Source organism: Kitasatospora saccharophila (assembly GCF_039529925.1).
GTDB classification, from domain to species: domain Bacteria; phylum Actinomycetota; class Actinomycetes; order Streptomycetales; family Streptomycetaceae; genus Kitasatospora; species Kitasatospora saccharophila.
Map to the genome: position 1 here is coordinate 111,984 of NZ_BAAANS010000013.1, position 49,651 is coordinate 161,634.

At 71.3% G+C, this 49,651-nt stretch carries 44 protein-coding genes and 4 tRNA genes (1 of these 48 running past the window's edge); 9 read left to right on the plus strand and 39 right to left on the minus strand.

Annotated features, from left to right (window positions below; genetic code table 11):
- From rplC to ABD345_RS12390, 7 genes are all read right to left on the minus strand, one after another.
- A protein-coding gene (gene rplC, locus ABD345_RS12360; protein WP_014136287.1) for a 50S ribosomal protein L3 crosses the window boundary here: on the minus strand, nt 1-426 show its 5' portion. It extends 222 nt beyond the left edge of the window; only the first 426 of its 648 coding nucleotides appear in the window; its start codon is at nt 424-426; the stop codon falls past the left edge of the window.
- 14 nt (nt 427-440) lie between these two features.
- Nucleotides 441-749, minus strand: coding sequence for a 30S ribosomal protein S10 (gene rpsJ, locus ABD345_RS12365; protein WP_012785157.1), 309 nt, complete (start codon nt 747-749; stop codon nt 441-443).
- A 516-nt stretch (nt 750-1,265) separates the two neighbouring features.
- Nucleotides 1,266-2,459 (minus strand): elongation factor Tu, encoded by a 1,194-nt coding sequence (gene tuf / locus ABD345_RS12370; protein ID WP_030457430.1) that lies wholly within the window; start codon nt 2,457-2,459, stop codon nt 1,266-1,268.
- 205 nt (nt 2,460-2,664) lie between these two features.
- Nucleotides 2,665-4,770: an elongation factor G gene (fusA, locus tag ABD345_RS12375; protein WP_344552033.1), complete on the minus strand. Its 2,106-nt coding sequence runs from the start codon at nt 4,768-4,770 to the stop codon at nt 2,665-2,667.
- Nucleotides 4,771-4,809: 39 nt separating this feature from the next.
- On the minus strand, nt 4,810-5,280 hold the full coding sequence (gene rpsG / locus ABD345_RS12380; RefSeq protein WP_030457432.1) for a 30S ribosomal protein S7: 471 nt from the start codon (nt 5,278-5,280) through the stop codon (nt 4,810-4,812).
- A 2-nt stretch (nt 5,281-5,282) separates the two neighbouring features.
- Complete coding sequence (gene rpsL / locus ABD345_RS12385) at nt 5,283-5,654, minus strand: 30S ribosomal protein S12 (RefSeq protein WP_014144289.1); 372 nt, start codon at nt 5,652-5,654, stop codon at nt 5,283-5,285.
- A gap of 340 nt (nt 5,655-5,994) precedes the next feature.
- A complete protein-coding gene (locus tag ABD345_RS12390) occupies nt 5,995-6,606 on the minus strand; it encodes a DUF1707 and DUF4190 domain-containing protein (RefSeq protein ID WP_344552034.1) in 612 nt (203 codons plus the stop codon).
- 258 nt (nt 6,607-6,864) lie between these two features.
- Between ABD345_RS12390 and ABD345_RS12395 the strand changes: the two genes are divergently transcribed.
- From ABD345_RS12395 to ABD345_RS12410, 4 genes are all read left to right on the plus strand, one after another.
- Entirely contained in the window at nt 6,865-7,644 is a 780-nt protein-coding gene (locus tag ABD345_RS12395) for an ABC transporter ATP-binding protein (protein ID WP_344552035.1), read from the plus strand.
- The gene (locus ABD345_RS12400; protein WP_344552036.1) at nt 7,641-9,260 is read left to right on the plus strand and encodes a transporter; all 1,620 of its coding nucleotides are present in this window, start codon (nt 7,641-7,643) and stop codon (nt 9,258-9,260) included. Before ABD345_RS12395 ends, ABD345_RS12400 begins: the two co-directional genes overlap by 4 nt.
- 252 nt (nt 9,261-9,512) lie before the next feature.
- A complete protein-coding gene (locus ABD345_RS12405; RefSeq protein ID WP_344552037.1) occupies nt 9,513-10,811 on the plus strand; it encodes a DUF2786 domain-containing protein in 1,299 nt (432 codons plus the stop codon).
- A 31-nt stretch (nt 10,812-10,842) separates the two neighbouring features.
- Complete coding sequence (locus ABD345_RS12410; protein WP_344552038.1) at nt 10,843-11,862, plus strand: ADP-ribosylglycohydrolase family protein; 1,020 nt, start codon at nt 10,843-10,845, stop codon at nt 11,860-11,862.
- Nucleotides 11,863-12,095: 233 nt separating this feature from the next.
- On the opposite strand, the gene ABD345_RS12415 is transcribed toward ABD345_RS12410, so the two are convergent.
- The 9 genes from ABD345_RS12415 to ABD345_RS12455 form a co-directional block, all read right to left on the minus strand.
- Entirely contained in the window at nt 12,096-13,091 is a 996-nt protein-coding gene (locus ABD345_RS12415) for an ADP-ribosylglycohydrolase family protein (RefSeq protein WP_344552039.1), read from the minus strand.
- 14 nt (nt 13,092-13,105) lie between these two features.
- Entirely contained in the window at nt 13,106-14,317 is a 1,212-nt protein-coding gene (locus ABD345_RS12420; RefSeq protein ID WP_344552040.1) for a cytochrome P450, read from the minus strand.
- 164 nt (nt 14,318-14,481) lie between these two features.
- Complete coding sequence (locus ABD345_RS12425) at nt 14,482-15,243, minus strand: SIR2 family NAD-dependent protein deacylase (protein ID WP_344552041.1); 762 nt, start codon at nt 15,241-15,243, stop codon at nt 14,482-14,484.
- A gap of 49 nt (nt 15,244-15,292) precedes the next feature.
- The gene (locus ABD345_RS12430) at nt 15,293-15,832 is read right to left on the minus strand and encodes a hypothetical protein (RefSeq protein WP_344552042.1); all 540 of its coding nucleotides are present in this window, start codon (nt 15,830-15,832) and stop codon (nt 15,293-15,295) included.
- 159 nt (nt 15,833-15,991) lie between these two features.
- Nucleotides 15,992-16,666 carry a response regulator transcription factor gene (locus ABD345_RS12435; RefSeq protein WP_344552043.1) on the minus strand — a complete coding sequence of 225 codons (675 nt, stop codon included), beginning with the start codon at nt 16,664-16,666 and terminating at the stop codon, nt 15,992-15,994.
- A gap of 35 nt (nt 16,667-16,701) precedes the next feature.
- A complete protein-coding gene (locus ABD345_RS12440; protein WP_344552044.1) occupies nt 16,702-17,874 on the minus strand; it encodes a sensor histidine kinase in 1,173 nt (390 codons plus the stop codon).
- An 81-nt stretch (nt 17,875-17,955) separates the two neighbouring features.
- Entirely contained in the window at nt 17,956-19,410 is a 1,455-nt protein-coding gene (locus ABD345_RS12445) for a WGR domain-containing protein (protein WP_344552045.1), read from the minus strand.
- Nucleotides 19,411-19,512: 102 nt separating this feature from the next.
- On the minus strand, nt 19,513-19,704 hold the full coding sequence (locus ABD345_RS12450) for a hypothetical protein (RefSeq protein WP_344552046.1): 192 nt from the start codon (nt 19,702-19,704) through the stop codon (nt 19,513-19,515).
- A gap of 116 nt (nt 19,705-19,820) precedes the next feature.
- On the minus strand, nt 19,821-20,468 hold the full coding sequence (locus ABD345_RS12455) for a Crp/Fnr family transcriptional regulator (RefSeq protein ID WP_344552047.1): 648 nt from the start codon (nt 20,466-20,468) through the stop codon (nt 19,821-19,823).
- Nucleotides 20,469-20,649: 181 nt separating this feature from the next.
- Here ABD345_RS12455 and ABD345_RS12460 point away from each other — a divergent pair, with 181 nt between their 5' ends.
- Both ABD345_RS12460 and ABD345_RS12465 read left to right on the plus strand, forming a co-directional pair.
- Nucleotides 20,650-21,486, plus strand: coding sequence for a hypothetical protein (locus tag ABD345_RS12460; RefSeq protein ID WP_344552048.1), 837 nt, complete (start codon nt 20,650-20,652; stop codon nt 21,484-21,486).
- Nucleotides 21,483-23,663, plus strand: a complete 2,181-nt coding sequence (locus ABD345_RS12465) for a hypothetical protein (protein ID WP_344552049.1) — start codon at nt 21,483-21,485, stop codon at nt 23,661-23,663. The genes ABD345_RS12460 and ABD345_RS12465 overlap by 4 nt, the downstream gene beginning before the upstream one ends.
- Here the strand turns inward: ABD345_RS12465 and ABD345_RS12470 are convergent.
- From ABD345_RS12470 to ABD345_RS12520, 11 genes are all read right to left on the minus strand, one after another.
- Nucleotides 23,642-27,535: a DNA-directed RNA polymerase subunit beta' gene (locus tag ABD345_RS12470; RefSeq protein ID WP_344552050.1), complete on the minus strand. Its 3,894-nt coding sequence runs from the start codon at nt 27,533-27,535 to the stop codon at nt 23,642-23,644. The genes ABD345_RS12465 and ABD345_RS12470 overlap by 22 nt on opposite strands.
- 104 nt (nt 27,536-27,639) lie before the next feature.
- Entirely contained in the window at nt 27,640-31,113 is a 3,474-nt protein-coding gene (gene rpoB, locus ABD345_RS12475) for a DNA-directed RNA polymerase subunit beta (RefSeq protein WP_033250896.1), read from the minus strand.
- 611 nt (nt 31,114-31,724) lie between these two features.
- Entirely contained in the window at nt 31,725-32,111 is a 387-nt protein-coding gene (gene rplL / locus ABD345_RS12480; protein WP_344552066.1) for a 50S ribosomal protein L7/L12, read from the minus strand.
- 80 nt (nt 32,112-32,191) lie between these two features.
- Nucleotides 32,192-32,746, minus strand: coding sequence for a 50S ribosomal protein L10 (rplJ, locus tag ABD345_RS12485; protein WP_014136320.1), 555 nt, complete (start codon nt 32,744-32,746; stop codon nt 32,192-32,194).
- 295 nt (nt 32,747-33,041) lie between these two features.
- Nucleotides 33,042-33,845, minus strand: coding sequence for an SCO4651 family lipoprotein (locus tag ABD345_RS12490; protein ID WP_344552051.1), 804 nt, complete (start codon nt 33,843-33,845; stop codon nt 33,042-33,044).
- A gap of 111 nt (nt 33,846-33,956) precedes the next feature.
- Nucleotides 33,957-34,799, minus strand: coding sequence for an SCO4651 family lipoprotein (locus ABD345_RS12495; RefSeq protein ID WP_344552052.1), 843 nt, complete (start codon nt 34,797-34,799; stop codon nt 33,957-33,959).
- Between the two features lie 162 nt (nt 34,800-34,961).
- Complete coding sequence (rplA, locus tag ABD345_RS12500; RefSeq protein ID WP_344552053.1) at nt 34,962-35,684, minus strand: 50S ribosomal protein L1; 723 nt, start codon at nt 35,682-35,684, stop codon at nt 34,962-34,964.
- Nucleotides 35,685-35,762: 78 nt separating this feature from the next.
- The gene (rplK, locus tag ABD345_RS12505) at nt 35,763-36,197 is read right to left on the minus strand and encodes a 50S ribosomal protein L11 (RefSeq protein ID WP_014136323.1); all 435 of its coding nucleotides are present in this window, start codon (nt 36,195-36,197) and stop codon (nt 35,763-35,765) included.
- A gap of 166 nt (nt 36,198-36,363) precedes the next feature.
- Nucleotides 36,364-37,272 (minus strand): transcription termination/antitermination protein NusG, encoded by a 909-nt coding sequence (gene nusG, locus ABD345_RS12510; RefSeq protein ID WP_425556803.1) that lies wholly within the window; start codon nt 37,270-37,272, stop codon nt 36,364-36,366.
- A 179-nt stretch (nt 37,273-37,451) separates the two neighbouring features.
- Nucleotides 37,452-37,817, minus strand: coding sequence for a preprotein translocase subunit SecE (secE, locus tag ABD345_RS12515; protein WP_380273587.1), 366 nt, complete (start codon nt 37,815-37,817; stop codon nt 37,452-37,454).
- A gap of 141 nt (nt 37,818-37,958) precedes the next feature.
- Nucleotides 37,959-38,031, minus strand: a tRNA-Trp gene (locus tag ABD345_RS12520).
- Between the two features lie 310 nt (nt 38,032-38,341).
- On the opposite strand from ABD345_RS12520, the gene ABD345_RS12525 reads away from it, so the two are divergent.
- Together ABD345_RS12525 and ABD345_RS12530 are read left to right on the plus strand one after the other, a co-directional pair.
- Nucleotides 38,342-39,580, plus strand: a complete 1,239-nt coding sequence (locus ABD345_RS12525; RefSeq protein ID WP_344552054.1) for a pyridoxal phosphate-dependent aminotransferase — start codon at nt 38,342-38,344, stop codon at nt 39,578-39,580.
- A 93-nt stretch (nt 39,581-39,673) separates the two neighbouring features.
- On the plus strand, nt 39,674-40,711 hold the full coding sequence (locus ABD345_RS12530) for an adenosine deaminase (RefSeq protein WP_344552055.1): 1,038 nt from the start codon (nt 39,674-39,676) through the stop codon (nt 40,709-40,711).
- Here ABD345_RS12530 and ABD345_RS12535 read toward each other — a convergent pair.
- The 10 genes from ABD345_RS12535 to ABD345_RS12580 form a co-directional block, all read right to left on the minus strand.
- A complete protein-coding gene (locus tag ABD345_RS12535) occupies nt 40,708-41,085 on the minus strand; it encodes a hypothetical protein (RefSeq protein WP_344552056.1) in 378 nt (125 codons plus the stop codon). The two genes, ABD345_RS12530 and ABD345_RS12535, sit on opposite strands and share 4 nt — an antisense overlap.
- Nucleotides 41,086-41,161: 76 nt before the next feature.
- Entirely contained in the window at nt 41,162-42,199 is a 1,038-nt protein-coding gene (locus ABD345_RS12540; protein ID WP_344552069.1) for a UDP-N-acetylmuramate dehydrogenase, read from the minus strand.
- 66 nt (nt 42,200-42,265) lie between these two features.
- Entirely contained in the window at nt 42,266-42,652 is a 387-nt protein-coding gene (locus ABD345_RS12545; RefSeq protein ID WP_344552070.1) for an antibiotic biosynthesis monooxygenase family protein, read from the minus strand.
- Nucleotides 42,653-42,709: 57 nt separating this feature from the next.
- Nucleotides 42,710-44,161: a DHA2 family efflux MFS transporter permease subunit gene (locus tag ABD345_RS12550; protein ID WP_344552057.1), complete on the minus strand. Its 1,452-nt coding sequence runs from the start codon at nt 44,159-44,161 to the stop codon at nt 42,710-42,712.
- A gap of 80 nt (nt 44,162-44,241) precedes the next feature.
- Nucleotides 44,242-44,799: a TetR/AcrR family transcriptional regulator gene (locus tag ABD345_RS12555; RefSeq protein WP_344552071.1), complete on the minus strand. Its 558-nt coding sequence runs from the start codon at nt 44,797-44,799 to the stop codon at nt 44,242-44,244.
- A 115-nt stretch (nt 44,800-44,914) separates the two neighbouring features.
- The gene (locus ABD345_RS12560; RefSeq protein ID WP_344552058.1) at nt 44,915-45,343 is read right to left on the minus strand and encodes a MaoC family dehydratase; all 429 of its coding nucleotides are present in this window, start codon (nt 45,341-45,343) and stop codon (nt 44,915-44,917) included.
- Entirely contained in the window at nt 45,340-45,801 is a 462-nt protein-coding gene (locus ABD345_RS12565; RefSeq protein ID WP_344552059.1) for an FAS1-like dehydratase domain-containing protein, read from the minus strand. Before ABD345_RS12565 ends, ABD345_RS12560 begins: the two co-directional genes overlap by 4 nt.
- A gap of 126 nt (nt 45,802-45,927) precedes the next feature.
- A complete protein-coding gene (gene rpmG, locus ABD345_RS12570; protein ID WP_006604855.1) occupies nt 45,928-46,092 on the minus strand; it encodes a 50S ribosomal protein L33 in 165 nt (54 codons plus the stop codon).
- Nucleotides 46,093-46,176: 84 nt separating this feature from the next.
- Nucleotides 46,177-46,249, minus strand: a tRNA-Met gene (locus ABD345_RS12575).
- A 42-nt stretch (nt 46,250-46,291) separates the two neighbouring features.
- A tRNA-Thr gene (locus ABD345_RS12580) sits at nt 46,292-46,364 on the minus strand.
- A 342-nt stretch (nt 46,365-46,706) separates the two neighbouring features.
- On the opposite strand from ABD345_RS12580, the gene ABD345_RS12585 reads away from it, so the two are divergent.
- On the plus strand, nt 46,707-47,957 hold the full coding sequence (locus ABD345_RS12585) for an amidohydrolase family protein (protein WP_344552060.1): 1,251 nt from the start codon (nt 46,707-46,709) through the stop codon (nt 47,955-47,957).
- Between the two features lie 123 nt (nt 47,958-48,080).
- On the opposite strand, the gene ABD345_RS12590 is transcribed toward ABD345_RS12585, so the two are convergent.
- A tRNA-Tyr gene (locus ABD345_RS12590) sits at nt 48,081-48,191 on the minus strand.
- Nucleotides 48,192-48,247: 56 nt separating this feature from the next.
- On the minus strand, nt 48,248-49,009 hold the full coding sequence (locus ABD345_RS12595; RefSeq protein ID WP_344552061.1) for a DUF4231 domain-containing protein: 762 nt from the start codon (nt 49,007-49,009) through the stop codon (nt 48,248-48,250).
- Nucleotides 49,010-49,651: the final 642 nt, after the last annotated feature.

Here is a 49,651-nt window from a genome sequence, read left to right on the forward strand (position 1 = left end):
CTGGGTGCCGTGACCGGCGCCGAGGCCCTTGAAGTTGTGACGCTTCATGACACCGGCGAAGCCCTTGCCCTTGGAGGTGCCGGTCACGTCGACCTTGACACCCGCCTCGAACAGCTCGGCGGTGATCTCCTGGCCCAGGGTGTACTCGGACGCGTCCGCGGTACGGAGCTCGACCAGGTGGCGGCGGGGGGTGACACCGGCCTTGGCGAAGTGGCCCTGGAGGGGCTTGTTCACCTTGCGGGGGTCGATCTCGCCGAAGCCGATCTGGACGGCGTCGTAGCCGGCCGGGCTGTCGGCGGTGTGGACCTGGGTCACGACATTGGGCCCAGCCTTGACGACGGTCACCGGGACGACCCGGTTGTTCTCGTCCCAGACCTGGGTCATGCCGAGCTTCTCGCCCAGGATGCCCTTAATCTGCTTAGCCATCTTCGGTGCGCCTCTCAGAGCTTGATCTCGATGTCGACGCCCGCCGGCAGGTCGAGACGCATCAGCGAGTCAACCGTCTTCGGCGTGGGGTCGAGGATGTCGATCAGACGCTTGTGAGTGCGCATCTCGAAGTGCTCGCGCGAGTCCTTGTACTTGTGCGGCGAGCGGATGACGCAGTAAACGTTCTTCTCAGTGGGCAGCGGCACCGGGCCCGCGACCTGCGCACCAGTCCTGATCACCGTCTCGACGATCTTCTTCGCCGAGGAGTCGATGACCTCGTGGTCGTAGGCCTTGAGCCGGATGCGGATCTTCTGTCCCGCCATGGCTACTTCGTAGTCCTTTGTGTCGTACGTCGCTGCACGACTCTCCTCCGACCCCCGCGCTCGGGCGTGTCGCACTCGCGCTTGCAAAAAACCGGCGAAACGATCTCGTCGGTTTCGAACTGCTGGGGGAGGTGGAGCCGGGCCGGTACCCCGCACACGCTTCCCGGAAGATTCCCGTACTTTCGCCCCGCAGCTGCCGCGGTGTCGCTTACACACCACTGCACCCACACACAGCACGTGGGAGCATGAACGGCCATTCACGGGAACGACGAGTACGTGGGACTCGCTTCCAGTCCTCCCGGCGGGAGGCGCGCAGCATCGGTACTCAACCGAGCAACTCAGACATCTTGCCACAGGACGAGGGCGATACGCCAATCGGGTTCACCCGCAGGGGTGCACGTCACACCCGTCGCGCGGTCGGCAAACCCGTTGGCGGCGGAAAAACACCGAGGGCCCGGCCCACTCCCGCGAAGGAGTGGGCCGGGCCCTGGAGTTGACCAGGGGTCAGATCGGCAATTACTTGACGATCTTGGTGACCTGGCCGGCGCCGACGGTGCGGCCACCCTCACGGATGGCGAACTTCAGGCCCTCCTCCATGGCGACGGGCTGGATCAGCGCGACGGTCATGGCGGTGTTGTCGCCCGGCATGACCATCTCGGTGCCCTCGGGGAGGGTCACGACGCCGGTCACGTCGGTGGTGCGGAAGTAGAACTGCGGGCGGTAGTTGTTGAAGAAGGGGGTGTGACGGCCACCCTCGTCCTTCGACAGGATGTAGGCCTGGGCCTCGAAGTCGGTGTGCGGCGTGACCGAACCCGGCTTGATGATGACCTGGCCGCGCTCGACGTCCTCGCGCTTGATGCCGCGGAGCAGCAGACCGACGTTCTCGCCGGCCTGGCCCTCGTCGAGCAGCTTGCGGAACATCTCGATACCGGTGACCGTGGTGGTGGTCTTGGTGGTCTTGATGCCGATGATGTCGACGGTCTCGTTGACCTTGAGGATGCCGCGCTCGATGCGGCCGGTGACGACGGTGCCACGACCGGTGATCGTGAAGACGTCCTCGATCGGCATCAGGAACGGCTGGTCGGTGAGGCGGGCCGGGGTCGGGATGGCCTCGTCGACCGCGTGCATCAGGCCGAGGAGCTTCTCGCCCCACTCCTTGTCGCCCTCGAGCGCCTTCAGCGCCGAGACGCGGACGACCGGCAGGTCGTCGCCCGGGAACTCGTACTCGGAGAGGAGCTCGCGGACCTCGAGCTCGACGAGCTCCAGGATCTCCTCGTCGTCCACCATGTCGGCCTTGTTCAGGGCGACGACGATGTAGGGGACGCCGACCTGGCGGGCCAGGAGGACGTGCTCCTTGGTCTGCGGCATCGGGCCGTCGGTGGCGGCGACGACGAGGATCGCACCGTCCATCTGGGCCGCACCGGTGATCATGTTCTTGATGTAGTCCGCGTGACCCGGGCAGTCGACGTGGGCGTAGTGACGCGCCTCGGTCTGGTACTCGACGTGCGCGATGGAGATGGTGATACCGCGCTGACGCTCCTCCGGCGCCTTGTCGATCTGGTCGAACGGCGTGAAGGGGTTGATGTCCGGGTACGCGTCGTGCAGCACCTTGGTGATGGCCGCGGTCAGCGTGGTCTTACCGTGGTCGATGTGACCGATGGTGCCGATGTTGACGTGGGGCTTCGTCCGCTCGAACTTCGCCTTCGCCACTGCAGTCCTCCTGAGGACAGTTCTGTACGCCGTACGACGTCAGTTGGTCTGGATCGGGTTGTTGGCACGGGGCGCTGGTGTCGCGCCCCGTTGCCGTCCCGCGGGTGGGGGTGCCGGAGGGCTCCCGGGCGGAACCCGGACGGGCAAGCGTCCGGGTGCCCTCCTTCTAGCCTAAAGGGTCTGATTCATCCCGATTACCGGGACGTCACTCGCCCTTGGCCTTGGCGATGATGTCGTCCGCCACGTTCCGCGGAACCTCGGCGTACGAGTCGAACTGCATCGAGTAGCTCGCGCGACCAGAGGTCTTGCTGCGCAGGTCACCGACGTAGCCGAACATCTCGGAGAGCGGCACCAGCGCCTTGACGACGCGGGCACCGTGACGCTCCTCCATGGCCCGGATCTGGCCACGGCGGGAGTTGATGTCGCCGATCACGTCGCCCATGTAGTCCTCGGGGGTGGTGACCTCGACGGCCATCATCGGCTCCAGCAGAGCCGGCGACGCCTTCTTGGCACCTTCCTTGAACGCCATGGAACCGGCGATCTTGAACGCCAGCTCGGACGAGTCGACGTCGTGCGACGCACCGTCGAGCAGGCTGACGCGGACGCCCTGGAGCGGGTAGCCGGCGAGCACGCCGAACTCCATGGCCTCCTGGCAACCGGCGTCGACCGAGGGGATGTACTCCTTCGGAACGCGGCCACCGGTGACCTTGTTCACGAACTCGTAGCCCTCGCCGGACTCCAGCGGCTCGATCGCGATCTGGATCTTCGCGAACTGGCCGGAACCACCGGTCTGCTTCTTGTGCGTGTAGTCGATGCGCTCGACGGCCTTGCGGATCGTCTCGCGGTACGCCACCTGCGGCTTGCCGACGTTGGCCTCGACCTTGAACTCGCGGCGCATGCGGTCGACCAGCACCTCGAGGTGCAGCTCGCCCATGCCGGCGATGATCGTCTGGCCGGTCTCCTCGTCGGTGTTGACCTGGAAGGACGGGTCCTCCTCGGCCAGGCGCTGGATGGCGACACCCAGCTTCTCCTGGTCGCCCTTGGACTTGGGCTCGATCGCGACGCGGATGACCGGGGCCGGGAAGTCCATGGACTCCAGGATGACCGGCTGCTTCTCGTCGGACAGCGTCTCACCGGTGGTGGTCTGCTTGAGGCCCATGACGGCGATGATGTCGCCGGCGCCCACCGAGTCGATCTCCTCACGCTTGTTCGCGTGCATGCGGTAGATCTTGCCGATGCGCTCCTTCTTGCCCTTGACGGAGTTCAGCACCGAGGTGCCGGACTCCAGGCGGCCGGAGTACACGCGGACGAAGGTGAGCTTGCCCAGGTGCGGGTCAGACATGATCTTGAACGCGAGCGCGGCGAGCGGCTCGTCGTCCGAGGCCTGACGGACGATCTTCTCGTCGGGGTTGTTCGGCTTGGTGCCCTCGATGCCCTCGATGTCGAGGGGCGACGGCAGGTACTTCACAACCGCGTCGAGCAGGGGCTGGACGCCCTTGTTCTTGAACGCCGAGCCGCAGAAGATCGGGGTGAAGTCCGAGTTCAGCGTGCCCTTGCGGATCGCCGCGACCAGCAGCTCCTCGGGGATGTCCTCGCCCTCCAGGGCGAGCTCCATCACCTCGTCGCTGACGTTCGAGATGGTGTCGATCAGGGCCTCGCGGTACTCCGCGGCCTGCTCGGCGAGGTCGGCCGGGATGTCGACGGTGTCGTACATCTCGCCCTTGGGCGCGTCGGCCGAGTAGACCAGGGCCTTCATCTTCACCAGGTCGACGACGCCGGTGAAGTCGGCCTCGGCGCCGATCGGCAGCTGCATGACCAGCGGGGTGGCGCCGAGGCGGTCCACGATGGTCTGCACGCAGAAGAAGAAGTTGGCGCCCGTGCGGTCCAGCTTGTTGATGAAGCAGATGCGCGGGACGCCGTAGCGGTCAGCCTGCCGCCACACGGTCTCGGACTGGGGCTCGACACCGGCGACGCCGTCGAACACCGTCACGCCACCGTCGAGCACGCGCAGCGAGCGCTCCACCTCGACGGTGAAGTCGACGTGGCCCGGGGTGTCGATGATGTTGATGGTGTTGTCGACGCCGTCGAGGGTCCAGTGACAGGTCGTCGCGGCCGACGTGATGGTGATGCCGCGCTCCTGCTCCTGCTCCATCCAGTCCATCGTGGCAGCGCCGTCGTGGACCTCACCGATCTTGTACGAGACACCGGTGTAGAACAGGATCCGCTCGGTGGTGGTGGTCTTGCCCGCGTCGATGTGCGCCATGATCCCGATGTTGCGGACCTTGGCGAGGTCAAGGGAGGTTGCAGCCATGGTGGCTCGTTCTCTCTCTGTCTAGTGACGGGGTTCGGACTACCAGCGGTAGTGCGCGAAGGCCTTGTTGGACTCGGCCATCTTGTGGGTGTCCTCGCGACGCTTCACGGAAGCGCCCAGACCGTTGCTGGCGTCGAGGATCTCGTTGAGCAGACGCTCGGTCATGGTCTTCTCGCGACGGGCGCGGGAGTAACCGACCAGCCAGCGCAGCGCCAGGGTGTTGGCGCGGCCCGGGCGGACCTCGACCGGCACCTGGTAGGTGGCGCCACCGACGCGGCGGGACTTGACCTCGAGGGTCGGCTTGACGTTCTCCAGGGCGCGCTTGAGCGCGACCACCGGGTCGGCGCCGGTCTTCTCGCGGACGCCCTCGAGGGCTCCGTAGACGATCCGCTCGGCGGTGGAGCGCTTGCCGTGCAGCAGGATCTTGTTGACCAGCGAGGTCACCAGGGGGGAGCCGTAGACCGGGTCGATGATGACCGGGCGCTTCGGGGCGGGGCCCTTACGAGGCATTCTTACTTCTCCTTCTTGGCGCCGTAGCGGCTGCGGGCCTGCTTGCGGTTCTTGACACCCTGGGTGTCGAGGGAGCCGCGGATGATCTTGTAGCGGACACCAGGAAGGTCCTTCACACGGCCACCGCGGACCAGCACGATGGAGTGCTCCTGCAGGTTGTGGCCCTCGCCCGGAATGTAAGCGGTGACCTCGATCCCGCTGGTGAGGCGCACACGGGCGACCTTGCGGAGAGCCGAGTTCGGCTTCTTCGGGGTGGTCGTGTACACACGCGTGCAGACGCCGCGGCGCTGGGGCGAACCCTTCAGTGCGGGCGTCTTGTTCTTCTCGACCTTGTCCTGCCGGCCCTTTCGGACCAGCTGCTGGATCGTAGGCACCGTTTCTCCGTTTTCTGTGTGCCAAGGCTTGGTGGAACTAACCTGCGGTATGGCCCGCACCCTCCGACCCACGCGGTCGGGTGTGTTGGCCTTCTTCGGGGGAAGAATCGCGGAATCCCATGAGCTGCGCTGCGGCTACGGCGCACACCGAGCGGGTGGAGTCTCCGCTGCGGCGGCCGATCTGCTGGCACGCACAAGGACCCGGGCACACCCCAGGCACAAGGTCAGAGCGTACCTAGCGCACAGGCGGCGGTCAAAACAAATGGGGCGCGCCCGGGTGGGTCCGCCTCCGGGCCCGGCACGGGATCGGGCCGCCGCGGCGGCCCGCGGAGCCTCCGGATCAGCTCCCCGCCGTGACCATCAGGAGGAACAGCAGGAGCGTCACCGACAGCCAGCCCATGATCAGACCGAACACCGCCAGGCCGTCCCCGTCCTCCCCGGTGGTGCGCAGCCGGGCCCGGGCCAGGTGACCGGTGGCCACCGCGGCGGTGCCGGCGAGGCCGAGCGCGGCCAGGCCGGCCGGCCCGGCGACGGCGGCGGCGAAGCCGGACACCGGCAGCGCCAGGCACCCGAGCGTCAGGGAGGCCACCGCCAGGCCGTTGTTGCGGGCGGGCGGCGCCGGGACGAAGGCCGGCATGAAGGTCGGCGGCACCACCGGCGCGGCGAAGGGCTGCGCCACCGGGGCGGGCGCGGCGAAGGGCTGCACCATCGGGCCGGACGGCAGGTCGGCCACCAGAGCGGCCAACTGCCCGTAGGTGGCGGCCTGGTGGGCGGCGGACATCCGCTGCTCGTACTCGGCGGCGGTCAGCCGGCCCTCCGCGAAGGCGGCCTTCAGCACGTCGATGGTGCGGTCGCGGTCGGAGTTGGCGGCCCGCATCGCGGACTGCGGCGTCGCTGCCGGCTGCCAGGGCTGCTGCCCGTACGGCGCCGGCGGCCCCCATTGCCCTGCCACCGCAACCACCTCCCGTTCCCCGCGCTGCGCGTGCGCTCCCAGCATGCAGGACGAACGGAGGGGCCGGGTAGTTGCCGGTGCGGGGGACGGAGCCGCCGGGAAGGGGTTGCGCGCCGCCGGAGGGGGGATGCCCGGGTGAAGGAACGATCATAGGAACGCGCCGTCCGGACCCGCCCGGACCACCGGACCCGCCCGGACCACCGGGGCCGTCCGGACCGCCGGGGCCGTCCGGACCGCCCGACAAGGAGAGCACCCGCCATGGAGGCGACCACCCCGCCGCCCGCCGTCTCGATCCGCGACCTGTGGAAGCGCTTCGGCGAGCAGACCGCCGTCGCCGGGCTGAGCCTGGACCTGCCCGCCGGTTCGTTCATCGGGCTGGTCGGCCCGAACGGGGCCGGCAAGACCACCACCCTGTCGATGGCCACCGGCCTGCTGCGACCCGACCGGGGGACCGTCCTGGTGCACGGCGCGGACGTCTGGCGGGACCCGGTCGCGGTGAAGGCCCGGATCGGCATCCTGCCCGAGGGCCTGCGGATGTTCGAACGGCTCAGTGGGCGCGAACTGCTGCGCTTCAACGGGCGCCTGCGCGGCCTGGCCGGCCCGGAGACCGACCGGCGGGCCGAGGAGCTGCTGGCCGTGCTCGACCTGGGCGGCGCCGCGGACAAGCTGGTCGCCGACTACTCCACCGGCATGCGCAAGAAGATCGGCCTGGCCGCCGCGCTGCTGCACAACCCGGACGTGCTGTTCCTGGACGAGCCGTTCGAGGGCGTCGACCCGGTCTCTGCGCAGACCATCCGCGGGGTGCTGACCCGGTACGCCGGCTCCGGCTCGACCGTGGTGTTCTCCAGCCACGTGATGGAGCTGGTGGAGTCGCTGTGCGACTGGGTCGCCGTGGTGAGCGCGGGCCGGGTGGTCGCCGCCGGTCCGATCGAGCAGGTGCGCGGCGGCACCTCGCTGCACCGGGCGTTCCTCGGGCTGGTCGGCGTCCGCTCGGACGACGGGCCGGCGCTCGACTGGCTGGGCGGGGGCAACCGGTGAGCGCTCCCGCCGTCGCCGAGGACCGGGCGGTCGTCCGGGCCCTCGTCGCGCTCAAGGTCCGGCTGCTGCGGAACGGGCTGCGGCGCAGCCGCGGGCTGGCCGCGGGGTACGTCCTCGGCCTGCTCGTCGGGCTGCTGTTCGGGCTGGGCGGGGCCGCCGGGATGGTCGCGCTGCACGGCCGGGACGGGGCGGCCGACGCCGCCGCGGTGCTGGTCGCCGGGCTGACCGTGGCCTGGGCGGCGATGCCGCTGTTCTTCTTCTCCAGCGACGAGAGCGCCGACCCGACCCGGCTGACCATGCTGCCGCTGCGGCCGTCCGCGCTGCTGCGCGGCACCCTGCTGGGCGGGCTGGTCGGGCCCGGGCCCCTGGTCAACCTGCTGCTGCTGACCGGCGCGGCGGTGGCGGCCGGACGCGGCGCGGCCTCGGCGGCGGTGGCGGTGCTCGCGGTGCCGCTGACCCTGCTCACCCTGGTGACGCTGATCCGGGCGGTCGGCGCGGGCAACGCCCGGATGCTGTCCAGCCGGCGCGGCAAGGACTTCGCGATCTTCGGCGGCCTGCTGTTCGCGGTGCTGGCGCAGGCCGGGAACCTCGGCCTGCAGAGCTCGCTGAACGGCTCGGGCCGGGGCGTCGACCTGTCGGTGCTGCACCCGTACGCCTCGGTGGTGCGGTGGGTCCCGCCGGTGGCGGCGATCGACGCGGTGCGCTCGGCCGGGGAGGGCGCCTACCTGCTCGCGGCCGGACAGCTGCTGCTGACCGGCGGCCTGCTGGCGGGGCTGCTGCGCTGGTGGCTGCGCAGCCTGCGAGAGCTGATGGTGAGCGGCGACTCCTCGACCCTGCTGGAGCGTTCGCCCGCCGCCTCGGCCCGGGCCGAGGGCCTGTGGCGGCTGCTGCCGGCCGGCCGGGTCGGCGCCGTCGCCCAGCGGCAGCTGCGCTACGCCTGGCGGGAGCCGCGGGCGAAGGCCGCGGTGTTCACCGGCATCGGCATGACGGCGGTGTTCTCGGTGCTGTCGGTGGTGCAGGGCTGGGGCAGCGTGTACGTGATCGCGATCGGCGGGCTGATGCTCGGCCTGCAGTCGGTCAACCTGTTCGGGATGGACGGCTCCGGCTTCTGGATGATCGCCGCCACCCTGGGCACCCGCCGGGACGCCCGGGACGAACTGCGCGGCCGGGTGCTGGCGGTCCTGGCCTACGCGGTCCCGGTGCTGCTGCTCTTCGGCCCGCCGGTGGCCGCCCTCACCGGCGACTGGACCGGACTGGCCCCGGCCCTCGGACTGGCGCTGGCCGTGCTCGGCACCTCGGTCGGCCTGGGCTGCGTGATCAGCGTGCACGCGCCGTACGCGCTGCCCGCCGACGGCAACCCGATGCGCAACGCGGCGCCCGGGCAGAACGGCGCGGTGATGCTGAGCGCCTTCGGCTCGATGATCGGCGTGGCGCTGCTCTGCCTGCCGCTCGGCGCACTGCTCGGCTTCCTCCTGCCGGGCCACCACCCGGCCTGGCCGGTGCTGCCGGTCGGCGTGCTGTACGGGGCGGGCCTGGCGCTGCTGGGGATCCGGCTGGCCTCGGGGCGGCTGGTCGAGCGGGCGCCGGAGATCCTCGCCAAGGTGATCGAACGCTGAAGGGAGAGCGCGCACTCAGGGGCTCGGGGAACGGCGAGGCCCAGTCTGCTGACGGTGCACTGCCGGAGCGCGCATCGGCTTCTGGTTCTCTCAAGGACACGCAGCAGCACGGACACTTCGATGGGCTCCGACCGTCAGCAGCATCGACCCGCCGTTCCCCGGGCCCCTGTTTTCTCCCGGATCGTCTGCTCGGCAGGCTCCGGCATCATGGAGGGCGTCCCCTCCCCTCCCCCGCAGGAAGCAGGAACCGCCGTGACCAGCACCGATCAGCCCGTGGACGAGCTGGTGGCGGAGGCGGTGGCCCGGGTGGCGGGCGCGCCGGCCGGGGGGCTGGAGTACGTGGTGGACGGGGCCGCCTCGCTGCTGGCGGCCTCGGCGGAGCGGTGGCCCGCGGTGAGCCGGGCGCTGCTCGGGGCGGCGGAGCGTTCGGTGGCGCGCTGCTGGGCGGCCGGGTGGCAGCCGGCCGACCTGGTGCGGGTGGCCCGGCGGGAGCTGGGCCCGGTGCAGGTCGCGCTGGCGGCCGACCTGATCGCGGCGGAGGTCCGGCAGTACCCCGCGGCGGCGCTGGACCGGCGCTGGCGGGAGCAGTTGCGGGAGCTGGACGCGCACCCGTGGTGGCCGTCCGACGAGGCGTACCTGCCGGAGTTCGCGGCCCGGCACCGGCTGGACCGCTTCGCGCTGGCCACGGCGGCGCTGGAGCTGCTGCGGGCCTGGGCGCTGCTGCCGCCCGTCCAGCCGGTGGGCCCGGCGCCCGGCCGGACCGCGCCCCGGGCGGGGACGGGGGCGCCGCGGGCGGACGAGCCGCGGATGCTGGGCCGGATCCGGGCGCTGCTGGCGAAGGCCGAGTCCACCGGGTTCCCGGACGAGGCGGAGGCGCTGACCGCGAAGGCCCAGGAGCTGATGGCCCGGCACTCGATCGACGAGGCGCTGCTGGCGGCGGGCGGCGGCCGGGCCGCGGACGACCCGGCGGCGGTCCGGATCGGCGTGGACAACCCGTACGAGGGCCCGAAGACGATGCTGCTGGACGCGGTGGCGGCGGCGAACCGGTGCCGGGTGGTGTGGGCGAAGGAGTTCGGGTTCTGCACGGTGATCGGCTTCGACGCCGACCTGGACGCGGTCGAACTGCTCTACACCTCGCTGCTGGTGCAGGCGACCTCGGCGATGCACCGGGCGGGCAGCCGCAAGCACAAGGACGGCGCGGCCCGCACCAAGGCGTTCCGGCAGTCCTTCCTGGTCGCGTACGCGGCGCGGATCCGGGAGCGGCTGGCGGACGCCACCGAGCGGGCCACCGAACGGGCCGCCGAGGACGCCGCTGCGGGGCGCACCGACGGCACCGGGGACGGCGCGCAGACCCTTCCGGTGGTGCCGGACGGCGGGTTGCTGCCCGTACTGGCGGCCCGGGCGGAGGCCGTCGACGACGCTGTGGGAAGAATGTTCCCCAAGCTCGTGTCGCAGCGGGTGCGGGTGAGCGACGGCGAGGGCTGGGCCGAGGGCCGGGCCGCCGCCGACCGGGCCTCCCTGCACCGCGGTTCGGAGCGGATCGAACGCTGACGCGAGGTCAGCTCTGGACGGGGGGACACCGATGGACTTCACCGCACGGGTACGGGGTTCGCTGCTCGGCGGGGCGGTGGGCGACGCCCTGGGCTGGCCGGTCGAGTTCCGGCGGCTGGAGCTGATCCGGGCCGAGTACGGTCCGGCCGGGCTGACCGACCTGGCCGCCGCCGACCGCGGCGGCCAGGTCACCGACGACACCCAGATGACCCTGTTCACCGCGGAGGGCCTGCTGCGCGGCGGCCGCCCGGAGGACCTGCACGCCGCCTACCGGCGCTGGTTCCTCACCCAGCGGCTGCCGGAGCCGCTGCGCGACCCGGACGGCTGGCTGGCCGCCCAGGACTTCCTGTACGCCTCGCGGGCCCCCGGCAACGCCTGCACCACCGGCGTGGCCACCGACTACCGGCCCGCCGCCCCGTTCGGCCAGGACGGCCCGGTGAACCCGAACTCCAAGGGCTGCGGCACGGTGATGCGCTCGGCACCGTTCGGCCTGGTCGGGCTGGACCCGCAGCAGGCGTTCCAGCAGGCCGCCGTGGCCGCGCAGCTGACCCACGGCCACCCCACCGGCTACCTCGCGGCCGGCGCCTTCGCGGCCCTGATCGCCCGGGTCGCGGCCGGGACGCCGCTGCGCCCGGCGCTCGACGCGGTGCTCGCCCAGGTCGACGCGCAGCCCTTCGGCCGGGAGACCGGCGACGCCCTGCGCCGGGCGCTGCGGATCGCCGCGGAGGGCCCGGGCAGCGCGGAGGCGGTGGAGCGGGTCGGCCTCGGCTGGATCGCCGAGGAGTGCCTGGCCGTCGCCGTGTACGCGGCCCTGGCCGGCGCGGACGCCCGGGAGGCGCTGGTGCTGTCGGTGAACCACTCGGGCGACAGCGACTCCACCGGCGCGGTGTGCGGCAACCTGGTGGGCGCGCTGTACGGCCTCGACGGCCTCCCCGCCGACTGGTGCGCGCTGGTGGAGGGCCGCGAGGTGATCCTCCAGGTCGCCGACGACCTGGTCACCGCGTTCGCCGACGGCGACCGCACCACCCTGGACGCCCGCTACCCGCGCTAGACCCCCGCCAGGGGCTCGGTAAGGACGGCGGGAGGCGAAATCAGGGGCCCGGGGAACGGCGGGGCCGTGCTGCTGACGGCCGGAGCCCATCGGAGTGTCCGTGCTGCTGCGTGTCTTCAAGGGAACCGATAGCTGATGCGCGCAACGGCAGTGAACCGCCAGCAGCCACGGCCTCGCCGTTCCCCGAGCCCCTGAATGCGCGCACTCGTGAGCCCCTGATTTCGCTCCCGCTGTCAGTCCCAGAGCGCGCCGAAGGCGAGCAGTTCCTTGCGGTACTCGATCCGGTCGGCCCAGTCCCGCGGCCAGGCGTCCGCGCCGCGGTGGGCGCCGGCGAAGGCTCCGGCCAGGCAGGCGAGGGAGTCGGAGTCGCCGGAGGAGACCGCCGCGCGGCGGACCGCGGCGACCGGGTCGTCGGGGAACAGCAGGAAGCAGAGCAGCGCGCTGGCGAAGGCTTCTTCGGCGACCCAGCCGGCGCCGGTGCGCTCGCACGGGTCGGCGTCGACGTCCCCCGCCGCGAGCGCCGCGTCGAGCCGGTCGAGGGCGTGCAGGCTCTCGTCCCAGCCGCGGGCGATGAACTCCTCCGGGGAGCCGAAGTGGTCCCGGGAGGCGAGGTCGCCGAGCCAGAACTCGTCGTAGCGGGTGCGCTGTTCGCGGGCGTGGGCGCGCAGCCGGGCGGGGAGTTCGGCGGGGTCGGCGCCCTGGGCGAGCCAGCGGACGGTGAAGGCGGTGAGTTCGCTGGCGGCGAGCGCGGTGGGGTGGCCGTGGGTGAGGCCGGACTGCAGCTGGGCGGCGCCGGCCACCTGGCGGTCGGTCAGCTCGCGGACCAGACCGAGCGGGGCGACCCGCATGTTCGCGCCGCAGCCCTTGGAGCCGAGGTCGCTGGCGTCCTGCCAGGGCCGGCCGGTGGAGAGCCGGAAGCAGGAGCGCAGGCAGGTCATGCCGGGGGCGCGGTCGTTGTCCGGGGAGCGCCACCAGTCCACGAACTCCGCGCGCAGCGGGAGTTCGAGGCGCAGCGGGACGAGCGGGCCCTCGGCGAGGGCGTCGCGCAGGGCGCGGGCGAGGGCCAGGGTCATCTGGGTGTCGTCGGTGACCTTGGCCTTCTTCGGGAGCGGGAGCTGCCGCCAGTCGGGGCTGAGCCGCCGGATCTCGTCGAGGTTCAGGAACTCGGTGCGCTTGCCCAGCGCGTCGCCGATCGCCAGTCCCAGCATCGCCCCCGTCGCCCGTCGCATCGCGCGCTCCCTTCTCAGACCTCGACCAGCAGCTGTTCGAGTCCGCGGATCACGTAGCCGGGGCGCCACTCGGGTTCGCGCAGCAGCGTCAGCCCGGGGGCCCGGCGGAGCAGTGCGCCGTAGGACTCGGTGAGTTCCATTCTGGCGAGCGGGGCGCCGAGGCAGAAGTGGATTCCGGCGCCGAAGCTGAGGTGCGGGTTGTCGGTGCGGCCGAGGTCGAGCCGGTCGGGGTCGGCGAAGCGGTCGGGGTCGCGGTTGGCGGAGCCGAACAGCAGGGCGACCTCGGCGCCGCGCGGGACGTGCGTGCCGGCCACCTCGACGTCGTCCAGCACCCAGCGTTCGAACATCTGCAGCGGGGTGTCGTAGCGCATGAGTTCCTCGACGGCGGTGGGCAGCAGTTCGTCCACCGCGCCGCGCAGGCGGGCGAGTTCGCCGGGGTTGCGGAACAGGGCGAGCCAGCCGTTGCCGGTGGTGTTGACGGTGGCCTCGTGTCCGGCGTTGAGCAGCAGGACGCAGGTGGAGACCGTCTCCTGTTCGCTGAGCACCTGTCCGTCCTCGGCGGCCCGGGCGAGGGCGCTGATCAGGTCGGGGCCGGGTTCGGCCCGACGGCGGCGGATCAGTTCCCGCAGGTAGGCGGAGAATTCGAGGCTGGCGGTGACGGCGCGGCGGGCGGTCTCCGGGCCGGGGTGGAGTTCGAACATGCCGGTGATGTCGGCGGACCAGGGACGCAGCAGGTGCCGGTCGGACTCGGGGACGCCCAGCATCTCGGCGATCACGGCGACCGGCAGCGGTTCGGCGACCCGGGCGATCAGGTCGCCGCCGCCGTCGGCGAGCAGGCCGTCGACGAGTTCGCCGGCCAGCCGCCGGACGGTGGGGCGCAGCGACTCGACCATCCGCGGGGTGAACGCCTTGGAGACCAGGCGGCGGATCCGGGTGTGGTCGGGGCCCTCCAGGTCGAGCAGGCCGTGGTCGTTGAGGGTGTGGAACGGTTCGTGCGCCGGGTCGGGCGCGGGGCGGCCGAACTCCTGGTGGGTGAAGCGGTGGGTGTGGGTGCGGCCGAGCCGGCGGTCCCGCAGCAGCGCGTTGACGTCGGCGTACCGGGAGACCAGCCACTGGCCAGTGGGCGGGTGGTAGTGGACGGGCGCCCGCTCGCGCAGCCCGGCGTAGGCCGGGTAGGGGTGGGCCACGAAGGCGGGCGACCAGGGGTCGAAGGCGTCGGTCGTCACTGGGCTGCTCCCCTGCTCGGCGGGCCGCCATGCTACGTCGGCCCGCCGAGCCGGGCAGCGCCGGGCCGGGCAGCGCCGGGCCGGGCAGCGCCGGGCCGGGCAGCGCCGGGCCGGGGAGCGCCGGGCCGGGGAGCGCCGGGCAGCGCCGAGCCGAGGAGCGCCGGTCAGACCCGCGACAGGTCGCCGTCCACCAGCCGGGCCACCAGTTCCGGGAGCGCCTGCGAGATCGGCGTCCGGATCACCTCGTGCGCGGCCCAGTCCCAGGGCGTGGGCTCGCCGTTGACCACGATCAGCCGCGCGTCGTGCTCCAGCGCGATCCGCGGCAGCAGCGCCGCCGGGTGCACCTGGAGCGAGCTGCCGACCGCCAGGAACACCTGGCAGTTCTTGGCGACGGCGTCCGCCTGGGCCAGCACCCGTTCGTCCAGCGCCTCGCCGAACATCACGGTGCGCGGCCGCAGCACGCCGCCGCACTGCTCGCAGTCCGGATCGTCCTCGCCCGCGGCGAGCCGGGCCAGGGCGGCCGCCATCGGGCCGGGCGCCCGGCAGTCCGTGCACTGCACCTCGGTGGCGCTGCCGTGCAGTTCGATCACCTTGCGGGCCGGGAGTCCGGCGGCCTGGTGCAGCCCGTCGACGTTCTGGGTGAGCACCCGCACCGGGACGCCGGCCCGTTCCAGTTCGACCAGCGCCCGGTGGCCGGCGTTGGGTTCGGCGCCGATCGCTCCGGCGTCCCGGCGCATCAGCCAGGCCCGGCGGCGCACCTCGGGGTCGGCCAGGTAGGGGCCGATCGTCACCAGTTCCTGCGCGCTCGGGTCGCGCTGCCAGAGCCCCTGCGGGCCGCGGTAGTCGGGGATCCCCGAGTCCGTGGAGATGCCCGCCCCCGTCAACACCGCCACCAGCGGCCGCTTCCCGGCCGTGCTCCCAGTCATGCCCCGGAGCGTACGGGCCGCGTTCGGCGCCCGGCCACCGGTTAACCCCTCACGCCCCGGCGGACGCGGCCCGCGGCCGCCCGCGGCCGTCGGTCAGCACCGGCAGGAACGCGACCAGGTACAGCACCGCGCCGACCGCCAGGTAGTCCAGCGAGGCGCCCATCGCCAGGGTGCCCAGCAGCACCAGGGCGGGGCTCCACCAGGGCGCGGCGCGGCGCAGGGCCAGCCGGACCAGCAGGGCGATCAGGCCGACGTACAGCAGCATCGGCACCACGTCGTACACCACCGGCCGCACCCCGGGGACGGCCTGGACCCGGTCGAACACCGCCGAGCGGGCGGCGCGGTCGGCGGAGACCGCGTTCGCGTACAGGTCGATGCCGGCCTGGGCCAGTCCGGCGGCGACGCCCGCCCAGCCCACCGCCAGCCAGCCCCGGCCCCACCGCGAGGCCCGGCCGCCCAGCCGCCACAGTTCGACCAGGCCGATGCCCAGCAGGGCCAGCGCGGCGAACAGCGCCAGGTGCCCCACCGTCCAGCCGGGGCCCACGTCGCGGGAGCCCGGCAGCAGCCGCACCGCTCCGTAGACCGCCATCAGTCCGGCCGACCATCCCAGTGCCCGACGCCCTGTCACCATCTGTCCCAACCCCCTTGTGAGAGTGCCCTTCCCGGCACCCACGACTCTGCCGCCGCGGGCCGCCGGGCACCTCCCCCGCGCCGGTGAGATCCGGGTGTCCCCCGTGCGGAGGAGCGGCTACTCCCCCGCCGTGACGGCCCCCGCCTCGTAGGCGAACACCACGGCGTGGACGCGGTCGCGCAGGCCGAGCTTCTGCAGCAGGTTGCTGACGTGCGTCTTCACGGTGTGCTCGCTGACCACCAGTTCGGCGGCGATCTCGGCGTTGGACATGCCCCGGGCGACCAGCCGCAGGGTCTCCACCTCCCGGGCGGTGAGCGAGTCCAGCAGCCGGCCGAGCGGCCGGGAGACGGTCAGCGGGCCGGCCGCCTTGCGGGCGGTGACCTCGCCGATGACCCGGCGGGTGACGGACGGGGCGAGCAGCGCCTCGCCGGAGTGGACGACCCGGACGGCGTGGGCGAGGTCGTCGCGGCGGACGTCCTTGAGCAGGAAGCCGCTGGCCCCGGCGTACAGCGCGTCGAAGACGTAGTCGTCGACGTCGAAGGTGGTCAGCATGATCACCTTGCACGCGGGGTGCCCGGCGCAGACCCGGCGGGCCGCCTCCAGGCCGTCCATCACGGGCATCCGGACGTCCAGCAGCAGGACGTCGGGGGCGTGTGCGCGGACGGCGTCGACGGCCTGCTGTCCGTCCCCGGCCTCGGCGACCACCTCGATGTCGGGCTGCGCGTCGAGGATCATGCCGAACCCGGCCCGGACCAGCTCCTGGTCGTCGGCGATCACCACTCGTATGGTCAACTCTCGTTCCCCTCCAATGAACTGCCTCGAACTGCTCAGCCGCCGAGCGGCAGTACGGCCGCCACCCGGTAGCCGGTCCCGTCGGCGCGCGGCCCGGTCTCGGCGCTGCCGCCGCAGGCCGCGGCGCGTTCCCGGATGGAGAGCAGGCCGCGCCCGCCGGAGCGCCCGTCGACGCCCGCGCCGACCGGCACGGGGGCCGGGCCGGTGCCGTCGTCGGCGACCTCGACGGCCAGCCGGGCGCCTGCGCGGACGGCGACCCGGACGGTGACGTGCCGGGCCCCGGCGTGCTTGACCACGTTGGTGAGCGCCTCCTGGACGATCCGGAAGGCCGCGGCCTGCACCTCGGCGGGCCCGGCCTCCTCGATCTCGGCGTCCACCGCCACCCCGGAGTCGCGGACCCGCTGCAGGACGCCGGCGAGCTCCGCCAGCCGGGGCTGCGGGGCGAGCGCGGGCGCCGCACCGTCCTCCTTCAGCACGCCGAGCACCCGCCGCAGTTGGACCATCGCGTCGCGCCCGGAGTCGGCGATGGCGTCGAAGGCCCGGATCGCCCGTTCGGGCTCGCGGTGCACCACCAGCGGCCCGGCCTCGGCCTGGATCACCATCAGGGAGACCGCGTGGGCGAGGATGTCGTGCATCTCGCGGGCGATCCTGGCCCGCTCCTCGGCGACCGCCCGGGCGGCGTCGCTGGCCGCCCGCAGCCCGGCCTGCCGGGCCCGTTCGGCCTCGACGCCCGCCAGCCGGCGCAGCTCCCGCACCAGCGAGCCGAGCACGAAGCTGCCGACCGACACCACCAGGCTGAACAGCATGCCGCCGAACGACCGGGTGCCCAGCACGTTGCCGAGCACGGCGAAGGCCAGCAGTGCGGCGCGCTGCCAGTCCCGGCCGCGGTCGGCGACGGTGTAGACGGCGATCGCCATGGCGAGCTGGATCTGCGGCATCGCGAAGTGCGCGACCACCGACAGCAGCGAGGTAGGCGCCGCGCAGGCCAGCAGCACCGCCCACGGCGCCCGCTGCCGCCACCACAGCGGCAGCGAGCCGGCCAGCGCCAACGCGTAGGCCCACCACTGCCGTTCGGCGTCGACCCGGTCGGTGTACACCCCCCACAGCGAGACGCCGACGGCCAGCGCCACCAGCACTCCGTTCACCAGCCGGGGCCGGGCCCGCCCCCGGGCCAGCAGCCCGTCCGTCCACGTGCCCCACGTCCCCATGCCGCGCATCCTCTCGCACCGTCGGACGGCCGCCGCACGGCCCTCCCGCACGCACGAGGGGGCGCCCCGGGTGTCAGGGCCTCACAGCAGCCGCTTGATCTCTCCGCGCGCCCGGTAGAACCCGCCGGACTCGGACCGGCGCACCTCGGCGACCAGGTACCTGGCTCCGGCGATCCGGACGTCCTTCGGGAACTGCACCCGCAGCGCGGCGTCGTACCCGGGCGTCACCACCCGCACCCGCAGCCGGCCGCCCTCGGCCACGCACTCCACCTCGACGCCGGAGCCGGAGGCCGCCGCGGCGACGCTGACCGTCTCCAGCTCGGCGCCCGCCGCCACCCGCTCGACGCCGCTGCCGCTCACCTCGGCGGTGACCGGCAGGGTGCCCTGCTCGGCGGCCAGCACGGCGCCCTGCGAGGCGTCCAGGCAGGCCAGCGAGCCGTCGGTGGTGACCAGGTACAGCCGCCCGTCCCGGTACTGCATGCTGTACGCCGAGCCGCAGCCGGTGCCCAGCTTCCACAGCCGGGTGCCGTCGGCGGCGAAGCAGTAGACGGACGAGTGGTTGTCGCCCGCGAACACGAACTCCCCGTCGGGGGAGGCCGCGCAGGAGAACACCGCGGCGTCGCACTTGTACGCGGCGGCCTCCGAGCCGTCGGCCTTGCGCAGCCGGTGCACCCAGCCCTGCGAGGTGCCCGCGAACACCTCGTCCCGCTCCTGCCAGCCGAACAGCACCGCGCCCTTGGTCCGGGTGTGCCAGAGCTGGTCGCCGCCGCGCTCGGCGTACCGGGCGACGCCCGCCGACCAGCCGTGGTAGACCGACTCGGCGTCGCAGCGCACCATCCAGCCGGACGAGCCCTGGGCGTTGCGGCGCCACTGGAACTCGTCCTCGTGGTCGACGGTGGTCAGGCCGCCGCGCTCGTCGGCGACGCCGAGCACGCCGTCGTGGATGTCCAGCCAGTAGATGTCCACGTCCTGGGCGATCTCGTACGCCACCCGCGGCACCTTCCCGCCGAGGTCGTACACCTTGCCGTCGTCGCAGCCCGCGTAGATCCACCAGTCGTCGGCGACGATGCACTTGACGCCGTCGGGCAGCCCGAACCGGCCGGTGACCTGCCCGTCGGTGGTCAGCGTGTAGACGTCGCCCTGCTCGTTGCCGACCCAGGCGTGCTCCTCCCCGACGTACACCCCGAACGCGGGCGAGCCGGAGCGGAAGCGCCACAGCAGCGGCGCCTGGCGGGCGGTGGAGCGGGTCGAGGTGATCTGCCGGCGGGTCACCGAGCGGCGCTGGCGCACGCCCGGGACGGCCGGGGCGTAGCCCTTGCGGACCTTCTCGCCGATCTTCTTGGCGGCCTGCGCGGCGGCCCTCTCGGCGCTCGCGCAGACCGTGGACTTGGTGGTGCCCGGTTCGCCGATCCGGCCATAGCGGATCGTCAACTCGGCTTCCTTGACCGTGACTTCGTAGAACTTGTGGGCGCTCCCCTCGTCCTCGGAGAGTTCCAGGTAGGTCACCTGCGGTTCCGCGGAAACGGTGGCGGACATGGCCGACGCCCCTTTCGGGCACAGAGTTCGGAGGGGTGCCGGCGGGGCCCTCGCCACCTGCCGACACCGCCCAACCTACGGCCCGGCACCGACAGTTGGCGATCAGCCGGTGCGGACCCGCACGCCGCCGGTGTCCGCCCGGGCGACCAGCGCGTGCGCGGCCCCGGCCTGCGAGGGCACGCTCACCTCGGTGCCGCCCGCCGAGGCGTGCGCGTCCACTTCGTACGCCTCGCCGGCGGGCACTGTCGGCTCCACGCCCCCGGTGACGGCCGCCGCCCCCACCAACCGCTTCACCGCGGCCCCCTCTCGACGCCCACCAGTCTCCCGGCGCCCCTCCCCCGCCCGCCTCCCTCCCGCGAGCGGTTCCCCGCCCTCCGTCCCGGGAGGGATCCCCCTGGGGCCTTCCCCGCTCAGCCCTTCCGGGCCCGGGCCTCCAGGCCGGGGACGTCCAGGGCGGTGATCGAACCGCGCCCGTCCCGTCTCAGCCAGCCCCGTTCCTCGAAGTCCTGCAGTGCCCGGAACACCGACTCGCGTGACGCGCCGACCGCCTCCGCCAACTCCTGCTGGGTGAGGTCGACGACTCCGCCCGGCATCGACCCGGATTTCGCGTCCCGGCGCACGTATCTCGCCACGAAGGCCGCGATCCGGGCGCCGACGGACAGCGCTCCCAGGTCCACCCGCTCCTGGGCGGCTTCCCGCAGCCGGACACTCATGCTCCGCAGCACCGATTCGGCGAAGCCCGGGTGCTCACGCATCAGTTGCGCGAACTCCCGGGCGGCGAGGAAGGTCCCCGTTCCGCCCCGGGTCACCACTGCCGTCGCCGAACGCGGCCCACCGTCCAGGCACGATTGCTCGCCGATCAACTCCCCCGAGCCCCGCCAGGCCAGGATCCCGGTCCGGCCGTTGACCGCACTGGCAGTGATCTTCACCAAGCCCGTGCCGATGAGGAACACCCCGTCCGGCGCACCCTGCTCCCGGATCAGTACCTGTCCGGGCCGCCACGACGCCGGCCTTCCCACCCCTCGGATCAATCCGGCATAGTCCGTCAATTCGTTCATTCCACCCGCCCTCCTCCACCTGGATGCGGAATTCCCCTTCGGTCTGCGTCATTTGACGCAGACCGAAGGGGTCGATCCCTGATATCAAAATCATCGGCCGGACCGAGGCAAGGCATCCATCCGAACACGCCGGACCCCCCCGATTCCGAAATTACGTTCGATTCATCAGGAGGACTCGAACATGCCGCCACCCGAGCACGCCTGGGACATCTCGCCCGAATACGCGATCCTGACCATTGATGCCCGCAATTTCAGCAAAGTACCGGAATCGCTTCAGCCTGCTCTCAAAGAGGCGATGACCACCGCGCTCCAGGCCGCTTTCACCAACAGCGGCCTCGCCGACGAGTGGGCGGACCCCTCGTTCAAACGCGACAACGGAGACGGCTTCACCATGGCCTTCGCGCCGCTCCGCAGCTGGCGACTGGTCGACCCCATGCCCAGGCGCCTCGACCAGGCCCTGGAGGACTACCAGGTCGAAAAGGAACCCGGCGTCCCTGATCTGGCCATTCGCATGGCCCTGCACATCGGGCCGTTCCCACCCAGCCACCTCTCCGACGCCATCAACGACGTCTCTCGTTTCATCGATTCCGCAACCGCCAAGACCGCCTTGGAAGGGGCCGTGGCAAACGGCGGCCACACCGCACTGGTGCTTTCCGACGAGATGTTCCGACGGGTGATCGGCGCAGGTCGGAGTCCGCTGACCGAGGAACGCCACTTCCTTCGCATTCCGGCGACCGATGTCCCGGGCAGGGACTTCTCCAAACCCTCGTGGGTGTACGCCCCGCGCGTCCCTCCGGAGAAGCTCGCGTCCCGTTTCGGCAGCCCCCGCCCTTCCGCACCGAACACCTCCCTCGGCAACCGCCGGAACAGCCTGGCGGCCGAACTCCTCCAGAGCGCCGGTTCCAGCGGGCGACTCAACGTCCACACCGTCGCCGACCAGATCACCTCGGTGCACGCCGTCCAAATCAACCAGGCCGGACTGGTGACCGGTCTCCCCCCGGAGGCGATCCAGCAGTGACCCCTGACCACCCTGCTCCCGGCGGAGAACCCGGCCCCGCGGTCCACGGGCTCCCGGACGAGGCGGCGGCTCCCGGCCCCGTCACCAACATCGGTGTCCTGGCCCACCACATCGGGCCCGTGGTGCACCAGGAGGTCCGGCGCCGGGAGGTACTGGACGCCACCGATCTCCCCCGGGACGCCCTGCTGCTCGCTCCGTACGTCGATGTCGACGAGTGGTCCGAAGCCCTGGCTACCGGAACGGCTTTCCTCGCACCGGGCGGGACCTCCGGCGTCATGCTGGTGGTCGCCCGGCGCGGCTGCGGATCGTCCACCTTCGTCCGCCGGCTGTGCGCCGAGAACACCTCCGGAACGATGGCGATCCTCGACTTGGAGCCCGACTGGGACTCCCCGTCGGTGAGCCGCCTGCCCCTGGAACCGCAGCGCATCTACATTCTCGAACTGAAGGACCCCGCCACGGACCTCCCCAGCTCCGGCTTCCTCGACCGGCTCGCCGTGTTCGGCGAGCAGCTCGTGGGACACGACTCACGACTGATCGTCACGTTCACGGAGCAGTTGTGGGAATCCGTGGACGGCTGGCAGCGTCTCCAGGTCCCGACCGTCCGACTGTGCGCCGCCCCGGACCCGCAGCAGTTGGTCGAGGAGCACCTCAGAGCCCGGAAGCGCCCGGCCGCGATCGTCTACGTCAGAACGGCCGTGGCTCGGGCTCTGCTGCGCGGCATGAACGCGGTGGAGGCGACCCGGGCCGTGGAAACCGTCATCCGCCAGTGGGGATCGGCCCCGACCGGGCTGGAGCAGCAGGCGGCCGTTCCCTGGCTGCCGGCCTTGGCCGGCCTCCGACGGAGCTCCGTTCCGCACCCGGAGCACGAGTTCGACCAGGACCTCGCCTCCCGGATCGAGTCCGCGCTCGGGGACTGGCGGATCGAACTCGACCGGCTGTTCAGCGAGGCCGGCCCCGGCCCGGGAGGCAGCAGTCTGTCGCTGCGTCTGCGCTGCCTGTTGGTCAGCCTGGTCGTCCACCGCAGCGCGCCCGCGCACACCATCGACCAGGACGCGCTGGCTCTGGAGACCGCACTGGTCCGGGCATCGCCGGGAGGCTCCTACGGTGAGCCCACCGTGGCGACGCTCTTCGCCGGGCAAGGCCTGCGCTCCCGTCTGACGGCCCTCTCCGCCCAGGTCGACCCGTACGACCAGGTGGTGTTCGACCGGCCCGGCTACACGGAGGCCGTCCTGGTCTACGTGTGGGACAACTTCCCCCAGATCCGCTCCACCCTCCTCGACTGGCTCGTCCGTCTGCCCGTCCGTGACCGGACGGGCGCCGATCCGGCCGCCCGCGCCCTGGCGGAACTGATCCTGCGCCACAAGGACATCGACCGGCTGGACGAGAGCCGCCGGATCGCCGTGGCAGCCGGCCGGATCACGTTGCTCACCGAAGTCACCGGTCGAATCCTGGCCGACGAGCACATGCGCCGGGGCGTCTGGCAACTGATGACCTCCTGGGCCAAGTCCCAGACCGGCCCGGGCCAAGCCGTGATCGACATCTGCCGCCCCGTGCTCCTGGCCCCCGAAAGCCGCTCCGGCGACCGGCGACTGGCCATGACCCGGCTCCGTCACCTCGCCCAACACGCCGAGAACGGCCTGCGGGAGCGGCTGCTCGCACTACTCGACGACCTCGCCGCAGAAGAGCGGACCCTCCCGCTGCTGGTCAGCGAGGTCGACACCTGGCTCACCCGGGACCGGCCCGGTCACCTCGGAACGCTCTCCCTGCTGGCGCTGCTGACCGTCCGGCAGGAAGGAGGATCGGAGCCGTGGCTGCTCTCCACTCCCGCGCCGTTGCCGGAACACCTGCTGACCCGGGGCCTCGCCGAACTCCTGGGGAACTTCCGCGATCATCCGGAGGCCGTCCCCCGCACCGCCGGGTGGCTGCAGCCGGTTCCCGAGGGAAACGCCCTCGACCGGGTCCTCGGCTGTCTCGCGGCCGGCCTCTCCGCCTCGGCCGAGGCGGACCCGTCCATGCATCTGATGTCCGCGCTCACCGACGCGGACTCCGACCCCGGCCGCCTCAGGGACCTGCTGTTCCAACGGATGCTCGGCGGAACGCCGCAGGGCGGCCACCCCGAGTGGGGTGACCGCCCTGCGGTTCAGCCGGTACCGGATCAGCCGGTGTACGGGCCGTAGTCGTAGTCGTCCAGCGGGACGGCCTGGCCGGAGCCCGCGCCGAACGGCGACAGGTCGTAGTCGTCGTAGCCGACGGCCGAGTACATCGCGGCCTTGGCCTCCTCGGTCGGCTCGACCCGGATGTTGCGGTAGCGGGGCAGACCCGTACCGGCCGGGATGAGCTTGCCGAGGATGACGTTCTCCTTGAGGCCCAGCAGCGGGTCCGACTTGGCGTGGATCGCCGCGTCGGTGAGCACCCGGGTCGTCTCCTGGAAGGAGGCGGCCGACAGCCAGGACTCGGTGGCCAGCGAGGCCTTGGTGATGCCCATCAGCTGCGGACGGCCGGAGGCGGGGTGGCCGCCCTCGGAGACCACGCGACGGTTCTCCTGCTCGAAGCGGCCGCGCTCGACGAGCTCGCCCGGGAGCAGCTCGGCGTCGCCCGACTCGATGATCGTCACGCGGCGGAGCATCTGCCGAATGATGATCTCGATGTGCTTGTCGTGGATCGACACGCCCTGCGAGTTGTAGACCTTCTGGACCTCGGCCACCAGGTGGATCTGGACGGCACGCTGGCCCATGATGCGCAGCACGTCGTGCGGGTTGGTGGCGCCGACGGTCAGCTTCTGGCCGACCTCGACCGCCTCGCCCTCGCTGACCAGCAGCTTGACGCGCTTGGAGACCGGGTAGGCGATCTCGTCGCTGCCGTCGTCGGGGGTGACGACGACCTTGCGGGTCTTCTCGGTGTCCTCGATGCGGACCCGGCCCTGGGCCTCCGAGATCGGGGCGACACCCTTGGGGGTGCGGGCCTCGAAGAGCTCGACGACACGGGGCAGACCCTGGGTGATGTCGTCACCGGCCACACCACCGGTGTGGAAGGTGCGCATGGTCAGCTGGGTGCCGGGCTCACCGATGGACTGGGCGGCGATGATGCCGACCGCCTCACCGATGTCGACCAGCTTGCCGGTGGCCAGCGAGCGGCCGTAGCAGAAGGCACAGGTGCCGACCGCGGACTCGCAGGTCAGGATCGAGCGGACCTTGACCTCGCTCACGCCGTGCCGGATCAGCTCGTCCATCAGGACGTCGCCGAGGTCGGTGTTGGCGGTGGCGATCAGCTTGCCGTCGACGGTGATGTCCTCGGCGAGCATGCGGGCGTAGACGCTGGTCTCGACGTCGTCGGCCTTGCGCAGCACGCCGTCCGCGCCGACCGAGCCGATCGACAGCTTGAGGCCGCGCTCGGTGCCGCAGTCCTCCTCGCGGATGATCACGTCCTGCGAGACGTCCACCAGACGACGGGTCAGGTAACCCGAGTCGGCGGTGCGCAGCGCGGTGTCGGCCAGACCCTTACGGGCACCGTGGGTGGAGATGAAGTACTCCAGCACGGACAGGCCCTCGCGGAACGAGGCCTTGATGGGACGCGCGATGGTCTCGTTCTTCGCGTTCGACACCAGACCGCGCATACCGGCGATCTGACGCATCTGCATCATGTTTCCGCGCGCGCCCGAGTCGACCATCATGAAGATGGGGTTCGTCTTCGGGAAGTTCGCGGCCATCGCGTCGGCGACCTCGTTGGTCGCGCGGGTCCAGATGCCGATGAGCTCCGACTTGCGCTCGTTGTCGGTGATCAGACCGCGCTCGTACTGGCGCTGGACCTTCTCCGCCTGCGCCTCGTAGCCCTCCAGGATGGCGGGCTTGCTCGGCGGGACGATGACGTCCGAGATCGAGACGGTGACACCGGAACGGGTCGACCAGTGGAAGCCGGCCGCCTTCAGGTTGTCGAGCGCCGCGGCGACGACGACCTTCGGGTAGCGCTCGGCGAGGTCGTTGACGATCGCCGAGAGCTGCTTCTTGCCGATCTCGTAGTCGACGAACGGGTAGTCCTCGGGGAGCAGCTCGTTGAAGAGCGCCCGGCCCAGCGTGGTGGTGATCCGGAACGGCTCGCCCTCGTGCCAGGTCGGCTGCCCGTCCTCGTCCACCGGCGGGGTCCAGCCGCGCGGCGGGACGGTGCCGGCGGCCATCCGCAGGTCGATCGGGGCCTGGACGTCCAGCTCGCGGGCGTCGAAGGCCATGATCGCCTCGGCGGTCGAGGAGAAGGAGCGGCCCTTGCCCTTGACCTCCTCGCGGTCCGAGGTGAGGAAGAACAGGCCCAGCACCATGTCCTGGGTCGGCATGGTGACGGGGCGACCGTCGGCCGGCTTCAGGATGTTGTTCGAGGACAGCATCAGGATGCGGGCCTCGGCCTGCGCCTCCGCGGAGAGCGGCAGGTGCACGGCCATCTGGTCGCCGTCGAAGTCCGCGTTGAACGCGGTGCAGACGAGCGGGTGGATCTGGATGGCCTTGCCCTCGACCAGCTGCGGCTCGAAGGCCTGGATGCCGAGGCGGTGCAGGGTGGGCGCGCGGTTCAGCAGCACCGGGTGCTCGGCGATGACCTCTTCGAGGACGTCCCACACCACGGGGCGGGCGCGCTCGACCATGCGCTTGGCCGACTTGATGTTCTGCGCGTGGTTCAGGTCGACCAGGCGCTTCATCACGAACGGCTTGAAGAGCTCCAGCGCCATGGCCTTGGGCAGGCCGCACTGGTGCAGCTTGAGCTGCGGGCCGACGACGATGACCGAACGGGCCGAGTAGTCGACGCGCTTGCCGAGCAGGTTCTGACGGAAACGACCCTGCTTGCCCTTGAGCATGTCGGACAGCGACTTCAGCGGGCGGTTGCCCGGGCCGGTGACCGGACGGCCGCGACGGCCGTTGTCGAACAGGGCGTCGACCGCCTCCTGGAGCATGCGCTTCTCGTTGTTCACGATGATCTCGGGCGCGCCGAGGTCGAGAAGCCGCTTCAGGCGGTTGTTGCGGTTGATGACGCGGCGGTACAGGTCGTTCAGGTCGGAGGTGGCGAAGCGGCCACCGTCGAGCTGGACCATCGGGCGCAGGTCCGGCGGGATCACCGGGACGCAGTCGAGCACCATGCCCTTGGGCTTGTTGCTGGTCTGCAGGAAGGCGGAGACGACCTTGAGGCGCTTGAGCGCACGGGTCTTCTTCTGGCCCTTGCCGGTGCGGATGATCTCGCGGAGGCGCTCGGCCTCCTCGCCCAGGTCGAAGGACTCCAGGCGGTCCTTGAGGGCCGCGGCGCCCATCGAGCCGGAGAAGTAGGTGCCGAAGCGGTCGCGCAGCTCGCGGTAGAGCAGCTCGTCGCCCTCCAGGTCCTGGACCTTGAGGTTCTTGAAGCGGGTCCAGACCTCGTCGAGGCGGTCGATCTCGCGCTGCGTGCGGTCGCGCAGCTGCTTCATCTCGCGCTCGGCGCCCTCGCGCACCTTGCGGCGCACGTCGGCCTTGGCGCCCTCGGCCTCCAGCTCGGCCAGGTCGGACTCGGCCTTCTTGGCCCGGGCCTCCAGGTCGGCGTCGCGCCGGTTCTCGATCTGCTGGCGCTCGACCGAGACGTGCGCCTCCAGGGACGGGAGGTCGCGCTGGCGGCGCTCGTCGTCCACCCAGGTGATCATGTAGGCGGCGAAGTAGATGACCTTCTCGAGGTCCTTCGGCGCCAGGTCGAGCAGGTAGCCCAGGCGGGACGGGACGCCCTTGAAGTACCAGATGTGGGTGACCGGGGCGGCGAGCTCGATGTGGCCCATCCGCTCGCGGCGCACCTTGGCGCGGGTCACCTCGACGCCGCAGCGCTCACAGATGATGCCCTTGAAGCGGACGCGCTTGTACTTGCCGCAGTAGCACTCCCAGTCCCGGGTGGGACCGAAGATCTTCTCGCAGAAGAGGCCGTCCTTTTCCGGCTTCAGCGTGCGGTAGTTGATGGTCTCCGGCTTCTTCACCTCGCCGTGCGACCACTGGCGGATGTCGTCGGCGGTGGCCAGTCCGATGCGGAGCTCGTCGAAGAAGTTGACGTCAAGCACTGGTCGTCAAGCCCTCTTTCGTGATTCGAGAGTCTGTCTGTTGGTCTGAGGGGGGCCTGGGGGTCGGGCCGGCCTGGTTCTGCACCAGGCCGGCCCGGCCTCCGTCAGACCTCTTCGACGCTGCTCGGCTCGCGCCGGGACAGGTCAATGCCGAGCTCCTCGGCGGCGCGGAACACGTCCTCGTCGCTGTCGCGCATCTCGATGGACTGGCCGTCCGAGGACAGCACCTCCACGTTGAGGCAGAGCGACTGCATTTCCTTGATGAGGACCTTGAAGGACTCGGGAATGCCGGGCTCGGGGATGTTCTCGCCCTTGACGATCGCCTCGTAGACCTTCACGCGGCCCAGGACGTCGTCGGACTTGATGGTGAGCAGCTCCTGCAGCGCGTAGGCCGCGCCGTACGCCTCAAGGGCCCACACCTCCATCTCACCGAAGCGCTGACCACCGAACTGCGCCTTACCACCGAGCGGCTGCTGGGTGATCATCGAGTACGGGCCGGTCGAACGGGCGTGCAGCTTGTCGTCGACCAGGTGGTGCAGCTTGAGGATGTACATGTAGCCGACCGAGATCGGCATCGGGAACGGCTCGCCGGAGCGGCCGTCGAACAGCCGGGCCTTGCCGGTGGAGTTCACCAGGCGCTCACCGTCACGGGTGAGGGTGGTGTTGTCCAGCAGGCCGGTGATCTCGTCCTCGCGGGCGCCGTCGAAGACCGGGGTGGCGAGGTTGGTGCCGCCCTCGACCGTGTCGGCGCCGATCGCCTGGAGCCGCTTGGCCCACTCGTCGGCGAGGCCGGAGACGTCCCAGCCCTGCTTGGCGAGCCAGCCGAGGTGGATCTCCAGGACCTGTCCCGGGTTCATTCGGGACGGGACGCCCAGCGGGTTCAGGATGATGTCGACCGGGGTGCCGTCCTCCAGGAACGGCATGTCCTCGACCGGCAGGATCTTGGAGATGACGCCCTTGTTGCCGTGGCGGCCGGCCAGCTTGTCACCGTTGGTGATCTTGCGCTTCTGGGCGACGTAGACGCGGACCAGCTGGTTCACGCCGGGGGGGAGCTCGTCCCCCTCCTCGCGGTCGAAGACGCGGACGCCGATGACCTTGCCGGACTCGCCGTGCGGCACCTTCAGCGAGGTGTCGCGGACCTCGCGGGCCTTCTCGCCGAAGATCGCGCGGAGCAGGCGCTCCTCCGGGGTCAGCTCGGTCTCGCCCTTCGGGGTGACCTTGCCGACCAGGATGTCGCCGGTGACGACGTCGGCGCCGATCCGGATGATGCCGCGCTCGTCGAGGTCGGCGAGGACCTCCTCGGAGACGTTCGGGATGTCCCGGGTGATCTCCTCGGGGCCCAGCTTGGTGTCACGGGCGTCGACCTCGTGCTCCTCGATGTGGATCGAGGAGAGGACGTCGTCCTGGACGAGGCGCTGCGACAGGATGATCGCGTCCTCGTAGTTGTGGCCCTCCCACGACATGAACGCCACGAGGAGGTTCTTGCCGAGGGCCATCTCGCCCTCGTCGGTGCACGGGCCGTCGGCCAGCACCTGGCCGGCCTCGACCCGGGCGCCCTCGTCCACGAGCACCTTCTGGTTGAAGGCGGTGCCCTGGTTGGAGCGGGTGAACTTGGCGGCCCGGTAGGTGTTGTACGTGCCGTCGTCGTTGGCGACGGTGACGTAGTCGGCCGAGACCTCCTGCACCACGCCGGCCTTGTCGGCGGTGATGACGTCCGCGGCGTCGACGGCGCAGCGGTACTCCATGCCGGTGCCGACCAGCGGCGCCTCGCTGCGCAGCAGCGGGACGGCCTGGCGCATCATGTTCGAGCCCATCAGCGCGCGGTTGGCGTCGTCGTGCTCGAGGAAGGGGATCATGGCGGTCGCGACCGACACCATCTGGCGCGGCGAGACGTCCATGTAGTCGATCTCGGTGCCGGGGATGTAGTCGATCTCGCCGCCGCGGCGGCGGACCAGGACGCGGGGCTCGGCGAAGGTCAGCTCCGCGGTGAGCGGGGCGTTGGCCTGCGCGATGACGTACCGGTCCTCCTCGTCCGCGGTCAGGTAGTCCACGGCCTCGGTGACGACGCCGTCGACGACCTTGCGGTACGGGGTCTCGATGAAGCCGAACGCGTTGACCCGGCCGTACGAGGCCAGCGAGCCGATCAGACCGATGTTCGGGCCTTCGGGGGTCTCGATCGGACACATGCGGCCGTAGTGCGAGGGGTGCACGTCGCGGACCTCGAAGCCGGCCCGCTCGCGGGACAGACCACCGGGGCCGAGCGCGGACAGGCGGCGCTTGTGGGTCAGGCCCGACAGCGGGTTCGTCTGGTCCATGAACTGCGACAGCTGGCTGGTGCCGAAGAACTCCTTGATGGAGGCGACGACCGGCCGGATGTTGATCAGGGTCTGCGGCGTGATCGCCTCGACGTCCTGGGTGGTCATGCGCTCGCGGACCACGCGCTCCATGCGGGCGAGGCCGGTGCGGACCTGGTTCTGGATCAGCTCGCCGACGTTGCGCAGGCGGCGGTTGCCGAAGTGGTCGATGTCGTCGACCTCGATGACGATGTCGCGGCCCTCGTCATCGCGCCACTCGGTCTCGCCGGCGTGCAGCTTTACCAGGTACTTGATGGTGTTGATGATGTCCGGCTCGGTGAGCACGCCGGAGTCGAGCGACTCGGCGTTGCCCAGCTTCCGGTTCACCTTGTAGCGGCCGACCTTGGCGAGGTCGTAGCGCTTCGGGTTGAAGTACAGGTTCTCCAGCAGCGTCTGCGCGGCCTCGCGGGTCGGCGGCTCGCCCGGGCGCAGCTTGCGGTAGATGTCGAGCAGCGCGTCGTCCTGGCCCTGGGTGTGGTCCTTCTCCAGGGTGGCGCGCATCGACTCGTACTCGCCGAACTCCTCCAGGATCATCTCGGTGGTCCAGCCGAGGGCCTTGAGGAGCACGGTGACCGACTGCTTGCGCTTGCGGTCGATGCGGACACCGACCATGTCGCGCTTGTCGATCTCCATCTCCAGCCAGGCACCGCGGGAGGGGATGATCTTGGCGGAGAAGATGTCCTTGTCGGACACCTTGTCCAGGGTGGAGTCGAAGTAGACGCCGGGGGAACGCACCAGCTGGGACACGACGACACGCTCGGTGCCGTTGATGATGAACGTGCCCTTGTTGGTCATGAGCGGGAAGTCGCCCATGAACACGGTCTGGGACTTGATCTCACCGGTCTCGTTGTTGGTGAACTCCGCGGTGACGAAGAGCGGGGCCGCGAAGGTGAAGTCGCGGTCCTTGCACTCGTCGATGGAGTTCTTCGGCGGCTCGAAACGGTGGTCCCGGAAGGTCAGGGACATCGACCCGCTGAAGTCCTCGATCGGGGAGATCTCTTCGAAGATCTCCTCCAGACCGGACTTGGTGGGGACGTCCTGACCACTCTCCAGGGCAGCCTCGACCCGGGACTTCCAGGCCGCGTTCCCGAGCAGCCAGTCAAAGCTCTCGGTCTGCAGGGCCAGGAGGTTCGGGACCTCGAGGGGCTCCTTGATCTTCGCGAACGAGACGCGGAGCGGGGCGGTGGATGCGGAATTGTTCGAGGCGTTGCGCGGCGCGGCCAAGAGGGGGGTCCTTCCGAGGGCTCGGAGCTCACTACGCGCATACCGGCCGGGCCTTGCCGAGGCGGAAACCCCAGGTCAGGACAGGGACCACTCCGGGCGACGAGTCACGGAGCAGCTAACAGGCAGCGCAAAGGGACAGTGTAGCCAAAGGCGACACTGCTAGCAAGCCCTGATTCGGAGACCGAATCGGACGCTCCTCCCGTACAACCGACAACCCGGGCAGTGATCCCTCACCGGCCGGGCCGTCGCACCCACTTCTGCGTCACCGGGAACCTTCCCAGTGCCACCCCCGAATATGCATCGGCGGCGGTTCCGCTTGGGCACGCGCCTTGAGAATCGCGCGCCGCGTGCTGTTCGTCAAGGCCCGCACCAGGGTGTGGACCTCGTAGTGCCCATCGTCCGGACCGCGCCCCGCGTTACACGCTGCCTGCACCCGGGGGCCGGCGGACAGCGATCACCCTACCCCCGGGCCCCGACAGGAGCCGAGTCCCGCTTGAGCCATCAGGAGCAACGGCCCACGGGGCCCGGAACGGAACACAAGCAGGCCGGGCCGGCCACCCCGAAGGGTGGCCGGCCCGGCCGGAAGAGAACCTCTCAGCGAGAGGAACGAGTCACTTGACGGTGACCTTGGCGCCGGCGCCCTCGAGCTGGGCCTTCGCCTTCTCGGCGACGTCCTTGGCGACCTTCTCCAGAACCTTCGCACCGGCGGTGTCGACGAGGTCCTTGGCCTCCTTCAGGCCGAGGGAGGTGAGGGCGCGCACCTCCTTGATGACCTGGATCTTCTTGTCGCCGGCACCGTCGAGGATGACGTCGAACTCGTCCTGCTCCTCGACGGCCTCGGCGGCGGCCGGGCCGGCGCCGGCAGCGGCAACGGCGACCGGGGCGGCGGCGGTGACGTCGAACTTCTCCTCGAAGGCCTTGACGAACTCGGAGAGCTCGATCAGGGTCATGCCCTCGAACTGCTCGAGCAGGTCCTCGGTGCTGAGCTTCGCCATGATTGGCGTCCTTCCACTAAATCGGCAGGTGCCGGATGTACGGGTTGGCGGGCGTGCTTACGGGCCCGCTGGGACGGGAGTGGTTACTCCGCGTCCTCGGCGGGAGCCGGAGTACCGGCACCGCCCTGCTCGACCTTCTCGCGCAGCGCCTCGACGGTGCGAACGAGCTTGGACGGGAGCGCCTGGAACACGGCGGCAGCCTGGGAGGGCTTGGCCTTCAGGGCGCCCGCCAGCTTGGCGAGCAGCACCTCGCGGGACTCGAGGTCCGCGAGCTTCTTGATCTCATCGGCGGACAGCGCCTTACCGTCAAGGACACCGCCCTTGATGATGAGAGCAGGGTTCTCCTTGGCGAAGTCACGCAGAGCCTTCGCCGACTCCACCGGGTCACCGGTGACGAAGGCGACAGCCGTCGGACCGGCGAACAGGTCGTCGAGCTCGGAGATCCCGGCCTCGTTGGCCGCGATCTTGGTCAGCGTGTTCTTCACCACGGCGTAATCGGCGTTGCCGCCGAGCGAGCGACGCAGCGTCTTCAGCTGCTTCACCGTGAGACCGCGGTACTCGGTCAGAACGGCGGCGCTGGAGGCACGGAACTTGTCCGTGATCTCGGCGACGTCGGCAGCCTTGTCGGGCCTGGCCATAGGCTTACGCCTCCTTCCGTGATGTCGAAGTCGGGCCGACCTTCGAGAAGTCGACCATCCAACGCCTCGGACCCCAGGAAGCGAAGAAGCCCCGGTGCGCAGGCACCGGGGCTCGCAATGACCTCGACGGACCGTGAACGGCCCGGAGATCTCCACTCTGCTCCACAACCTGCGCGGGCGGTCCGCAACGGGTGCGGACCCTTCGGCCACCGTCCTCCCTCTCGGGGCACGGCGACAACCAGCGGTCTTTGGCTCGGCCAGCCTAACGGGGGAAGTCGGGTTTGACCAAATCGCCCTACGGGAAGGGCGGCGGGCTGCTCTCGGTGCCGGGGGCGGTGTCGGCCTCGGCGGGGGCCTGGACGGAGAGCGCGGAGCTGCCGAACTCGCTGTAGTCGACGGTGTCGACCGCGGCGGCGGCCCGGCGCAGCCGGACCAGCTGGTCGCCGTCGTCGAGCCAGAGGTCGAGCACCACGTCCCCGGTGCCCAGGGCGGCCTCCAGCGCCTGCCGCCGGGTCGGGTCGAGCTGGCTCTGCGCGGCGGCGTACTGGGCGGAGGTCACGGTGACCCGGTAGTGCTCGGCGGTGCCGTCGAGCAGCTTCTCCTCGCCGACCAGCTGCGGGTCCGGGGCGGCCGCCGCGGCGGCGACCGCGACCACCGGGCTGAGCCGGTCGATCAGGTCGCCGTACGGGATCCGGCCGTTGGAGAACTTCTGCCAGTGCGGGCCGCCGAGCCTGGCCGCGCTCTCCGGGTCGCCGCCCAGGTAGGCGGAGGTGTCCAGCACCATCAGCACCTGGCTGTCCGCCTCGCCCTGGTACTTCAGCACCGTCTTGGGCGCCCAGAACAGCTCGCCCTTGGCGCCCTCGCCGCCCAGCACCGCCGTGTACTCGGCCCGCCGGGCGTCGTGCAGCACCAGCTGGGCGGAGAGCATCACCCCGTGCGGGGAGCGGTCGGTGGGGGTGGGCTGGGCGGTGGACGGGGAGGCGCTGGTGGAGGAGGCGCCGCCGTCGGGGGTGCCGCCCGGGGAGCCGCAGCCGGTGGCCGCCCCGGTGAGCAGCGCGGCCGCCAGGAAGCCGGCGGCCCAACGTGCCGGTGCCCCCATCCGTCCTCCTCCTGCCGCCTCGCCGCCGTCCTGACCCCTCACGATGCCATGCGGACCGCGGGTTCCCGGAGCCGACCCCGGGGACCCGCGGTCCGACGGACCGTCAGCCCGTTACTGCTGCATCAGGTCCGAGAGCTTGAAGACCTCGGCGGCGGTCGGGGCCGGGGTGGCCTTGACCGTGCCCAGGGCGCTGTAGACGACCGTCTCGGGCTTGCTGCCCGCGTCGGTCGAGGGGTCGATGACGGTCTGCTGGACCAGCTCGTTCTTGTCGTTGACCCACAGGTCGGCGGTGACGGTCGCGCTCTGCTTCTTGATCTCGGCCAGCACCTGGGCCTTGAGGGCCCCCTCCAGCTTCATCTTGGCGACCAGGTCCTCCGCCTTGATCTCGCTGCGGTAGTGCGAGGCGCTCTGGCCCGCGACGGTCTCGGTGCCGACCAGGGTGGCGGTGGGCGCGGCGGCGGCCAGCTGGACCGCCGGGTTCATCACCTGCATCGCCCCGGCGATGGAGGCCGCCTCGTTGCCGTCCTCGCCGGAGCTGTCCGACGAGTCGAGCAGCAGCCACTTCTTGCCCTGGGCCACGGCGGCCATGTCGGGGGTGGCGCCGACGTACATCTGGCCGCCGGCGAAGAGGATCTTGACCTCCTTGCCCTCCTCCGTGGTGGTCAGCAGGAAGGACGCGGGGTCCTTCCAGACGTACTCGCCGGTGCCCTCGTCGCCGGCGCCCTTGACGGCCAGCTTGGCGCTGCCGGCCTTGTCCATCACCACGGCGGAGGCGAGCAGGGCCTCCTTGGGCGCGAGCTTCACCCCGCCCTTGCCCGCACCGGCCGCCGGGGAGGAGGCCGCGGCGGAGGAACCGCCCTTGGCCTCGGTCGAGCCGTCCGAGCCGGAGCTGCTGCAGGCGGTCAGGACGCCGGTGGCCAGGCAGGCCACGGCGAGGGTACGCAGTGCGCGCACGGGAGGTCCCCCTCTAATCGGATTCTCATCTCAACTACGGGGCGGACTCTACCGAACCGGCCGGAGCACCGCGCAAACCCTTTCCGAACGCCACCGGGCCCGCACCCCCGGAAGGGGTGCGGGCCCGGTGAAGCGTTGACCGCGCGGGGAACTGACTCGGGGTCAGACCGACGCCGGGTCCTCCTCGACGAGGAGGTTGCGGGTGCGGTTCGGGTCCACCTGGATGCCGGGGCCGATGGTGGTGGAGAAGGCGACCTTCTTCAGGTAGCGGCCCTTGGCGGCGGACGGCTTGGCCCGGAGGACCTCGTCCAGCGCGGCGGCGTAGTTCTCGACCAGCTGCTCGTCGGAGAACGAGGTCTTGCCGATGATCAGGTGCAGGTTCGAGTGCTTGTCGACGCGGAACTCGATCTTGCCGCCCTTGATCTCGTTGACGGCCTTGGCGACGTCCGGGGTCACGGTGCCGGTCTTCGGGTTCGGCATCAGGCCACGGGGACCGAGCACGCGGCCCAGGCGGCCGACCTTGCCCATCAGGTCCGGGGTGGCGACGACGGCGTCGAAGTCCAGACGACCCTTGGCGACCTCGTCGATCAGCTCGTCGGAGCCGACGATGTCGGCGCCCGCGGCACGCGCGGCCTCGGCACGCTCACCGTTCGCGAAGACCAGGACCCGAGCGGTCTTACCGGTGCCGTGCGGGAGGATGACGGTGCTGCGGACCATCTGGTCGGCCTTGCGCGGGTCGACGCCCAGACGCATGGCGACCTCGACGGTGCCGTCGAACTTGCTGGTGGAGGTCGCCTTGGCGAGGCGGACGGCCTCGAGGGGGGCGTAGATCCGGGCGCGGTCGACCTGGGCGTCCGCGGCCTTGAGGGCCTTGCTGCGCTTCACTGCTGCTCCTGGTGATTAATGGAGTTCGTGGGAACGGGCCGCGCTGGCCCTACCACGGGAAGGACGTACGGGGGCTGGTCAGCCCTCGACGGTGATGCCCATCGACCGGGCGGTGCCGGCGATGATCTTCTCCGCCGCGTCCAGGTCGTTGGCGTTCAGGTCGGGCATCTTGGTGGTGGCGATCTCGCGCACCTGGGCCGAGGTCAGCTTGGCGACCTTGGTCTTGTGCGGCTCCTTGGAGCCCTTGTCGATGCCCGCGGCCTTCAGGATGAGGCGAGCGGCCGGCGGGGTCTTCGTGACGAAGGTGAAGGAGCGGTCGTCGTAGACCGTGATCTCCACCGGCACGATCATGCCGCGCTGCGACTCGGTGGCCGCGTTGTACGCCTTGCAGAACTCCATGATGTTGACGCCGTGCTGGCCGAGCGCGGGGCCGACCGGCGGAGCCGGGTTGGCCGCACCGGCGTTGATCTGGAGCTTGATGAGCCCCGTGATCTTCTTCTTCTTGGGAGGCATGTCTCTCCGGGTCCTTCCGAGAGGTGATTGCTGATGTGCCCGGCCCCGGGGCGAAACCCGACCGCCAGGACACACATCGGACCAGGCTAACCGGTGACCCGTCGCGGAACCAAAACGGTGCCGGGGCGGAGGCTCTCGCCCCGCCCCGGCACCGGGGACCTTCGGGTCAGTTCTTCTGGATCTGGTCGAAGGAGAGCTCGACCGGGGTCTCCCGGCCGAAGATCTCGACCAGGCCCTTGACCTTCTTCGAGTCGGGGTTGATCTCGTTGATGGTCGCCTGCAGGGTCGCGAACGGGCCGTCGGTGACGGTGACCGAGTCGCCGACCTCGAAGTCCAGCACCTGCACCTCGACCGGGCGCACCGGCGAGGCCTTGCCGGCCTCCTTGGCGGCGGCGCGCTCCACGTCGGGGGCGAGCATCTTGACGACCTCGTCCAGGGTCAGCGGGTACGGGTCGTAGGCGTTGCCGACGAAGCCGGTGACGCCGGGGGTGTTGCGCACGACGCCCCAGGACTCCGGGGTGAGGTCCATCCGGACCAGCACGTAGCCGGGGAGCTTGTTCTGCCGGATGGTCTTGCGGTCGCCGTTCTTGATCTGGACGACCTCCTCCTGCGGAACCTGGGACTCGAAGATGTAGTCCTCGACGTTCAGCGAGACGGAGCGCTGCTCCAGGTTCTGCTTCACCCGGTTCTCGTAGCCGGCGTAGGTGTGGATGACGTACCACTCGCCGGGGGCGCGGCGCAGCTGCTCGCGGAACTCGGCGACCGGGTCGCTCTCGACCTCCTCGGCGGCCTCGTCGCCCTCGGCGGCAGCGTCCTCGGCGGGCTCGGCGTCCTCGGCGGACTCCTCCTCCGCCTCCGCCCCGTCCACCTCGTGCACGGCGGCGGCCTCGGCGGGCTCGCCCGCCTCCAGCTCGTCGGCGGCCTCGACCTCGTCCTCCTCGGCGTCCGCCTCGGCCGCACCCGTGGTCTCCTCGGCAAGAGACTCAACGTCGGCAGCCTCGGCCGCGTCCAGCTCGGCGGCGACATCCGCCTCGCGGACGGTCTCGTCGGCGTCGTACAGGGGGGACTCAGACACGGTCGCTGCTTCTTTCCTGGTTGTGGAACGGATACCTCAACAGTACCGACTCAACGGTAGTCGCCCGTGGCCCCTCGCGCCGACAGCTCGACCCGGGCCGAAGGATTCGGCCCGGGTCGGGGTGGAGTATTCGGTGCGGGACCTGCGGGGATCCCTGCGGGGTGGGGCCGGATCCGGCGTCAGCCGAAGATCCAGAAGGCGCCCTTCCCGAAGACCCAGTCGAGGCCGGCGACCACCAGCATCATCACGATGACGAAGGTGACCACGACGGTGGTGTACTGGATCAGCTGACTGCGGGTCGGCCAGACCACCTTGCGGAGCTCGGCGATGATCTGGCGGTAGAAGATCGCGGCCCGGGCGAAGACGCCCTTCTTGGCGCGCTTCCCGGACTTCTTGCCACCCTCGCCGGCGGCCTTGTTGGCCCGACGGCGCTCGCGCCGGGACAGCTTGCCGTCCTCGGTGCTGGTGGTCTCGTCCGCGGCGCCCTCGGCCCCCTCGGGGTTGCCGCTCTCAGGCGTTGCGGTGGAGCCCGTGGTCTCCGTCACTCGTCCTCACCTGAATCCCGGTCCTGCGGAGGTCCGTGCCTGCTGCACGGGCGATCCGGCGAAAGCTGTGCTGGGTGGGGCCCTCTCCGCATCAAGCCCGCTCGCTCTGCGGAGCGAACGGGCTTGGCACGGATCGAGCTGCAGGGCACGAGGGACTCGAACCCCCAACCGCCGGTTTTGGAGACCGGTGCTCTACCAATTGAGCTAGTGCCCTACGGAGCCTCGCGGCTCCGGCGTGGCCCCCAACCTACCGCATCCGCCCGGCCGTGTGGTGTACCCGGCCGAAGGATCCGCACTTCGGGAGCCATCGAGCAGTGAGTGTACGGGTTCTTCGCCGATTGGTCGAACCCCATTCACCGAGATCCACATTCGGCGACTTTCGGCGTCCTGCGCCCGAGATCCTCCGGCTCCGATCGCCGTCCGCCCGAGATCGTCCGGACCCGCGGCGCGGATGCTGGAACGCCGGTGCCCACCGGGGGAAACCGCGATGCCCGCGGTCCGTTCGGTCTGGGACCATTCAAGGCATGAGCGCACCCACCCCCGAGAACGTCTCCCCCGCCGCCCGCCGGGTCTCCGCCCGGGTCGGCGCCATCGCCGAGTCCGCCACCCTCGCCGTCGACGCCAAGGCCAAGGCCCTCAAGGCCGCCGGGCGTCCGGTGATCGGCTTCGGCGCCGGCGAGCCCGACTTCCCGACCCCCGGCTACATCGTGGACGCCGCGGTCGCCGCCTGCCAGGACCCGGCGAACCACCGCTACACCCCGGCCGGCGGCCTGCCGGAGCTGAAGGCCGCGATCGCCGCCAAGACGCTGCGCGACTCCGGCTACCAGGTGGACGCCTCGCAGGTGCTGGTGACCAACGGCGGCAAGCAGGCGATCTACAACGCCTTCGCCGCGATCCTCGACCCGGGCGACGAGGTGATCATCCCGGCCCCGTACTGGACCACCTACCCGGAGGCCGTGAAGCTGGCCGGCGGCACCCCCGTCGAGGTCGTCTCGGACGAGACCACCGGTTACAAGGTCTCGGTGGAGCAGCTGGAGGCCGCCCGCACCGCGAGCACCAAGGTCGTCCTGTTCGTCTCGCCGTCCAACCCGACCGGCGCGGTGTACACCGAGGCCGAGGCCGAGGCGATCGGCCGCTGGGCGCTGGAGCACGGCCTGTGGGTGCTCACCGACGAGATCTACGAGCACCTGGTCTACGGCGACGCGACCTTCACCTCGCTGCCGGCCCTGCTGCCCGAGCTGGCCGACAAGTGCATCGTGGTCAACGGCGTGGCCAAGACCTACGCGATGACCGGCTGGCGGGTGGGCTGGCTGATCGGCCCGAAGGACGTCGTGGCCGCCGCCTCCAACCTGCAGTCGCACGCCACCTCGAACGTCTCCAACGTGGCCCAGCGCGCGGCGATCGCCGCCGTCGCCGGGGACCTCTCCGCGGTGGACGAGATGAAGACCGCGTTCGACCGCCGCCGCCGCACCATCGTGGCGATGCTCAACGAGATCGAGGGCGTGCTCTGCCCCGAGCCCGAGGGCGCGTTCTACGTGTACCCGTCGGTCAAGGCCCTGCTGGGCAAGGAGCTCCGCGGCAAGCGCCCGCAGACCTCCGCCGAGCTGGCCGCGCTGATCCTGGACGAGGCCGAGGTCGCGGTCGTCCCCGGCGAGGCGTTCGGCACCCCCGGCTACCTGCGGCTCTCCTACGCGCTCGGCGACGCCGACCTGGTCGAGGGCGTCAGCCGGATGCAGAAGCTGCTCGGCGAGGCCCGCGACTGACCTCCCGTCAGCACCGCCCCCCGCGACTCACCCGATCGGGCGAGGTACGGGGGGCGGTTCCTGTTTCGGGGGGTTTTGCGGCAGGATCGGTGAATGGATCGCCTGCGTGATGTCCGGAGCCTGCCGAAGGCCCATCTGCACCTGCACTTCACCGGTTCGATGCGCCCCGCGACGCTGCTCGAACTCGCCGACAAGCACGGGATCCGGCTGCCCGAGGCGCTCAGCTCCGAGCACCCGCCCAAGCTCCGGGCCACCGACGAGCGCGGTTGGTTCCGCTTCCAGCGGCTCTACGACACCGCCCGCTCCTGCCTGCGCGACGAGTCCGACATCCGCCGGCTGGTCCGGGAGACCGCCGAGGACGAGCGGGCCGACGGCTCCCGCTGGCTGGAGATCCAGGTCGACCCGACCTCGTACGCGCCGCTGCTCGGCGGCCTGACCCCGACCCTGGAGCTGGTGCTGGACGCCGTCCGGGAGGCGTCCGAGGCCACCGGCGTCGGCATCCGGGTGCTGGTCGCCGCGAACCGGATGAAGTCCCCGATGGACGCCCGGACGCTGGCCCGGCTCGCCGTCCGGTACACCGACCGGGGGGTGATCGGCTTCGGCCTCTCCAACGACGAGCGCCGCGGCCTGGCCCGGGACTTCGACCGGGCCTTCGCGATCGCCCGCGGCGGCGGCCTGATCGCCGCCCCGCACGGCGGCGAGCTCGCCGGGCCCGACTCCGTCCGCGACTGCCTGGACGACCTGGGCGCCACCCGGATCGGCCACGGCGTGCGCGCCGCCGAGGACCCGCGGCTGCTCCAGCGGCTCGCCGACCGGCAGGTCACCTGCGAGGTCTGCCCGGCCTCCAACGTCGCCCTCGGCGTCTACGACAGCCCCGAGCAGGTGCCGCTGCGCGCGCTCTTCGAGGCCGGCGTCCCGCTCGCCCTCGGCGCCGACGACCCGCTGCTGTTCGGCTCCCGGCTCGCCGACCAGTACGCCCTGGCCCGCGAGTCGCACGGCTTCACCGACGCCGAGCTGGCCGAGCTCGCCCGCCAGTCGATCCGCTCCTCCCGGGCCCCCGAGCACGTGGTGAAGGAACTCCTGGGCGAGGTCGACGCCTGGCTGGTGGAGGAGCCGGCCCGGGCTTCCTAGGACCGGCGGGTGAGGGCGCCGGTCGCCGCGGCGAGCAGCCCGCCCACCACCAGGGCGCCGACCGCGACCAGGGCCGCCCCGACCACGAACAGCCCGTCGCCGTCCCCGGCCCAGTCCACCCCGGCGGCGCCGGTCAGGCCCGCCGTGCTGCCCGCGACGGCGGCGAGCGGCCGGCCCCGGTGCGCCGACCAGCACACCGCCGCGCCGACCGTCAGCACCAGGCCGAGCACCTGCCACACCTGGTAGGGGCCGGACACCGTGCCGTCCGGGGCGACGTCCCGCTCCCCGTCCCACCCCAGCCAGGCGGCCCAGGCCAGGACGGCGGTCAGCAGGGGCAGCAGTAGGGGTGCGCGGTGCGCGGTCTCGGCTCTCACCGGCCGAGCGTCCCGCACCCGGGGCGCGGCCCGACAGCGCGCGGGTACTCAGCCGGCGGCTGAGTACCCGGCGGGTTCAGAGGCTGACGCCCACCATCACCGGCTCGTTCACCAGCTCGACCCCGAACGCCGCGCGCACCCCGTCCCGCACCTCGCGGGCCAGGGCGAGCAGGTCCTCGGTGGTGGCCGAGCCGCGGTTGGTCAGGGCCAGGGTGTGCTTGGTGGAGAGCGTCGCCGGGCCGCTGCCGTGGCCCTTGCGGAAGCCCGCGTTGTCGATCAGCCAGGCCGCGGAGGTCTTGGTGCGCCCCTCCCCCGCCGGGTAGCTCGGCGCCCGCAGCTCGCCCAACCTGGCGCTGAACGCGGCGAACTGATCGTCCGTCAGGACCGGGTTGGTGAAGAACGAGCCCGCCGACCAGGTGTCGTGGTCGGCCGCGTCCAGCACCATGCCCTTGCCCGCGCGCAGCCGCAGCACCTCGGCGTGGGCGTCGGCCAGCTTCACCCGCTGCCCCGCCTCGACGCCCATCGCCCGGGCGGCCTCGGCGTACTTCACCGGCGAGGACAGCCCGCCCTCGTCCGCGAGCCGGAACCGCACCCGCAGCACCACGTACCGGTCCGGGTCCGCCTTGAAGCGGCTGTGCCGGTAGGAGAAGGCGCAGTCGGCGTTGGCCAGCGTGACGCTCTCGCCGAGCAGGCGGTCGTAGGCGACCACCTCGGTGATGCTCTCCGCGACCTCCTGGCCGTACGCCCCCACGTTCTGCACCGGGGTCGCGCCCGCCGAGCCGGGGATCCCGCCGAGGAACTCGATCCCGGCCAGCCCGGCGTCGACCGTGCGGGCCACCGCGTCCGACCAGACCTCGCCGGCCGCGAGTTCCAGCCGCGTCCCGTCCAGTTCGAAGCCCTCGGTGGCGATCCGCAGCACCGTCCCCGGGAAGCCGGCGTCGCCGATCACCAGGTTCGACCCGCCGCCGATCACCAGCAGCGGCTCCCCCGCCGCGTCCGCCGCCCGCACCGCGGCCACCACCTCGGCGTCCGTCTGCGCCGTCACCAGCCGGCGGGCCGGACCGCCCAGCCGCAGCGTCGTCAACGGGGCCAGCGGCGCGTCCATCTCCTCGATCACCGCCCCAGCGTAAGGCAAGCCTCGGGGAGGACGGCGGGCACGCACCACCGGGGGCCGCCCCGCCTACCGGTTCGCCGCGAGGCGCCGCCGGGCCTCGTCCCAGCCGGGTTCCGCCGCGCTCTCCGCGTCCCAGCTGGCGAACGCGGAGTGCTCCATGGCGGGGCGGAGGGCGGTCATCGCCCGCCGGTGCGTCCCGGAGCGGACGAAGGCGGCGAGCGCCTCGCGGTCGCTCCAGCTGGAGAGCACCCAGAAGGTGCGGTCCAGGGGCGCGGCCCGCAGGGTGACGCCGAGGGCGCCGGGGGCGCGGCGGGCCCGGCTGCGGACCTTCAGGGACTGCCGCAGGAAGCCGGGAACGTGCCGCAGTCCGCGGACCTTGAGTTCGGCGGCCATCACGACGGGCCGGGCGGGGGGCTGCTGGGCGGCGGGGCCGGGGCTCCACGGGAGCGTCATCGCGAGCACGGGTTCCTCCTCTTGTTCCTCGTCCGTCGGCGGGTCGCCGACCGGCGCTCAGGCCCGGTCGGCCGGAACGGTGGCGGGGGCGGGGGCGGCGTCGGGAGCGGGAGCGGACTCCGGGCGGGCCGCCGCGGCCGTCCGCACGCCCCGCCGGCGCGGGACGAGCGCGGCGGCGACCGCGCCGGCCCCGATCGCGAGGGCGCCGACCAGGACGGCGGGGACGAGTCCGTCGGTGAAGGAGTCGACGCTGCCGTAGCCGCCCTGCGCGGAGAAGACCGCGGAGAGCACGGCCACCCCGAGCGCGCCGCCGACCTCGCGCATGGCGTTGTTCGCGCCGGAGGCGATGCCCTGTTCGGCGGGCCGGACGCTGGCCATCACCAGGTTGGCGGTGGGGGCGAAGTACAGGGCCATCCCGGCGCCGCAGAGCATCAGGACCGGGACCTGTGCCCCGTACCCGGCGGAGTTCTCGGCGAGCAGGGCCATCCCGACCAGGCCGAGGGCCTGCAGGACGAGGCCGGTGACGACGATGGGGCGGCCGCCGATCCGGTCGGTGAAGACGCCGGCGAGCGGGGCGATCAGCAGCGGCATGGCGGTCCACGGGAGCATCCGGAGGCCGGCCTGTTCGGCGGTGTAGCCGTTGACGCCCTGGAAGTACTGGCTGATCAGGAAGATCGAGCCGAACATGCCGAGGAACATCAGCAGGCTGGCGGCGTTGACGGCGCTGAACGTCCGGTTGCGGAACAGCCGCATCGGCAGCATCGGCCGCTTCGCGTAGCGGGCCTCGTACCCGACGAAGGCGGCCAGCAGCAGGACGCCGCCGGTCAGCGCGGTGAGCACCAGCGGGTCGGTCCAGCCGTCGGGGTTGCCGCGGACCAGGCCGAGGACGAGGCCGAACAGGCCGGCGCTGACCAGCGCGGTGCCGGGGAGGTCGAGGCGGGGGTTCTCGCCGCGGCTCTCGCCGAGCACGGCGCGGGCGAGCGGCAGCAGGAGCAGGCCGACCGGGACGTTCACCCAGAAGATCCACTGCCAGGAGAAGTGCTCGGTGAGGGTGCCGCCGATCAGCGGTCCGGTGGCGACGGCCAGTCCGCTGACCCCGGACCAGATGCCGAAGGCCATGCCGCGCCTGGCGGCGGGGACCGCGACGGTGAGCAGGGTGAGCGTGAGCGGCATCATCACGGCCGCGCCGACGCCCTGGACGGCGCGGGCGGCGATCAGCGTGCCCATGCTCGGGGCGAGCGCGGCGGACGCCGAGCCGAGGGTGAAGACCACGAGCCCGCCGAGGAACAGCCGGCGGCGGCCGAAGCGGTCGCCGAGGGCCGCGCCGAACATCAGCAGGACCGCGAAGGTCAGGGTGTACGCGCTGACCGTCCACTCCAGGTCGGCGAGGGCGCCGCCCAGGTCGGCGCGGATCGCGGGCAGTGCGGTGGTGACCACCAGGTTGTCGAGGCCGGCCATGAAGCTGGCCACGCTGACGACCACCAGGGTCCAGACGGCTTGCCTGTTCATCTCTGCTTCCCCCAGGTTGTGATTGATCAATAACTTTCGTGGGCCGAAAAAAGGGCGCCCGCCGCTGTCGGCGGAGCGCCTCAGCCCTCCCCGTCCCGCCTCCGGTTGAGCTCCGCGAAGCCCTCCCAGAGCTCGTGGCCGGCCGGGTACCCCAGCGCCACCAGGGTGTTGATCAGCATGCCGTGCGCCATGAACTCGGTGGCCGACACCCGGTCGCCGAGCCGGTCGCGGATCCGCTCGAACAGCCGGAACCAGCCGGCCCGGGCGATCTCGCCGATCTCGTTGTCCCCGACCGATTCCGCCGCGAACACCGAGACGTAGATCTGCATCTGCATCATGACCTGCTCGCGGTCGGCGATCAGGCCGAGGTACGCCTCGCCCATCGCCTCGCACGCGGCCTCCCCCGTCAGGCCCTCCGACGCGCGGTCGAAGGCCCGCCAGGTCTCCTCGATGCAGTGTTCCGCCGCCGCCTCGAAGATCGCCTGCTTGTTGGGGAAGAGCCGGAACAGGTACGGCTGCGAGACTCCCACCCGGCGGGCGATCGCCTCGGTGGAGGTGCCCCGGTACCCGCCCCGGGCGAACTCCACCATGGCCGCCCGGACGACGCTCTCGCGCCGCTCCTCGGCGGACATCCGCATGCTGCTCCTGGCCACACCCAAAGATTAGTGATTGGCCAATAACTTAGCAACCCCCACGGGTCCGCGGTCCCGGGCAGGGGCCCCGCCGTCCGGGGCCCCCACCGCCGGGAGCGCGTCAGGCCAGGCGGACGACGGCCCGGGCCATGCCGAGGACCTTCTGCCCCGCGCTGGTGGCGGTGAGGTCGACCCGGACCCGGTTGTCCTCCAGCAGCGCGGCGACCTTCCCGGTGACCTCGACGGTGGCGCCGACCCCGTCGTTGGGGACGACGACCGGCTTGGTGAACCGCACGCCGTACTCGACGACCGCGGCCGGGTCGCCGACCCAGTCGGTCACCACCCGGGCGGCCTCGGCCATGGTGAACATGCCGTGCGCGATCACGTCCGGGAGGCCGACCTCCAGGGCGAACTTCTCGTTCCAGTGGATCGGGTTGAAGTCCCCCGAGGCACCGGCGTACTGCACCAGCGTCGCCCGGGTGACCGGGAACGACTGCGCCGGCAGCTCGGTGCCGACCTGGACCTCGTCAAAGCGGACCGCCACGGTCACTCCTCCCCGGCTTCGTCGGCGGCGCGCGCCACCAGCGTCATGATCGACGTCACCACGTGCTCGCCGCTGGCGTCGTCGACCTCGCCGCGGACGGTCAGCACGTCGTTGCCCGCCAGCGACTTGATCGCGTCGATCGAGACCGTGACGGAGAGCCGGTCGCCGGCCCGCACCGGGCGGGTGTAGGCGAACTTCTGGTCGCCGTGCACCACCCGGCTGTAGTCCAGGCCCAGCTCGGGGTCGTTGACGACCTGCGCGGCGGCCCGGAAGCTCAGCATGAAGGGGAAGGTCGGCGGGGCGATGACGTCCGGGTGGCCCAGCGACTTGGCGGCCTCGGCGTCGGTGTACGCCGGGTTCGCGTCACCGATCGCGGCGGCGAACTCGCGGATCTTCTCCCGGCCCACCTCGTACGGCTCGGTGGGCGGGTAGGTCCGCCCGATGAACGAGGGGTCGAGTGGCATGGGGCAACTCCTCTGGTGCGTACGGCCGTCCGCCGGCGGTCCGGCGATGCTCCGGCGGTGGTCCAGTATGCAGAAACGGCTCCAGGCCGCGCCCCGAGTGGGGTGCGGCCTGGAGCCGAGGCAAAGTCAGCGGGTTTCGCGGTGCGCCGTGTGAGAGTTGCAACGCGGGCAGTGCTTCTTCATCTCAAGACGGTCCGGGTCGTTACGCCGGTTCTTCTTGGTGATGTAGTTCCGCTCCTTGCACTCCACGCAGGCCAGCGTGATCTTCGGGCGGACATCGGTGGCAGCCACGGGAGTGCCTTCCTTGGACAATGAATAAGAACACAGACAAGAGTAGCCGATCGGGAGTAATCCCCCCCGATCGACTACGCGGGGTAGCGGTGACCGGACTTGAACCGGTGACACAGCGATTATGAGCCGCTTGCTCTACCAACTGAGCTACACCGCTTTGATGATCGGAACCTCACCGGAGCGAGGAGCCTTTCACCAGAGCCCCCATGCGGAATCGAACCGCAGACCTTCTCCTTACCATGGAGACGCTCTACCGACTGAGCTATAGGGGCGAACGAGGAAGAGATTACACGGTTCCGGGCCAGAGGTGAAATCCGTATCCGCGCCGGATCTCCGCAGGTCGGCGGCACCGCACTGACGCGCCGTCACCCGACACCCGTTCGACCCCCGCCGCCACCGGAACGCACCCGACACGTCCCGACACGTCAGGGCGGCCCGCATCCGACCGTCGCGCCCGAGGTCGGCCTAGGCTCGACCGTCAGTGATCTCCCGAGGTCCCCCGAGCGGTCTCCGCGGCCTCCCGGGCGGCCTCTTCAACGGGTGCGCCGCAGGTCGGCCGCCCCGCACCGGCTCCGGGGCCGCCGGACGGTCGACGGGACTGGAGGAGCGGACCGATGAGCGAACGCAGCGAGGGCGCCCAGCCGCCGCCCGCCAACCCGCTCGGGCACGGGCCGGTGCTGCTGCTCACCGGGGCCCGGCTGCTGGACGGGCGGGTGGTGGACGTCCGGATCAGCGGGGACCGGATCCAGGCGGTCGGCACCGTCGGCAGCCTCGGGCCGCTGCCCGCGATGCCCGGACAGCCGACGGTGACCACCGGCGCCCGGATCGACCTGTCCGGCTACCTGCTGCTGCCCGCCCCCGCCGAACCGCACGGGCACTACGACACCGCCTTCTCCGCCGCGCTGCCCGAGCCCACCGGGGACGGCCCGGCCGAACTGGTCCGCCGGGCCACCGAGTCCGCGCTCACCTCGCTCGGCTACGGGGCCACCGCCCAGCGCACCCACGTCCGGATCGGCGACGTGCACGGGCTGGCCCGACTGGAGGCCGTCCTCACCGCCCGCCAGTCGCTGCGCGGCCTGGCCGAACTGCAGGCGGTCGCGATGCCCCGGCTGCTCACCGGCCGGGCCGGCGCGGACGGGCGGGCCCTGCTGCGGGACGCGCTCAAGCTCGGCGCGGACGCGGCGGGCGGCTGCCCCGACCTCGACCCGGACCCGGTCGGCTACGTGCACGTCCTGCTGGAGGCCGCGGCCGAGGCCGACTGCCCGGTCGACCTGCACACCAACGCCGCCGACCAGGCCCAACTCTCCCGGGTGGCGGCCGCGTTGGCCCCGCACCGGCCCCGGGTCACGCTCGGCCCGTGCAGCGCGCTGCCGCCCGGCGGCGCCGGCGTGCTGGCCAGCGCCGGCGTCCGGGTGGTCTGCCTGCCGCAGAACGGCGGCTGCACCGGGCTCGAAGGCCGGCCGATCGGCCTGCGCCCTGCCCTGGTCCGGGAGTTCGCGCACGCCCGGGTCGCCCTCACGGCCGGCACCGGCGCCCTGCGCGACGCCTCCAACCCGGTCGGCCGGGCCGACCCGCTGGACGCCGCCCGGCTGCTCGCCGCGAGCGGCGCGCTCTCCCCCGAGGCCGCCTACGACGCCGTCTCCGCCCAGGCCCGCACCGCCCTCGGCCTGGCCCCCGTCCGGGTCGACGCCGGGTTCCCCGCCGAACTCCTCGCCGTCCGCGGCGACAGCCTGACCGGCGCCCTCTCCGGCGGCCAGTCCCGCCTGGTGGTGCACTGCGGCCGGATCGTCTCCCGCACCAGCGCGGTCCGCGAGTTCGCCGACACCGTCACGCTGGCCCTCCCCCGCCAGAACCACCCGGACTGAGCCGCCCGGGCCGGGTCGGGCTGCGCCGCGCCGTCCGGCACGCGCCGGCACCGCCAGGGGCCCGGACGACGAAGAAGCCCCCGGGCTGCGTCTACGCAGCCCGGGGGCTTCTTCACTATCCAGTGGCTGGTGCAGGGTTCGAACCTGCGTAGCTTGCGCGACAGATTTACAGTCTGCCGCACAGTGAAGACGCCTACCTGCCGTCATCTGCGGGTTATCGCTGGTTATGCCCCAGGGGCGCAACCTTGGTCCGCCACCGGTCCGGATCACGCCCTGGGGACCACGCCTCGTCAGTCACCAAGAGAAGCCTGCGCCGGCTGATCCAACTGCTGCTGACGCCTCCGCTGCTCATTTTGAAGAATTTCAGCCCTCTCGGTAAATTCCGCAATCGCCTCTTCTTCGGATTCAATAGCCCGATAGCGCCCGATCTTCAAGTTTACGGAGTTCAGCTCCTCCGCCAGTGAATCAGAAGTCTGCTGCAGATAGAAGCTGCGCTCACGATACTTGAAGTAGCCAGTAAATCCAGCCGAGACGCCGACAGCAAAGCTCGCCGCGACAGTAAGCAACTGCCCCCTCGGGACCGAGTCTCCGAGCGCCGCGATCGTTGATGTCGCCAGCGAGCCCACAATGATAACGCTCTGGAAGCCATTGTGGACCGCCCTATACCTCGCGCCGCTCCGCTGGTACCTGTCGATAGCTACAGGAACCGTCTCGCGGTAGATGTACCTGCGGGACAAGGGATCAAGGTTGAGCTTGACCGCCATCAGCCTACGGCGCTCGTGTGCCAACTCAAGCTCAAGCCTCTGCTCCGCAATGTACTTCTGACCCCAGGGTGAGATTTTATTACCTTCCGCCGGAAGGTCCGCCCTGAGAATGAAGAGAGCAAAAGAAATCGGAATGCCCGCCACGTCAATCCGCCACAGACTAATTTTCCCCCAGAATACAATATTGACAAGGAAGAGAATTAGCACAGCCGATGGAAATATAGCCTTGATGGCGAGACATCGAAGCCTAGTTCTCGTGGCAGCCCGAAGCTTCTGCTCGATCTCCAAGATCGCCCTACTTTGGGCCAATTGCAGCTCAACGGGGCCGAGTGTCTGATCTCTGCCCTGCGCCATCTCTCCCCCATCAGGTCACTTGCCATCGCGGAACATCAGAATCGTCAATTGCCATGAATGGTAGCGCTCGTTCGAAGTAGTGTCCGCTGATCTCAGAGTTCGCACCTGACTGTGCGCTCACGGGCGGTGGAGCGGTTTTGGCCGGTGTCCTGCCTGGTCTGGGTCCGAGCATGATCGGGGGGCCGTAAGCTGTTGCGACTCGGTCAGGGCTCTTTGGGCCTGACCGCAATTTGGCCGAGTGGCCCCCCGGTCTTGCTCGGTGCGGGGCCCGGTCCTGGCAGGTGGGTAAAACCGTGGAGCCGCCCGCCCCAGCCACGACGGCGCATTGGGCCGCAACCACCTACGACCGTCCGACGCCGTGCGCGGCCGGCCGCCGCCTCGCCCGGGCGAAGACAAGGGCGGGGGCGAGCGGTTGGGCCGCGCCCCGGGCGCGAAGCGCCCTTGAACCCGTAGAGAAGAGTTTTACGCACCCCCTCCACCACCTCCTAATGCTGTTGTCAAGCCGCTGATGCGACCGGGAGTCCACGTTGGAAGCACTGTCCGTCACGGATGAGAGCCCACAGGACGTTGACGCGT

Bases quoted from the DNA above. Each gene is read 5' to 3' on its own strand.
- ABD345_RS12440 (WP_344552044.1), bottom strand. From the start codon at position 17,874: ATGGGGACGTGGGGCACGTGGACGGACGGGCTGCTGGCCCGGGGGCGG.
- ABD345_RS12565 (WP_344552059.1), bottom strand. From the start codon at position 45,801: ATGCCACTCGACCCCTCGTTCATCGGGCGGACCTACCCGCCCACCGAG.
- ABD345_RS12585 (WP_344552060.1), top strand. From the start codon at position 46,707: ATGAGCGAACGCAGCGAGGGCGCCCAGCCGCCGCCCGCCAACCCGCTC.
- ABD345_RS12530 (WP_344552055.1), top strand. From the start codon at position 39,674: ATGGATCGCCTGCGTGATGTCCGGAGCCTGCCGAAGGCCCATCTGCAC.
- ABD345_RS12545 (WP_344552070.1), bottom strand. From the start codon at position 42,652: ATGACGCTCCCGTGGAGCCCCGGCCCCGCCGCCCAGCAGCCCCCCGCC.
- ABD345_RS12555 (WP_344552071.1), bottom strand. From the start codon at position 44,799: ATGCGGATGTCCGCCGAGGAGCGGCGCGAGAGCGTCGTCCGGGCGGCC.
- ABD345_RS12445 (WP_344552045.1), bottom strand. From the start codon at position 19,410: ATGTCCGCCACCGTTTCCGCGGAACCGCAGGTGACCTACCTGGAACTC.
- ABD345_RS12550 (WP_344552057.1), bottom strand. From the start codon at position 44,161: ATGAACAGGCAAGCCGTCTGGACCCTGGTGGTCGTCAGCGTGGCCAGC.
- ABD345_RS12395 (WP_344552035.1), top strand. From the start codon at position 6,865: ATGGAGGCGACCACCCCGCCGCCCGCCGTCTCGATCCGCGACCTGTGG.
- ABD345_RS12430 (WP_344552042.1), bottom strand. From the start codon at position 15,832: ATGGCGGTCTACGGAGCGGTGCGGCTGCTGCCGGGCTCCCGCGACGTG.
- ABD345_RS12415 (WP_344552039.1), bottom strand. From the start codon at position 13,091: ATGCGACGGGCGACGGGGGCGATGCTGGGACTGGCGATCGGCGACGCG.
- rplJ (WP_014136320.1), bottom strand. From the start codon at position 32,746: ATGGCCAGGCCCGACAAGGCTGCCGACGTCGCCGAGATCACGGACAAG.
- ABD345_RS12525 (WP_344552054.1), top strand. From the start codon at position 38,342: ATGAGCGCACCCACCCCCGAGAACGTCTCCCCCGCCGCCCGCCGGGTC.
- fusA (WP_344552033.1), bottom strand. From the start codon at position 4,770: ATGGCTGCAACCTCCCTTGACCTCGCCAAGGTCCGCAACATCGGGATC.
- ABD345_RS12425 (WP_344552041.1), bottom strand. From the start codon at position 15,243: ATGACTGGGAGCACGGCCGGGAAGCGGCCGCTGGTGGCGGTGTTGACG.
- ABD345_RS12460 (WP_344552048.1), top strand. From the start codon at position 20,650: ATGCCGCCACCCGAGCACGCCTGGGACATCTCGCCCGAATACGCGATC.
- ABD345_RS12490 (WP_344552051.1), bottom strand. From the start codon at position 33,845: ATGGGGGCACCGGCACGTTGGGCCGCCGGCTTCCTGGCGGCCGCGCTG.
- rplK (WP_014136323.1), bottom strand. From the start codon at position 36,197: ATGCCTCCCAAGAAGAAGAAGATCACGGGGCTCATCAAGCTCCAGATC.
- ABD345_RS12410 (WP_344552038.1), top strand. From the start codon at position 10,843: ATGGACTTCACCGCACGGGTACGGGGTTCGCTGCTCGGCGGGGCGGTG.
- ABD345_RS12455 (WP_344552047.1), bottom strand. From the start codon at position 20,468: ATGAACGAATTGACGGACTATGCCGGATTGATCCGAGGGGTGGGAAGG.
- rpsJ (WP_012785157.1), bottom strand. From the start codon at position 749: ATGGCGGGACAGAAGATCCGCATCCGGCTCAAGGCCTACGACCACGAG.
- rpsG (WP_030457432.1), bottom strand. From the start codon at position 5,280: ATGCCTCGTAAGGGCCCCGCCCCGAAGCGCCCGGTCATCATCGACCCG.